The organism is Streptomyces sp. NPDC058620 (genome assembly GCF_042717135.1).
Taxonomy (GTDB): domain Bacteria; phylum Actinomycetota; class Actinomycetes; order Streptomycetales; family Streptomycetaceae; genus Streptomyces.
This window is the reverse complement of record NZ_JBHXQO010000002.1, coordinates 164,631-220,806: the sequence shown is the minus strand read 5'-3', so window position 1 is coordinate 220,806 and position 56,176 is coordinate 164,631. Positions and strand designations below refer to the sequence as shown.

Genomic DNA, 56,176 nt, shown 5'->3' with positions numbered 1-56,176 from the left:
GGTTCGAGCACGACGACCGGGTCCCCGGGGAAGCCGCCCATGCGGTCCAGGGTGCGGCGCATGACCTTCCGGGCCTTGTCCAGCTGGCCCGTCGACACATAGGTGAGCCCGCAGCACACTCCGCGTCCCGGGTGCACCACCGTCCTGCCCGCCGCTTCCAGGACACGTACCGCCGCCCGGCCCACCTCCGGCGAGAGGTGCTCGGTGAACGTGTCGGGCCACAGCGTCACCACCTCATCGTCGGACAGGATCACCGTGCCCTCGGGTCCGCGTGTACGCGCCCACCGCCCGAACCGTTCCCGCGCCAGCACCGGGAGGGCGCGTTCCGGGGCGATCCCGGCCAGGCGCTTCGCCAGTGCGGCGAGCGGGCCGATCCTGGCCAGCGCGTTGAGGACGCCCGCGAAGGGGGCGGCCAGGCGCAGCCACCGGGGCAGCCGGCCCAGCGCGTAGTGCGCGGCCGGCCGGAGCCGCCCCCTGTAGTGGTGGTGCAGGAACTCCGCCTTGTACGTGGCCATGTCGACGCCCACCGGGCAGTCGCTGCGGCAGCCCTTGCAGGACAGACAGAGATCGAGCGCGTCCCTGACCTCCTCCGACCGCCAGCCGGTCGTGACGACGTCCCCGGCCAGCATCTCGTGGAGCAGCCTGGCCCGGCCCCGGGTCGAGTGGGCCTCCTCGCCGGTCGCCCGGAAGGAGGGACACATGACGGCCGCCCCCGCCGCCTCCGTCGTACGGCACTTGGCGACGCCCACGCAGCGGCGGACCGCCGCCGAGAAGTCACCGCCGTCGTCCGGGTAGCCGAAGGCCACGTCGACCGGGCGGCTCGGCAGCACGGCGAAGCGGAGGTTCTCGTCGAGGCGGGCGGGGCGGACGAGGATGCCCGGGTTCATCCCGCCGTCCGGGTCCCAGAGATCCTTGAACCGGTTGAAGACGCCGACGAGTTCGTCCCCGTACATACGAGGGAGCAGTTCGGCGCGGGCCTGCCCGTCCCCGTGCTCCCCGCTGAGCGAGCCGCCGTGCTCGACGACGAGGGAGGCCAGCTCCTCGGAGAAGCGGCGGAAGGCGGCCACACCACGGGGGCTGAGCAGGTCGAAGTCGATGCGCACGTGGATACAGCCGTCTCCGAAGTGCCCGTACGGCGTGCCGCGCAGTCCGTGTGCGGTGAGCAGGGTGCGGAAGTCGCGCAGATACGGGCCGAGCCGCGCGGGCGGTACGGCGCAGTCCTCCCAGCCGGGCCATGCCTCTCTGCCGTCCGGCATCCGGGTGGCGGTGCCGGCCGCGTCCTCGCGGATTCGCCACAGGGCGCGTTGGGCCGCGGCGTCCGTGACGACGGTGCCGTCGACGGCACCGTCCGCGCCGGCGGCCCGCACGATCCGTTCGGCGTGCGTCCGCACCTCGGCGGGGGTGCCGCCGCCCGTCTCGACGAAGAGCCACGCCCCACCGCGTGGCAGTCCCGCCGGTTCGGTTACGAGGTCGGCGGCCATGCCTTCGACGGTGAGCGGGTGGTGCGGGAGGAGGCCGGGCGCGGCTTCCGCGGCGGCCGACTCGTCGGCGTACCCGAGGACGGCGAGTGCGCGTGCCTTCGGCGCCTCGACGAGTCGTACGGTCGCCTCCGTCAGCACGGCGAGGGTTCCCTCGCTGCCGCAGAAGGCGCGGACGAGGCCGGCGCCGTGGTCGCGCTCGCGCTCGGGGAGCAGGGCGTCCAGGGCGTAGCCGGAGATGCGGCGGGGGAGGTCGGGGAAGCGGGTGCGCAGCGGGGCGAGGTGGGCGTCGATCAGCTCGCGGAGCCCAGGGACCGTACCGGCGCCGTCTCCGAGCCGCAGCGGCTCGCCGCCGTAGCGGATGACCGACAGGTCGTGGACGTTGTCGGCGGTGGTGCCCCAGGCGACGGAGTGCGAGCCGCAGGAGTTGTTGCCGATCATGCCGCCGAGGGTGCAGCGGCTGTGGGTGGACGGGTCGGGGCCGAAGGTCAGTCCGTGCGGGGCGGCGGCGTTACGGAGGTCGTCGAGGATCACTCCGGGCTGGACGACGGCGGTGCGGGCGTGGGGGTCCAGGTCCAGGATCGACCGCAGGTGCCGGGTGAAGTCGAGCACGACGCCGGTGCCGGTGGCCTGGCCCGCGATGGAGGTCCCGCCGCCGCGCGGGACGACCGGTACGCCGTACTCGCGGCACACGGCGAGTGCGGCGGCGACGTCGTCGGCGTCGCGCGGGGCGACGGTGCCGAGGGGGACGCGGCGGTAGTTGGAGGCGTCCATGGTCGTGAGCGCGCGGGCTGACGTACCGAAGTCCACCTCTCCGCGGATGGCGGCGGCGAGGGCGTGGGCGAGGTCGGGGCGGGCCATGGGTTCAGCATGTCGTGTCCGAGGGTTCCGTAACGGATGCGAACCCGGGTGTCTGTTCGTCACCCTGCGGGGACCCTCCTGCACGGCCCCGGACCGGCCGCACTTCATCAGCTGGCTGTGCTACCGCGATGCGGGTGAGCGCGATGCGGGTGAGCGCGATGCGTGGGCGGGGCCGTGCAGGAGGTTCGCCGCCCAACCACCCACCGTTCAGGTGGAGGGCGGTGCCGGTTCGGGGCACCCCGCCCGGTAGGGCTACTTCGCGCAGACCGACTTGTCGGCTCCCACCCGCTGGATGCCTTCGGGTGTCTTGGACGGCGGGGTCAGCGGCGTGCCCGCCGCCGTGAAGTCCGGGCCCAGGGTCAGCAGCATCGGTTCCGTCTCGCCCGCGTCCGTCGTCGTCGGCTTCAGGGCCGAGGCCGAGAGGCCCATCAGGTCGGCGAGCCGGCGGGCCTGGTCCGCCTGGTCGGGGGCGTAGACGAGCTGCGTCTTCGCGACCTTCTCGGGTGCGTTGGCCTTGTTGCTCGACTTCAGCACGCCCTCGGAGTTCTGCAGCCAGTCGATTGCGTCCTGCGCGGACCCGGACGGCGCGCCGCCGTTGTAGACGTCGACCCGGACGTCCGCCGACGCGGCCCGGGGGCCCTTCAGTCTGGCCGCCGCCTGGGCCTTCTTCTGCTTCTTGACCTCGGTGAGGGAGATGTCCTCGCGGATCATCGAGAAGAGCTGCGGCGCCTTCGTCTTGTCCAGGACGACCGTGGCCTTGACCGTCTCCGCCGGATTGTCGACCACCGGCACCGTCGTGAAGGTGATGTTCTTCATGTCGACGGAACTCAACTCCATGCCCAGCTGGCGGAGTCGGTTGATGTCGTTGATCTTGTCGTCGACCGTGAGCGCCTTGGTCGCGGCCTCGGCGAGCTTCCACATCTTCGTGGGGCTGGTGAGCGTGTCGTTGGACTTCAGCTTCCGCATCAGCGAGCCGAGGAACTGCTGCTGGATCTCGATGCGGCTCAGGTCGCCGCCGAAGCCGACGGACTTGCGGGTGCGCAGGAAGGCCAGCGCCTGTTCGCCGTCGAGCGTGTGGTTGCCCTTGGGAAGCTTGAGGTGGGACTTGTCGTCGTCGATGTCCTTGGCCAGGCAGACGTCGACGCCGTCGACCGCGGCGGTCAGCGTCTTGACCGCGTTGAAGTCCGCCACCATGAAGTGGTCGACCTTGACGCCGGTCAGCTCGGTGATGGTGCGCATGGTGCAGCTCGGTGTGCGTTCGTACTGCCCGAGGCTCTCGTTGAACCGCTTGCCCGGCGTTCCCGGGATGTCCTTCGTCGAGCCGTCGCTCTGGGTGGTCGGGCAGTCCGGGATGTCGGTGATCAGGTCGCGGGGAATGCTCAGCGCGGTGGCGTTCGTACGGTCCTTGGAGACGTGCAGCAGGATCGTGGTGTCGGCGTGACCGACGCTGCCCTTGTCGCCGTATCCCTCGTTGCCCGCGCCGGTCCGCTTGTCCGTGCCGATCACCAGGACGTTGATCGCCCGGTCCTTGCTGAAGCCCCCGGTGCCCGCACCGTCGTCGGACACGGCGGTGAGGTTGCCGTTGAAGTGCTGGTAGACGAGATATCCGCCGGTGCCGACGGCCACCAGCAGGAACGCCATGACTCCGCCGGTCCAGACCAGCGCCTTCTTCTTCCTGGCCTTCGGCCTGGGCCTGCGGCGCCCGGTCTGCTGTTCGGCGGGCTGCCGGGAGGAGCGTCCGCGGGACGGGCGGGGCGACTGGTCCGGGCGTCCGCGCTGCCCGGGCACCGTGGCCCCCTCGGCGCTGCCCGATCGACGGCGCGCGGAGCGGCCGGGCGTGGAGGGTGCGGACGGTCGCTCTGCGGACGGGGTCAGTCGCAGCTCGTAATCGCCGGTGTCCGGGTTGAGCACCCACTGGTCAGCGGGGTCGACAGCCTCGCCCCGGCCACGGCCTTGCGCGTCCACGGTTTCCTGCTTCCTCGATCGGGTCGCTCAGCCTATCCGCCCGGCCTCCCCGGCGATTCGGGGCCGGAAGAAGATCCTCACATCTGTTTTCCAGACAGCCGGGTGCACTTGGTCCGCGCGCCCCGGCTCATGGGTGGCCCCATGGAAGGTTCAATCAGAAATGACCACAGGGAATCCCCAAACAAGTCGTCAATTCTCCTATAGTTGCCGAGACTTGATCAGGAATTGTCAGCTCCAGTTGTGACGTTCCAACCTTCGTGACCCGAAACACCCCGATTGCCCCGACCCGTACCGTCCGCCCCAAGGACTCCGATTGCGCCCCATATTCCGGTCGACCGCACTCGCCCTGCTGGTCTCCGCAGCCGTAACCGGTCCCCTCTGCCTGTGGGCCGTCGCCGCCGCCCCCGCATCGGTACGGACCCCGCTGGCCTGGGGGGCGGGCTCCGCCGCCGTGCTGCTCTGCGCCGCCGTGACCGTCGCCGTCCACTCCCTGCTCACCGCACGCGGCCTGCGCGCGATGCGGGCCGCCGACGCCCAGCGGTTCACCGCCGAGACGTCACGGCTCGTCTCCTCGTCCGCCGCGGAGGCGCAGCGCTTCACCGCCGAGACCGCCCGGATCAGGGCCGCGGCCGCCACCGAGACCGCCCGGGTCAACGCCCAGGCGGCCGCCGAGACGGCCCGGGTCACCTCCGAGGCCGCCGCGGAGTGCGCCCGCCTCGGCGCCGAGGTGAAGCAGCTGACCGCCCGCGCCACCCGCAGCGAGACCGAGCGCTCCGCGGCCGTGGCCGCCTGCGCCAACGCCGCGGGACGGATGCAGGCCCTGGCCACGAGCATGCTGGCCGACCTGCGCGAGATGGAGCACCGGCACACCGCCGAGGACGTACTCGGTGATCTCCTGCACCTGGACCACCGCACCGCCCAGGCGGGCCGGCTGGCCGACTCCATCGCCGTACTGACCGGTGCGCGCTCCGGCCGCCGCTGGGCGAAGCCGATCGTGATGGAGTCGATCCTGCGTGGCGCGATGGGCCGTATCGGCAGCTACCAGCGTGTACGGCTGCACTCGACCAGCGACGTGGCGATCGCCGGGCACGCGGCCGAGGGCATCATGCACGCGCTCGCCGAACTCCTCGACAACGCGGCGAACTTCTCGCCGCCCACCGCCGAAGTGCACGTGTACGTCGAGGAGGTGCCGGCGGGCATCGTCATCACCGTCGAGGACAGCGGCCTGGTGATGAGCGATGTGCAGCTGCGCCGCGCCGAGCGTGCCGTGTCGTCCGAAAACCAGGACCTCACCGGCATCTCCGGCACCCGGCTCGGTCTCGCCGTCGTCGGCCGGCTGGCCCGTAAGCACGGCCTCACCGTGTCGTTCCGGCCGTCCGCCCGCGGCGGGACCGGCGCGCTGATGATGCTCCCGCACGAACTCATCTCCCGGGTCGCGGCCCCCGTCGCGGCCCCGGAGTTCCCCGCCCCGGTAACGGCACCGGCACCGGCACTGACACCGGCACCCGAACCCGCCCCGGAGGCCGGCGCGGACGCCGATGCGGGCGCCGCGCAGGAGCCCGCCGCAGATTCCCCGCCGCGGGAGGAGCACGGCTCCGCGTCGGAAACGACGGGCTCCCTCCCCCAGTTCGGTGAGAGCGGCCTCCCCAAACGCCGCCGCGGACGCACTCTCGCCGCCGCCGAATCCCGTACCGGCAGCGTCACTTCCGACGACGCCGACACCCCCCGGCCCCGTACCACCGACCCGAAGGTCCAGGCAGCCCGCTTCAGCACCTTCAGCAAGGCGGTACGAGCCAACTCCCCGCACCTGGAAGGCAACACCCGATGACCGCGACCACCGACGAGAAGCTCAACTGGCTGCTGGAGGGGCTGCTCGACCGCACGCCCGGCGCCCGGCACGCCCTCGTCCTGTCCCGGGACGGCCTCAAGCTGTGCCGCACCCCGGAGCTCTCCGTCGACCAGGCCGACCAGCTGGCCGCGATCTCCGCCGGTATCCAGAGCCTGTCGCACGGCGCGTCCATCGAGTTCGGTGACGGTACCGGCGGCGTACGGTCCGCGATGGCCGAGTTCTACGGCGGGGTGCTCTTCATCGTCGAGGCGGGCGCGGGTGCCCACCTCGCGGTCGTCGCCTCGGAGGACTCCGACGTCGGCCTCGTCGGCCACAACATGAGCGAGCTCGTCGAGCAGCTCGGCGAACACCTCGTCGCCCCGCCGCGCACCCCCGCCGAAGCGGCGGCGCACGCGGCGGCCGCCGAAACCGCGGACGTATGACGGCGGCGCCCCGTCGCCGCCCGGGCCGCGACGACGACCCGGACCGGCTGTACACCCTCACCGGTGGCCGCAGCCGGTCCGACTCGGCCGCCTTCGACCTGGTGACGCTCGTCGTCTCCGAATGCGAGCCGTCCCCCGGCATGCAGTCGGAGCACGTCTCCATCCTGCGGATGTGCGAACGGCCCTCCGCGGTCGTCGAGATCGCCGCGAGCCTGAACCTTCCCGTCAGCATCGTGCGCATCATGCTGTGCGATCTGCTCGACACCGGCCGGATCAGCGCCCGGCACCCCCGTACTGCCCGTGTCGCGGACCGGCTCCCCGACCCCGACATCCTGGAACAGGTGCTCGTTGGACTCCGCAACCTCTGACCGTGCCGCCCTGCAGGCCACGGCCGACAACGGACTGAAGATCGTCGTTGTCGGCGGCTTCGGGGTCGGCAAGACCACCATGGTCCGTTCCGTGAGCGAGATCCGTCCGCTCAACACGGAGGAGACCATGACCCGCGCGGGCGAGGCGGTCGACCACCTCGACGGCGTGCAGTCGAAGACGTCCACCACGGTGGCCTTCGACTTCGGCCGGATCACGCTCGACGCACGCTCGGTGCTCTATCTCTTCGGCGCGCCCGGACAGGAGCGCTTCTGGTTCCTGTGGGACCGGCTGTTCTCCGGCACCCTCGGGGCCGTCGTCCTCGTCGACACCCGGCGCCTCTCCGACTCCTGGTACGCGATCGACCGGCTGGAGCACCACGGGACGCCGTTCATCGTCGCGTGCAACGACTTCGGCGGTCCGCTCCACAGCGAGCAGCAGATACGGGAAGCCCTCGACCTCTCGGCGGACGTACCGCTCGTCGAGTGCGACGCCCGGGACCGGTCGTCCAGCAAGTACGTGCTGATCACCCTGGTCGAACACCTTCAGCAGCTGGCTGCAGCCCGCGCGCCGGAAGCGGCCCTGACGGCAGCCCCGGCCGCCATGACCCCGGAGCCCACCCCGTGAACCAGTGCCCCGTGAACCACGGCTCCGCACCCCTGCCCGTGCCACTGTCCGGCCCGCGGTTCCAGACCGACCCCGTGCAGCTGTACCGGGACATGCGCCGCGACCACGGCGCCGTCGCCCCGGTCGTCCTCGACGGGGACGTACCCGCCTGGCTGATCCTCGGCTACCGCGAGCTGCACCAGGTCACCAGCGACCCGGTGCTGTTCAGCCGGGACTCCGAGCTGTGGAACCAGTGGGACCGCATCCCGGCCGACTGGCCCCTGCTGCCGATGATCGGCCGCAAGCAGCCGTCGATCCTCTACACCGTCGGCGAACGGCACAGCCGGCGCGCGGCGATGATCAGCGAGGCTCTGGAGGGCGTGGACCCCTTCGCGCTCAAGCGGTACGCGGAGGAGTTCGCCGACGCGCTCATCGACCGGTTCTGCTCCACCGGCCGTACGGAGATCATCGCCGAGTACGCGATGCTGCTCCCCGCCCTCGTCCTCGCGAAGATCTACGGCTTCTCCAACGAGGTCGGCCAGGCGCTCGTCGGCTCGATCAACGACATGATCGACGGCCGCGAGCGGGCGCTCGCGGGGCAGACGCATCTCGCCTCGTCCATGATCCAGCTGCTGGCCGACAAGCACGCCGGGCCCGGCGAGGACGTGGCGACGCGGATGCTCGCCAACACGGACGGCTTCTCGGACGAGGAGATCGCACAGGACCTGATGGTCATGATGGCCGCGGGCCATCAGCCGACCGCCGACTGGATGGGCAACTCCCTGCGGCTGATGCTGACCGACGACCGGTTCGCCGCCTCGCTCTCGGGCGGCCGGCACAGCATCGGCGAGGCGATGAACGAAGTGCTCTGGGAGGACACGCCCACCCAGAACGTCGCGGGCCGCTGGGCCGCCCGCGAGACCCGCCTCGGCGGCCGCCACATCAAGGCCGGCGACCTGCTGCTCCTCGGCATCGCCGCCGCCAACGGTGACCCGCAGGTGCGCACCGACGGCTCGGCGCTCACCGGCGGCAACAACGCGTTCCTCTCGTTCGGTCATGGCGAGCACCGCTGTCCGTTCCCCGCGCAGGAGACCGCTGAGGTCATCGCCCGTACCGGCATCGAGGTCCTGCTCGACCGGCTGCCGGACGTCGACCTCGCGGTGGCGGAGGAGCAGCTGACCCGGCGCCCGTCCCCGTGGCTGCGCGGTCTCACGGACCTGCCGGTCCGCTTCACTCCCACGCCCGCCCTCGGAGGCCAGCAATGACCCGGATCGTCCTCGACCCCTTCGTCACCGACCTCGACGCGGAGAGCGCCGCGCTGCGTGCGGCCGGGCCGCTGGCCGAGGTCGAGCTGCCGGGCGGGGTGCACTGCTACGCCGTCACCCGCCACGCGGAGGCACGGCAGCTGCTGACCGACAGCCGGGTGGTGAAGGACATCAACGAGTGGGGCGCCTGGCAGCGCGGCGAGATACCCATGGACTGGCCGCTGATCGGTCTGGCCAACCCGGGCCGCTCCATGCTGACCGTGGACGGCACCGAGCACCGCAGGCTGCGCACGCTGGTCGCGCAGGCGCTGACGGTGAAGCGGGTGGAACGGCTGCGCGCGGGCATCGAGGCACTGACGAACGCGAGCCTGGACCGGCTCGCGGCGCTCCCCAAGGGGGAGAGCGTCGACCTGAAGGCGGAGTTCGCCTACCCGCTTCCCATGAACGTCATCAGCGAGCTGATGGGGGTGGACGCCGCCGACCACCCCCGCCTCAAGGAACTGTTCGAGATGTTCTTCTCGACGCAGACGCCGCCGGAGAAGGTCCCCCAGATGATGGCGGACCTCGGCGCCCTCTTCACGAAGATCGTGGACGAGAAGCGGGCGAACCCGGGCGACGACCTGACCAGCGCCCTGATCGCGGCCTCCGAGGACGGCGACCAGCTCTCCGACGAGGAGATCGTCAACACGCTCCAGCTGATCGTCGCGGCCGGTCACGAGACGACGATCAGCCTGATCGTCAACGTCGTGGAGGCGCTCCAGACCCATCCGGAGCAGCGCAAGCGGGTGCTGAACGGCGAGGTCGCCTGGGAGAACGTGATCGAGGAGACGCTGCGCTGGAACACGCCCACCTCGCACGTCCTAATCCGGTTCGCCACCGAGGACGTGCCGGTCGGTGACCGGGTCCTGCCGAAGGGCGAGGCGCTGATCGTCTCCTTCGGCGCGCTCGGCCGCGACGAGGAGCAGTACGGGCCGACGGCGGGCGACTTCGACATCACGCGCTCCCCCAACCGTCACATCGCCTTCGGCCACGGCCCGCACGTCTGCCCGGGTGCGGCACTGTCCCGCCTCGAAGCGGGCGTCGCGCTGCCCGCGCTGTACGAGCGATTCCCGGAGCTGGACCTCGCGGTGCCGGCCTCCGAACTCCGCAACAAGCCGATCGTCACCCAGAACGACCTGTTCGAACTCCCGGTCGACCTGGGCTGACACGGTTGCCGTCCACGAGCTGGAGCGTGTGTCTCATCCGACGGACAGGGTCCTCGACCGTCCACCGGACCGACTACGCTCCGGCTCGTGGCCGACATCCAGATCCCCGCTGACATCAAGCCCGCCGACGGACGCTTCGGCGCCGGGCCCTCCAAGGTGCGGACGGAGGCGCTCGACGCGCTGGCCGCCACCGGCACCTCCCTCCTCGGTACGTCCCACCGCCAGGCTCCGGTCAAGAACCTGGTCGGCGAGGTACGTGACGGTGTGCGCAGCCTCTTCTCCCTCCCCGAGGGGTACGAGGTCGTTCTCGGTAACGGCGGCTCCACCGCCTTCTGGGACGTCGCGACGCACGGTCTGATCGACTCGAAGTCCCAGCACCTGAACTTCGGCGAGTTCTCGTCGAAGTTCGCGAAGGCGGCCAAGCTCGCCCCGTGGCTGGCCGACCCGACCGTCATCGCCTCCGACCCGGGCACGCACCCGGACCCGCGGGCCGAGGCGGGCGTGGACGTCTACGCCTTCACCCACAACGAGACCTCGACGGGTGTCGCGGCACCCGTCAAGCGGGTCGCGGGCGCCGACGAGGGCTCCCTGGTCCTGGTGGACGCCACCTCGGGCGCGGGCGGCCTGCCCGTCGACATCACCGAGACGGACGTCTACTACTTCGCCCCGCAGAAGTCCTTCGCCTCCGACGGCGGCCTGTGGATCGCGGCCTTCTCCCCGGCAGCCCTGGACCGCGCGGCGCGCATCCACGCGTCGGGCCGCCACATCCCGGAGTTCTTCTCGCTCCCGACGGCGATCGACAACTCCCTGAAGAACCAGACGTACAACACCCCGGCCCTGGCGACGCTGTTCCTCCTGAACGAGCAGCTGAAGTGGATGAACACCCAGGGCGGCCTGGAGTTCACCACCGGCCGCACCGCGCAGTCGGCGCGGAACCTGTACGGCTGGGCTGAGGAGTCGAAGCACGCGACCCCGTTCGTCACGGACCCTGCGAAGCGCTCGCAGGTCATCGGCACGATCGACTTCGCGGACGAGATCGACGCCTCCGCGGTCGCGAAGGTACTGCGCGCCAACGGCATCGTCGACACGGAGCCGTACCGCAAGCTGGGCCGCAACCAGCTGCGCGTCGCGATGTTCCCGGCCATCGACCCGGCGGACGTCCAGGCCCTGACGGCCTGCATCGACTACGTGATCGAGAAGCTGTAGCGATCAAGCGACCCTGCTTTCGGAACGGCCCCGCACGCCTCGGCGCGCGGGGCCGTTCCCGCTTCACTCGACCGGGTGGCCCATCGCGTGCAGGACATCCAAGAGCGCCCCGTCCTACGAAGATGGCCTCGACACCAGCCATCCAGGAGGCCCGCAATGTCTGCAGCAGCAGTCGAGCACCCCTGTGACGGTGAGCCGGAATCCCTGCTCGGCAGTGCCAACCGGCTCTCGGAGCAGCTCCCCCCGGGTTACCGCGTCGAGATCATCGGAGGCGTCATCACCGTGGCCCCACCCCTGGACGGCCCGCACGCCAATGCACTGACCAGCCTCATGATTCCCTTCCTTGCCGCAGGACTCCACGGCGAGGAGTCGAAGGTCCTCCAGGGAATCGGTCTGTGGCTGCCCGGCGGACCCGAGGACTACGCCATCCCCGACCTCGCCGTCGTCGACGCCGATTTCGACGATCACCGGGCGGAGAATTCCACCTACGACCCCGCCGTCTTCCGCCTGGTCCTGGAGGTCACCTCCAGCAACTACCAGAACGACCTGCGCCACAAGGTAGCCGCCTACGCCTACGCCAAGATCCCGGTGTACGTGATCCTCGACCGCCGCCACGGCCGCGTCCATGTACTGACAGAACCCGTCGGCGGCGCCTACGACCGGCACGAGGTCTACGCCCCGGGCCAACAGGCCGTGCTCCCCGCCTCCATCGGCGCCGAAGTGACCCTCGATGTAGCCGAGTTGGTCCAGGCCGGCCGACCACGCCCGTAATCATTCGCTACCGGCACCCACCGCACCGACTGAGCCCGCCCCTCACACCCCTGCCGCCCTCGCCAGCACCTCCCGGAGCCCGGCGATCCCTGCCGCCCACTGCTCAGCTGCCCCGGCCTCGGCCCACAGCTCAGGCAGCTCGGACCGCACACCCACCACCCGGTCCAGGGCGCTCACCGCCAGGCCGCGCAGCTCGGGGGCGAGCGGCGGCACGGGTTCGTCGGGGCCGTACGGCGTGGTCACCGGCTCCCCGCCCGGACACTGCGCGGCGATCAGCGCGGCGGCGGCCACCGCCACCACGGCCTCGTCGGAGTCGAGGTACTCCTCGCGCCCCGTGCCCGTCACGGCCGTCAGCGCGTCCCTGAGCAGGGCCTCACGCTTGCCGGACGGCGCATCGTCCAGGCCGCCGCCGAAGTCGGCGGCGGTGTCGTTGTCGAAGTGACCGATGTCCCAGGTGCCCATGGCGAACTCCCCCTCAGTTGGTGGCACCATCCTCGCGCGCACCACTGACAATCGGCTTCCGTGCCAGCAGGAACGCCTGCGGGGTCTTCTCCGGGAAGTCGCTCCAGGTATCGGCCTCGCGCACTGTCCGGGCCATCATCGTCAGCCCTGCCCCGGTCAACAGGCGGGCCATCCATTCCGGTTGGCGCCGGCGGAAGTCGAGGTCGATGCCGCTCCCCCACGCATCCGTCAGGTGCAGCACCTCGTCACCCGTCTGGAACCCCAGCAGCAGATGACCTCCCGGAGCCAGCACCCGGACGAACTCGTCGAACACCTGCGGCAGTTGCTCGTCCGGCACATGGATCGTGGAGTACCAGGCCAGCAGCCCGCCCAGTCCGCCGTCCGGCAGGTCGAGGGCGAGCATCGAGCCCTCCTCGAACCTCACTCCGGGAAGGTTCCGCCGGGCCACCGCCAGCATCCCCGGCGACAGGTCGATCCCGAACGCGTCCAGCCCGAGCCCCCGCAGATGGCCCGTCACCCGTCCCGTGCCACAGCCGACATCGGCCACGGGCCCACCTCCGCCCTCCCGTACGAGTTCGGCGAACGCGGTGAGCAGCCCCCGGTCCAGCGGCTTGGCGGCCAGCTCTTCCCGGAAGCGCCTGTCGTATTCGAGGGCCATGGCGTCGTACGAGGTCCGGGTGGCGTGCAGGAAGTCAGCGTCGGTCATGGTCGCGCACCCTAGAGGTCGGGCGCGTCCACGCGCCACCGCGCCTCGCCGTCCTCCCACTCGTCGGTCGGGGACAGCCCGGCCGCCGACGCCACGGCGGCGGACGCGGCGTGACCGGGGTGGATGTGCGCGACGACCGTACGGACCTCTCCACCGTCCAGCAGGTACGCGACCAGGCCCTTCGCCGCCTCCTTGGCGTACCCCCGGCCCTGCCATCCGGTGCCGACCACCCAGGCCACCTCGGCCCGGGGACCGCGCACGGTCGCCTGCACATAACCCACGAGGCGGCCTTCGCCGCGCGCCCTGAGCACCCAGTTCCACCAGCGTTCGGCGGGGTCGGGCGATCCCGCGCTCTGGCGTTCGTACCGCGTGCGCAGGGTGTCCTCGTCCTCCGGCGCACCCCCCATGTACGTGTGCAGGGCCGGGTCGATGAGGACGGCGGCCATCTCCTGCGCGTACCCGGCCTCCAGCGGCAGCGCGTCGAGGCGTGCGGTGACGAAGGGCTCGGGCCTGTTGATCGACATGGGGCCGGAGCCTACCGACCCACCCGGTCAGCGGCTCAGCCGCTGGAACCTGTGTACGGCCAGAGGCAGGAACACCAGCGTGATCACCAGCGGCCACACCACCGCCATCAGCAGCGCGTGCTGCTCGATCCAGGTGCCCCCGTCCGCCACCGGGTTGCCGAACAGCTGACGCGTCGCCGTGGCCGTGGAGGAGATCGGGTTCCAGGCGGCGACCGTGCCCAGCCAGCCGGGCATCAGGGACGGAGCGACCAGGGCGCTGGAAATCATCGTGACCGGGAACGCGACGGCGTACAGACCGCCCGCCGCCTCCGCGTTCGGGACCATGAGCCCCAGCCAGACGCCCACCCAGATCAGGCTGAACCGCAACAGCAGAAGCAGCCCGAACGCGCCCACGGCCTCCACCGGGCTGCCGCCCGCGCGCCAGCCGATCGCCAGCGCGGTGGCCGCCAGGATCGCCAGCTCGGCGCAGGCGACCACCAGGTCCGCGGTTCCGCGCCCGGCGGCGACCGCGGAGGGGGCCATCGGCATGGAGCGGAACCGGTCGACGACGCCCTTGCCCGCGTCGGTGGCCACGACGATCGCGGTACCCATGAAGCCCATGGTCATCGTCGTGGCGAACATGCCGGGCATCAGGAACTCCCGGTAGTCGCCGCCGCCCGGCACCTTCATCGCGCTGCCGAAGACGTACCCGTACAGCAGGACGGAGAGGATCGGAAAACCGAGCTGCCAGACGATGGCGAGGGGCTGGCGCCGGTAGTGGGTGAGACTGCGCCGGGCGACGTTCCAGCAGTCGGCGACCACCCAGTAGGCCCGGCTCCGCTCCCGACCGGGAGCGGGGGCAGGGGCGGGGGCAGGGGCGGGGGCGGGCCCACGCAGTTCGTACGCGGTCATGCCGCGGCCTCCATCTCGGTGTCCGTTCCGGTTCCGCTCTCTGCGCCGTGTCCTGTCAGCCGCAGGAACACGTCGTCAAGACTCGGCCTGCGCAGCCCGATGTCCTCGACCGCGATTCCCTCGTCCTGGAGGGTGCGGGCCACCTCGGTCAGCGCGGCCACCCGGTCTGTGACCTGCGCGTGGACCCGGCGCCGCGTGCCGTCCGTCACGACGAGCCCGCCCCCGGCCACCCGGTCCACGGCCTTGACCACCGCCGGCAGATCGGCGGCCTCCGCGGCGACCACCTCGATCCGGTCACCGCCGACCCGGTTCTTCAGACCGTCGGGACTGTCGTCGGCGATGGCCCGCCCCCGGTCGATGACCGTGATGTGGGAGGCGAGCTGGTCCGCCTCGTCCAGATACTGCGTGGTGAGCAGGACCGTCGTACCCGCGGCCACGAGCGCACGCACCGCGTCCCAGACCTCGCCCCGGCCGCGCGGGTCGAGCCCGGTGGTCGGCTCGTCCAGAAACAGCACCGCCGGGGCGAGGATCATCGAGGCGGCCAGGTCGAGCCGCCGCCGCATACCGCCGCTGTAGGCGGCGACGCCCTGATCGGCGGCGTCGACGAGGTCGAACCGCTCCAGCAGCTCGGCCGCCCGCCGCCTGGCCCGTCCCCCGCCCATATGGAAGAGGCGGCCGAACATCTCCAGGTTCTGACGGCCCGTGAGCACCTCGTCGACGGCGGCGTACTGACCGGTGAGGCCGATCCTGCCCCGTACGAGCCGGGGCTCGCGCGCCACGTCGAGGCCCGCGACCTCGGCCCGGCCCTCGTCGAACCGCAGCAGGGTGGTGAGCACCCGCACGGCGGTGGTCTTCCCGGCGCCGTTCGGCCCCAGCAGACCGTGGACGGTGCCGGGGCGGACTGCCAGGTGGAATCCGTCGAGCGCCCGCTTCCCGTCGGCGCCCTTCTTCCCCCCGTACCGCTTGACGACCCCTTCGGCCCGTACGGCATATCCGGACGCGGTCATGGCTCTCCCCTCGCGAACAATCAATTGAGTACACTGTACCCAGCGGAGAGTACACCGTACCCAGTTCTTTTGCGGAGCATTACGCTGAGCCCATGACGAAGAGCGGACCCGCAGCGGCGGCAGATGGCAGCACCACGGGAAGCGGGGACATCGCCCGCAGCCTTGAGCTGCTGTGGGGCACCGGCGACCGCCCCAGCCGTGGCCCCAAACCCGGTCTCACCCTCGACCGGATCGTCTCCACCGCAGTCGCCGTCGCGGACGCCGAAGGGCTGGCCGCCCTCTCGATGCGCCGGCTCTCCACCGAGCTCGGTACCGGCACGATGTCGCTCTACCGGTACGTGCCAGGCAAGGCCGAGCTACTGGACCTGATGCTCGACCGCGTCCTGGGCGAACCCCTCGCCGCCGACACGCGAGTGCCGACGGACTGGCGGGCGGCCATCGACGTCATGGCCCGCACCTACCTGGCCGGCCTCCGCGCCCACCCATGGCTGCTCAAGGTCAACCAAGCCCGCGCGGTGCTCGGTCCCAGTGCCCTGCGGGGCCTCGACACGGCCCTGGCCGGCCTCCGGGGCATGGGTCTGCGCGACCCCGAGCTGATCGGCGTGATCATCACGGTCAACAGCTTCGTCGAGGGTCTGGCCCGGACGCAGAGTGACGCCACCGAGGCGGCCCGGCAGACCGGTCTCAGCGACGCCGCGTTCTGGGAGAGCCAGCGCCCCTACCTGGAGCGGGCCATGCTGAGCGGCGAGTATCCGCAGATGGCACAGCTGTCCGACGACGCGTTCGGCTCGGAGTTCGACCACTTCGAGTTCGGGCTCGCGCGGCTGATCGACGGCTTCGAAGCCCTCACCGAACGGCGGAGCGAGTGACGCGGCGGCCGGTCCGTGCGGCAATGGATGTATGGACACGGTTCCGGAGCTCCGCCCCTTCGTCAGGCAGTACACCGTCCTGCTCAGCAGCCGCCGGCCGGACGGATCGGCCGCCCATACCCCCGTGAGCATCGCCGTCGAGGGCGACCACGCCTACGTCGTTACGTTCTCCTCGGCGTGGAAGGTCGACCGGATGCGCAACCATCCGGTCGTCGACATCGCCCCCTGCACCGTGCGGGGCGCGCCGACGGGGCCGCCGGTCAGGGCCTGGGCGCGCCTCCTGCCGCAGGGCTCGAAGGAGAACACCCACGCGGCCAGGACGCTCTCCCGGAAATATCCGGCCCTGCACGGCGTGGTCGTCCCCCTGACCCACAGGATCAAGCGTGACCGGACGCTGCACTACGAGCTGCGCCCCGTCACGGACGACGACTGACCGGCGGGCTCAGCCGGCCCGGCGCCGCCTTCGCAGGGCCAGCGCGCCGACGGCCGCCGCGGCGACGATCACCGCGCCGAGTACGGCGCTCCCCTTCTGCCCGTCGCCGCCACTCGCACCCGGCCCTGCGGCCGCGCCGTCCCCCGGCTTCCCCGACGGCGCCGTACCGCCGTCACTCCCGCCCCCGTCCTCACCGTCCACGTCCACCCGCACCACACCGCTGCCCGTCCCCTCCGAGCCGAACATCAGCGCCGAGCCGTCCGCCGTGTACGTCACCGACTCGGCCTGCCCCTGGAACGGTGCGTCGACCCGGTGGTCGTCGCCGAGCCTGCCGTCCGCGAATGCGTACCCGCGGGCGCTGAAGTAGGACCGCAGCACCAGCTGCGTACCGTCCGGTGAGAACGCGCCGTCCGTCACCCACGGCACCTCGCCCACCCGCCGGAACACGTTGTTCCCGCCCGTGGAGAGCCGTGCGGGACCCTCGTACAGCCCGCCGCCGTCCTCGTTCTTCGAGGCGATGTAGACCCGCCCCGTCTTCGGGTGCACCATCATCGCCTCGGCGTTGCGCGCCCCGTCCGCGTACGTCACGTCGAACTGTGTCGCCCGGACCGTGGCGTTCCCCAGTCGCTTCGGCTCGGGGAAGCGGTAGATCCAGACGTGGTCCCAGGACCCGTCGAGGTTGTCGCCGATGTCACCGACGTACAGATTCCCGTCCGGCCCGATCGAGACCGCTTCGACGTCGCGGGGCTCCCCCACCCCCCGCATGGTGATCGTCGCGACGGTCTCCCCGGTCCGGGAGTCGACGGCGTAGAGGTAGGGGCCGTCCTCGCTGTCGTTGTGCGTCCAGTAGACGCCCGGGTGGATCCGGCTCGCGGCGAGGCCGCTGGACTCGGTGATGCGGGGGTCCTCGATCGTGAAGCTCTGGTCGGCTCCCCCGTCGGCCACGGCCGGGGCCGCCCCCGTCAGAACGAGCAGGAGGGCGGTCCCGGCAGCAGTCAGATACGCACGCATGGCACAAGTGTCCATCGTCACGTCGCAGGCCGGAGCGCTGATCGGCAATGATTGCGCCATGCGTTTTCTCTTCGTCGGCGACTCCATGACCATCGGGAGCTCCGGCGACTTCACCTGGCGCTACCGGATGTGGCAGCACCTGGAAGCGACGCTGCCCGGCGGCTACGCGATCGTCGGCCCCCGCACGGAGCTGTACGACACCGGGGCGAACGCCCCCGTCTCGTACGCGTACGGCGACCCCGCCTTCCCCCTCGCCGCCCGGCGGCACCTGGCCGGCTGGGGCGAGGGCTGGCTCCACATGGCTCCGGCGATCGCGCCCACGGTCGCCGCGACCCGTGCCGACGTCCTGCTCGTCTCGCTGGGCCTGATAGACCTCGGCTTCTACACGGACAGCGAACAGACCGCGGCGAACGCGAGGGCCTTCATCACGGCGGCCCGCACCGCCAACCCGCACATCAAGGCCGTGCTCCTCCCCGTGATCCCGAACATCCGGGCCGAGTCCGACGCCCCCTTCGCCGCCGAGTGCGACCTCTTCAACGTGCTCCTCGCGAAGGCGGTCGCCGACCTCGACGAGCCGACCTCCCCCGTCCTGCTGGCCTCGCGCCCGACGGCGTACGACATCCACGAGGACACGTACGACGGCACGCACCCCGGCCCGACCGGCGAACACAAACTGGCCGCCGCCTTCGCGGACGCGATGCACCAGGCGTGGGGCGTCGGCGGCCCCTACTCGACCGGGTAACAGGCCCCCGGAGCCGCACAATTCGCCTCCGGCCCTCCCCGCGGCCGACGGCGCGAGGTTCGAGGGCCCGGTGCAGGGCAGCGGCACGCGGCACAACACGCACAACCGGCAGGGCGGCGGGGACAGATGGGCGCCCCGCCGAGTCCCGCGCGAACGCGGCGTCCCCGCCGGGCCCGCCGGAAGAGCCGAACGAGCGCGACGGGGACGCCCGCTGGGCCCCCGCCCTACTCCGCCGTCAGCAGCGTCAGCGCCAGGTACGTCAGTTCCCCGGACACGTCCTCCGGCCTCGCCCGGCGGGGGCGGCGGCTGTGGTGGGCCATGAGTTCCAGGATCGTGTTGACCATCACGATGACGTCCGCCCTGTGGTCCGTGTTGACCGCCTCACCCCGCCACACGGCCCGTTCCGTCGCGGCGGCGTAGAACTCGACCCAGGTCTCCCGCCAGCGCCGGCAGTGTTCGTCCACGGCCGGGCTGACCCCCAGCACCTCGACGAACGCCACCCGCGCCTCGCGCGGATCCCGCGTCACGGCGTCGACGTACGCGTCGAAGAGCCGCCGCACCCGTGCCTGCGGCGTGCACTCGTCGATGTCCTCGGCGAGTTGGACGTTCTCCGCCGCACGCATCCCGTTCGTCGACACCCGGTTGTGCAGCGCGATCAGCAGTCCTTCGAGGGAGTCGTACTCCTGCCGGAACACCGCTTCCGGCACCCCGGCCTCCTCGCACAGGGCATCCACGGTCGTATGCGCGTACCCGTACATCCCGAACAACTCCAGCCCGGCTTCGAGCAGTTGTTCGCGAACGCGTGCCCGAAATCGGTCCCCCGATGCTCCGGTTCGCTGCTCCACCTTGGTGTCCGTCACCGATCCTCCTCAGGTCAGGGGCACAGCAGAGGGGTTTCCCTCACCTCTGCCATCGATGCCGAGCCATTCTCCTCGCCCGAGGGACAAGTCCACCAATCCGCCACACCGACGGCGTATCGAACCCGCTCCATTCACGCCCCTCAGGCCCCGTCACTGAGCACGTACGGAGTGACGTGCTCACGGCCACGTCGTTAGCCGACCATGAACAAGCTCCCCGCCGCTGTCGCGGCCGTTCTTCTCGGCATCGGCCTGGCCGGTACTGCCCACGCCTCCTCCACCCCGGCACCCGCACCCGCAGACGCCACCTCCGGTGCACCCGTCGCCGTCGAGGAATCCGAGCTCACCCTGGCCGTCAGCGGGTCCCAGGGGACGTGGACCCGTGCCGTCGTCCTCACCTGTCCCGCCGCCGATCCCGGCCACCCCGAGCCGACGGCCGCGTGCGCCGAGCTGGCCGAGGCGGGCGGGGACTTCGATGCGCTGCCCGGCGACCGGCACCAGTGCACGAAGGAGTACGACCCGGTCACCGCCGAGGCGAGCGGCACCTACCAGGGCCGCCCCGTGTCCTGGAGCAGGACCTATCCCAATGCCTGTGTGCTGGACTCCGCCACCGGGACCGTGTTCCGCTTCTGACGGCGGACAGGGCGCGGGCAGCAGCTCAGAGTCCCGCCAGCCGCTCCCCGCACTCGGCGCAGAACTTCGGCGCCGCGCCCTCCGCCACCCGGCCGCACGACGGACAGACCCGGTCGAGCAGACAGGGAGCCTCCCCTCCCTCGGCCACGGCCGGGGCGGGAGCCGCAGCCCTGTCCCTGGCCGCGGCCGGAGCCGTGATCGACAGGCCGGGGCGGCGGCGGTGGACCGTCAGGTACGACAGCCCCGCCGGGCCCGCCGCCAGGGAACGGCGGGAGGTGCGGGGCAGCCAGGTCACCGTCGTCGGGGTGAGGTCCAGGGCGGTGTCCCGACCCGTCGTGAGACGACCGGAGCCCGCGAGGACGACCAGAAGAACGTCCAGGGTGTCCTCCTGGTGCTCGGCCACCTCCGCATCCGCCGGCAGGTGCACCAGGTTGGCGTCCAGTTCGCGTCCCGGTTCGGCCAGTTGCCACACGGAGCCGCGGTCTCCCGGGGCGAGGGAGGCGAGTACGCCGTCGAGGACGGCCAGGACGTGCGGGGTCGCGTTCACGGCGTCCAGGCTACGCCGGGAGCACCCGAAAGCGGTTGCCGTGCCCCGCGCCCTCCCGGATGATCGCTTGCCGTGACTACCACCGAACCTCCTCGCCCCGTCGCTCTGATCACCGGCGTGGGACGTACCGTCGGCATCGGGGCCGGGATCGCGCAGCGGCTGGCCGCCTCGGGCTGGGACATCGCCTTCACCTACTGGACGCCCTACGACAAGCGCATGGCGTGGGGCCTCGAAGAGGGCGCCCCGGAAGCCGTGTCCGGCGCGCTGGCCAAGTCCGGGGCGCGGTCCACCGCCATCGAGGCGGATCTCTCGGACCCCGACGCCCCGTCCAGGATCTTCGACGAGGCGGAGCGCCGTCTCGGACCGGTCACCGCCCTCGTCCTCAGTCACGCCGAATCCGTCGATTCGGGGCTGCTGGACACCACCGTCGAGAGCTTCGACCGCCACTTCGCCGTCAACGCCCGCGCCACCTGGCTGCTGATCCGCGAGTACGGGCTCCGCTTCCGCGCCAGCACCGGCACCGGGAGCGTGACCGGCCGGATCGTCGCGCTCACCAGTGACCACACCGTCGGCAACCTCCCGTACGGGGCGAGCAAGGGCGCACTGGACCGGATCACTCTGGCCGCCGCCCACGAGCTCGCCCATCTCGGGGTCACCGCCAACGTCATCAACCCCGGCCCGGTGGACACCGGGTGGATGTCGGATGAGGTCCGGGAAGCCTGTCGCGCGTCCACGCCGCTCGGTCGCCTCGGCACTCCCCAGGACACCGCCCACCTCGTGGACTTCCTGTGCTCGCCGCAGGGCCAGTGGGTCAACGGCCAGTTGCTGAAGAGCAACGGCGGTTCCGCGCCGTAGGGATGCCGAGGCGTCCGGCGAGCGGGCGGTCCGAGGAACTCCGCGGAACGCCAGGGCCGTTCGGGTCGTTGCCGAATCGCAAGTCGTCGTAGGGCCTGCCGGTTTGGACAAACGTCTAGTGTGGCGTGATCCACGGAGTGCACAGGGGGGTCGTATGCCCGAGGAAGACATGCCCGGCGGCGGTGCGGACGACGGTTCCGCCAGCGGTTCCGACGGCTGGGCCGACGCCAGGCCGGGGCAGGCGCCGCCCGAGACGGCTCGGCACACGGGTCCTCCCGCGCCGGGCATGGTGATCAACGACCGCTACGAGCTGCTGACGCCGATCGGCCACGGCGGGATGGGTGAGGTCTGGAGGGCCCTGGACACGAAGCTCCGCCGTTTCGTCGCCCTCAAGGGACTCCTCGACCGGACTGCCATGACCGGCACCTCGCAGGCCGAGGCGATGGCGCGGGCCCGCCGCGAGGCGCAGGCCATCGCCAAGATCGAGCACCAGAACGTGGTGACGGTCCACGACCAGGTGGAGACCGACCGCCAGGTGTGGATCGTGATGAAGCTGCTCGACGCCAGGAGCCTGGCGGACCTGCTGCGGAGCGAGGAGACGCTCACCGTGCCGAGGGCGGCACGCATCGCCCTCCAGATCCTCCAGGGCCTGCGTGCGGTGCACGCGGCGGACGTCGTCCACCGGGACGTGAAGCCGCACAACGTGGTCGTCGGCGACGGTGGGCAGGCCATCCTGGTGGACTTCGGCATCGCCACGTTCGACGGCGCTCTGGCCGTCACACAGGCGGGGGCGGTCATCGGCACCCCGGAGTATCTGGCGCCCGAGCTCTTCGACTCCTCGGCACCCGCGTCCCGTACGGCCACGCCCGCCTCTGACCTGTGGGCACTGGGCGTCACGCTGTACGAGATGGTCGAGGGCCACACGCCCTTCCGCGGCCTGAACCAGTGGGAAGTGCAGGTGGCCATCGATACGTCGCCGGTGCCGCCCTTCCAGTACGCCGGTCCGCTGGCACCCGTCATCGAGGGCCTGCTGGCCCGGGACCCGCAGCGGCGCCTGAGCGCGTCCGCGGCCGAGGCGATGCTTCAGCAGGTCCTCGACCCGCGGCCGACGACGGGGGTCACCACGCCCGCCCCCGTACCGGAGCCGGAGCCGGAGCCCGTCCACGAGCCCCACCCGACCCGCTCGCCCCGCTCACCCCGCTCAGCCCCGCTCAAGGCGGGGGCCCTGGCGCTGGGCGTCGTGCTGCTGGCCGGTGCGGGCTGGTTCACGCTGTCCGGCGAGGAACCGGACGAGAAGGGCGGCGAGCGGGCCGGAACGGGCCAGGGCAGCACGAAGGAGCGGTGGAAGGACACCCACCCCCTCCTGAAGATCGGCGTCAAGGACGACCAGCCGGGGCTGAGCAAGTTCGACGAGAAGACGCGCACGTACGCGGGTTACGACATCGACCTGGCCTACGAGATCGCCGAGCGCATGGGGTACGCGCGCGACGAGGTCGACTTCACGACCGTCGCCACCGACTACCGGAGCACCGCTCTGAAGGTCAAACTCGTGGACCTCGTCATCGCCTCGTACAGCATCACCCCCGAGCGTAAGACCGCGCCGCCCACGGGATACAGCGTCGACTTCGCGGGCCCGTACTACGAGGCGAGCCGGGGATTCCTGGTGCGGGAGAATTCGAGCAGATACGAGATCAACGACACCAGCGACCTCGAGACGCTGAAGGTCGAGGTGTGCACCGCCCGGGACTCCACGTACGAGTCGTGGCTGCCCAAAGCCGGGTTCAAGCTGGTGAAGTCGCCGCCCAACACCTACCAGGACTGTTTGGACAAGCTCCTGGACAAGTCGTCGGACGTCTACGCGGTGGCCACGGACGACGTGATCCTCGCCGGGTACGTGAAGGACAACCCGGGCAAGGTGCGCCAGTTGGAGAACGTCGGGGGTGCCGAGGGGTACGGCGTGGGCATGCGCCCCAAGTCGCCGCTCCTGAAGGGCGAGGTCTGCACCTCCCTGAAGGACATCCTGGCCGGCCAGGTCTGGCAGGACCTGTACCGGAAGAACCTCTCACCGCTCACGGGCCGCGAGAACCCGCCCGGCCTGCCGGACCTGACCGAGTGCAAGGGCTACTGATCCATGGACCGCGAGCCGGACGAGAAGTACCCGCCCATCGAGCCGTACGACCAGGGCATGCTCGACGTCGGCGACGGCAACCTCGTCCACTGGGAGGTCTGCGGCAACCCCGCCGGAAAGCCCGCGCTCGTCGTCCACGGCGGCCCGGGCTCGGGGTGCTCCCCCCGGCCGCGGCAGTACTTCGACCCGGAGCGGTACCGGGTCGTCCTCTTCGACCAGCGCAACTGCGGCCGCTCCACCCCGCACGCGAGCGACCCGGCCGCCGACATGAGCTTCAACACCACCGGCCATCTGATCGACGACATGGAGCGCCTGCGCATCCACCTCGGGATCGATGCATGGCTTCTGTACGGGGGTTCCTGGGGCTCCACGCTGATCCTGGCGTACGCCGAGCAGCATCCGGAACGCGTCTCGGAGATCGTGATCCCGGCGGTGACGACGACCCGCCGCAGCGAGATCGACTGGCTGTACCGGGGCGTGGGTGCCCTATTCCCGGAGGCGTGGGACCTGTTCCGGGCGGGCGTACCGGAGGCCGCCGGCCCCGGCGATCTCGTCGCCGCGTACGCGCGCAGGATGGAGAGCCCCGACCCGGACGTACGGGCGAGGGCGACGGCCGACTGGTGCGCCTGGGAGGACGCGGTGCTGTCCCAGGAGACGTACACGGGCCCTCCCCCGTACAGCGGCCGCCCGGGCCACGCGCAGACGGCGCTCGTCCGGATCTGCTCCCACTACTTCTCGCACGGCGCCTGGCTGGAGGAGGGCCGGCTGATCCGCGAGGCGGGCCGCCTGGCCGGCATCCCCGGCGTCCTGATCCACGGCCGTTTCGACCTGGGCAGCCCCCTGATCACGGCCTGGGAACTGGCCAGGGCATGGCCGGACGCCGAACTGACGGTCATCGACGACGCGGGCCACCTGGGCGGAGCGGCGACCAGCCGGGCGGTGCTGTCGGCGCTGGACCGGTTCGCGCGATAGGCGTAACCGGTCAACGTGCCACCACCGCCTCTTGCTTCGAGCGCGCTCGAAGGCGTTGGCTTGGGGGTCATGAAGTACACGCAGCTCGGACGCACGGGACTCAAGGTCAGCAGGCTCGTCCTCGGGACGATGAACTTCGGACCGCAGACCAACGAGTCCGACAGTCACGCGATCATGGACTCCGCCCTGGAGGCAGGGGTCAACTTCTTCGACACCGCGAACGTCTACGGGTGGGGGGAGAACAAGGGGCGCACCGAAGAGATCCTCGGTACCTGGTTCGCCGAGGGCGGTGACCGCCGCGACAAGGTCGTCCTCGCCACCAAGGTCTACGGCAACATGGCCGCCGACGGGGACGCCTGGCCGAACCACGACAAGCTCTCCGCGCTCAACATCCGCCGGTCCGTGGAGGCCAGCCTCAAGCGGCTCCAGACGGACCACATCGACCTCTACCAGTTCCACCACATCGACCGGTCGACCCCGGTCGAGGAGATCTGGCAGGCCATCGACGTACTGATCCAGCAGGGCAAGATCCTGTACGCGGGCTCGTCCAACTTCCCAGGGTGGGGAATCGCCCAGGCGAACGAGACGGCCAGGCGGATCGGTTCGTACGGTCTGGTCAGCGAGCAGTGCATCTACAACCTGATGCAGCGCGGTGCCGAGATGGAGGTCATCCCGGCCGCGCAGGAGTACGGCCTCGGTGTCATCCCGTGGTCGCCGCTGCACGGCGGGCTCCTCGGCGGCGCGATCCGCAAGGAGCGCGAGGGCGGCGGCGCCCGGTCCACCTCGGGCCGCTCGGGTGAGGCGCTGGCCGATCCGAAGGTGCGGGCGCAGATCCAGGCGTACGAGGATCTGCTGGACAAGCACGGCCTCGAGCCCGGCGAGGTGGGTCTGGCCTGGCTGCTGACGCGGCCGGGCGTCACCGGGCCGATCAGCGGCCCGCGCACACAGGAGCAGCTCGACTCCGCACTGCGCGCGGTCGAGCTGGAGCTTCCGGACGAGGTGCTGGCCTCACTGGAAGAGATCTTCCCGGGCCCGGGGCCGTCCCCGGAGAACTTCGCCTGGTAGCCGGATCAGCCGGCAGCCGTGGCGGCCGTCGTCATCCTCCGACGGCGGCCGCCACGGCCACGACGAGGAACATGAGCACGAGCACGGCGGCCATGATGCGGTTTCTGGTCTTCGGGTCCACCCGTCGAGCGTAACCGCACCGCTCAGCGTCCCAGTGGCCAGGCCCGCACGACCTCGTAGCGCGGCTGCTCCCCCGGCACCCCGTCCACGGGCAGCCGGCTGCGGACGAGGCTCAGCTCGTCCGCCTCCCAGCGCATCCCCTCGAAGCCGTCGAGCGCGGCGGTGTACGGGGTCAGGTCGACCGAAACCCGGCTGCGGGCGAGCGTCAGGTGCGCGGTGTAGCGGCGGTGCTCCTCCATCGGCACCCCGGACCTCCGGGCCGCCGCGTCGGCGCGCTCGGCCAGCAGCCGCAGGGTGTCGAGCCCGCCCGCGGCCCCGGCCCACAGCGCCCGCCCGTCGAACCGTCCGGCCCCGTGGACGCGCAGCGGGAAGGGGTCGGTGCGGTGGGCGGCGCGCTCCATCCGCCGGTACAGCTCGGGCAGCAGCTCCTCGTCCACCTCGCCGAGGAAGGCGAGCGTGTAGTGCCAGCTCTCCCGGGCGGTCCAGCGAAGGGTGAGGGCCCCGGGGAGGGCCCGGACCGGGGCGACGGCCCGGTGCAGCTCCTCGACGGCCTCGGCGGGCGGCAGGACGGCGGCGAACAGTCTCATGCGCGGAGTCTGGCAGCCGCGGCGCGCCCCGTTCCCCGCATACGCGGAACCGCCCTCCTCCCGGACGGGAAGAGGGCGGTTCCGGGTGGTCACGCCGCTGTCGCCAGCTGCTCGCGCGGGACGAACCGTACGTGCGGGTGGCCCGGGCGCAGGTCGACCTTCAGGCGCAGGCCGCCGACACGGGCCAGGGCGAGGCCCACACCCAGGGCGGCGAGCAGCGAGAACACGCCGCCGGCCGCCATGCCCGTCCGGACACCGTAGGCGTCGCTGATCCAGCCGACGATCGGGGCGCCCACCGGCGTACCCCCGGCGAACACCATCATGTAGAGGCTCATCACCCGGCCGCGCATCTCCGGATCGGCGGCCATCTGGACGCTCGTGTTCGCGGTGATGTTGGTCGTCAGGCCGAGCATGCCGATCGGGACCAGCAGCAGCGAGAACATCCAGACGGACGGGGACAGGGACGCGGTGATCAGCAGGAGACCGAACGCGCTGCCCGCGACCACCAGCATCCGCAGCCGTGTGGAGCGGCGGCGGGCGGCGAGGAGCGCTCCGGCGAGGGAGCCCAGCGCCATCAGGATGTTGAAGAACGAGTACATCCCGGCGCCGCCGTGGAAGATCTCGTCCGCGAAGGCCGTCAGCCAGATCGGGAAGTTGAAGCCGAACGTGCCGACGAAGCCGACCAGGACGATCGGCCAGATCAGCTCCGGGCGGCCCGAGACGTAGCGCAGGCCCTCCCTCAGCTGACCCTTGGCACGGGGCACCGTCACCGAGGCGTGCATCTCGCTCGCCCGCATCATCAGCAGGCAGACGAGCGGGGCGAGGAACGAGAGCCCGTTGAACACGAAGGCCCAGCCGCTGCCGACCGTCGTGATCAGGACACCCGCGACGGCGGGGCCGATCAGCCGGGCGGACTGGAAGTTCGCGGAGTTGAGACTGACCGCGTTGCGCAGCTGCGCGGGGCCGACCATCTCGGAGACGAACGACTGGCGGGCCGGGTTGTCGACCACGGTGACCATGCCGAGCAGGAAGGCGATCAGATAGACGTGCCAGACCTCGACGGCGCCCGAGAGTGTGAGGGCGGCCAGCGCGAGGCCGCACAGGCCGAGCATGGCCTGGCTGACGAGCAGGATCTGCTTCTTCGGGAGGCGGTCGGCTATGACACCGCCGTACAGACCGAAGAGGAGCATCGGGAGGAACTGCAGCGCCGTCGTGATGCCGACGGCGGTCGCGGACCCGGTGAGGCTCAGGACGAGCCAGTCCTGCGTGATGCGGGACATCCAGGTACCGGTGTTGGAGATCACGGCGCCCGTGGCGAACAGGCGGTAGTTACGGATCTTCAGCGACGAGAAGGTCCCGCCGGTCTTGCTCTCGTGGGTGGAAGTCGGTGCGGGGGCGGAGTCTGCTCCGGATCCCGTACTCAAAAGGGTTCGCCTCCTCGGGCGTAGACGGCGTACTGCGTGACGGGGACGTGACGACGGGCGCTCCGGCGGTGGTCCGGTGGCGCCCGTGGGTCACAGGTGAGCGAGCTTCTCCAGTACGGGCGCTGCGTCCCGCAGCGCCGCCCACTCGTCCTCGTCCAGGCCCTCGACGAGATGGGTGAGCCAGACGTTCCGCTTGGCGCGGCTCTCTTCGAGCATGGCTTCGGCCTGCTCGGTCTGGCTGACCATCTTCTGCCGACGGTCGTCGGGGTGCGGCTCCAGCCTGACCAGTCCCTTGGCTTCCAGCAACGCGACGATGCGGGTCATCGACGGGGGCTGTACGTGCTCCTTGCGGGCCAGCTCACCAGGGGTGGCGGAACCGCAGCGGGCGAGAGTGCCGAGCACCGACATCTCGGTGGGGCTCAGCGACTCGTCGACGCGCTGGTGCTTCAGACGTCGGCTCAACAGCATCACGGCGGAGCGAAGGGAGCTCACGGCGGCGGCACTCTCGCCGTCGTGGATCAGGTCAGGCATGTTCGTTAGCGTAACTCATTACCTACCCTAAAGACCACTTGGCGGTACGCAAACAAGGAACTGATCACCCATACGAGTGAGCCGGTTCCGGAAAGTGACGCGAAAGGTGCCCCGGGGCCGTAACCCTGCTTCCCATGGGATCGACAGTGCTCAGCCTGCGGATGGACGGTGAGCTGCTCGACCGGCTCCGGCAGCACGCCGCCAGACGGGGAATGAGCGTCCAGGACTACGTGGTCCGGACGCTCGTCCGCGACGACTTCGACGAACGCTTCAAGGCGGCCGTCGACGAGACGGAAAAGTTCTACGGGGCGGACCCGTGCCACGTGGACCCGGGCGACCGGGTCACGCAGCGGAGATCCGCCCCGTAGGGGTGCGACGAGGAAGTGCCGGTTACGTGAGGCCGAGCGCCGGCATCGCGTAGTAGAAGACGAAGACCGCCGACACCGCGTACATGGCCACCGGGACCTCACGGCCCCGTCCGGCCGCGAGACGCAGCACACAGAAGGCGATGAAGCCGATACCGATGCCGTTGGTGATCGAGTACGTGAACGGCATCATCATCATGGCGAGGAACGCCGGGATCGCGAGCGTGTAGTCGCTCCAGTCGATGTCCCGTACCGAGCCCGCCAGGATCATGAATCCGACCGCGAGCAGCGCGGGCGTCGCCGCCTGCGACGGGACCATCGTCGCCAGCGGCGTCAGGAACAGCGCCACCGAGAACAGCAGACCGGTCACGACGCTGGACAGCCCGGTGCGGGCTCCCTCACCGACGCCCGCCGTGGACTCCACGAAGCAGGTGGACGCCGAGGAGGAGCTCGCACCGCCCGCGGCGACCGCGATGCCGTCGACGAAGAGCACCTTGTTGATGCCGGGGAAGTTGCCGTCCTTGTCCATCAGCTCCGCCTCGTCGCCGACACCCAGGATGGTGCCCATCGCGTCGAAGAAGCAGGACAGCAGCACCGTGAAGACGAACAGCGCGCCGGTGAGGTAGCCGACCTTCTCGAAGCCGCCGAAGAGGCTGACCTCGCCGATCAGCCCGAAGTCGGGCGAGGCGACCGGGTTGCCCGGCCACTCGGGGACGGTGAGCCCCCACGCCTGGCCCGGCAGGTCAGCGAGGGCGTCGATGACCAGCGCGACGACCGTCATGGCCACGATGGAGATCAGGATCGCGCCCGGCACCTTGCGCACGATCAGCGCGAGGGTCAGCAGCGAACCGAGGACGAAGACCAGGACCGGCCAGCCGTTGAGGTGGCCGTCGCTGCCGAGCTGGAGCGGCACGGTGGTGTGGGCGAGGTCCGGGATGCGGGAGACGAAGCCCGAGTCGACCAGACCGATCAGCATGATGAAGAGGCCGATACCGATCGCGATGCCCTTGCGGAGCGACTTCGGTACCGCGTTCATCACGCGCTCCCGCAGTCCGGTCGCGACCAGGAGCATCACGACGATGCCCGCGAGGACGACCATGCCCATGGCGTCCGGCCAGCTCATCCGGGGGGCGAGCTGGAGGGCCACGACGGTGTTGACGCCGAGACCGGCGGCGAGCGCGATCGGCACGTTGCCGATGACGCCCATCAGGAGCGTGGAGAACGCGGCGGTCAGCACGGTGGCGGTGACCAGCTGACCGTTGTCGAGCTGGTTGCCGTACATGTCCTTCGCGCTGCCGAGAATGATCGGGTTCAGCACGATGATGTACGCCATCGCGAAGAAGGTGGCGAATCCGCCACGGACCTCACGGGCGACCGACGACCCCCGCTCGGAAATCTTGAAGAACCGGTCCAGGCTGCCCTGCGACTGCGGAGCCGGCGGCTGCTCGGGATCGACCTGAGCGGTGGCCGAGGGGGACATGGATGACCTCAGTCGTACGTAGGGGAAGGCACGGAAAGGGGAAGAAAGTCGGTCACTCTTGGACGATCTGACGAATAATTCGAGACAGCCCTAAGCAGATTCAGTATGAATATATAAGTCGAAGATCGCTATCTCCGCGCGTAGACCCATGGGCCGACTGGCCCGGGAGCCCCGGCGCAGGGGCCCCATACACTGAGGCCATGGAGAAGTGGACACCGAAACACGAGGCGCCCGAGCCCCTGGAGGGCCCCGTCGTCGCCACCATCACGGGCGGCACGATCCTCTGGTTCGTCCTCTTCCTCGTACAGCTGCCCTTCTACGGCTGGTTCGACGACCGCGGACACACCTGGTGGATCTGGACCCCGCTGGCCGGTGCCGGCCTCGGGCTGATCGGCATCTGGTACGTACGGGGCCGCGACGCCGCACTCAAGCGCGCGGCGGCCGGGGATGTGTCGAGCGACACCTCCGAGGGGTGAACCGAGCGTTCCGCCCTTACGGTCGGAACCATGACGCAGCGGATCGACGCCGGCTCGGAACTCGACCCCGTACACCCGATGCGGCCACCCGCGTCGGACCGGCGCGCCGGCGGTCTGACGACGGCCGAGGTCGCCGAGCGGATCGCGCGGGGCGAGGTCAACGACGTACCGGTGCGCTCCTCGCGCTCCGTCACCGAGATCGTCCGCGCGAACGTCTTCACCCGCTTCAACCTGATCATCGGCGTGCTCTGGGTGATCATGCTGTTCGTCGCGCCGATCCAGGACAGCCTCTTCGGCTTCGTGATCATCGCGAACACCGGGATCGGCATCGTCCAGGAGTGGCGCGCCAAGAAGACCCTCGACGGTCTCGCGGTCATCGGTGAGGCGAAACCCACCGTGCGGCGCGACGGGACCGCGGCCGAGCTCCCCACCTCGTCGATCGTCCTGGGGGACGTCATCGAGCTCGGTCCGGGCGACAAGGTCGTCGTGGACGGCACCGTCGCCGAGGCAGACAGCCTGGAGGTCGACGAGTCGCTGCTCACCGGCGAGGCCGACCCCGTCCTCAAGCAGCCCGGCGACCAGGTGATGTCCGGGAGCTTCGTCGTGGCGGGCGGCGGCGCGTTCACCGCCACCAAGGTCGGCCGCGAGGCGTACGCGGCCCAGCTCGCCGAGGAGGCGTCCCGCTTCACCCTCGTCCGCTCCGAGCTGCGCAGCGGTATCTCCACCATCCTCAAGTACGTCACCTGGATGATGGTGCCGACCTCGATCGGCCTGATCATCAGCCAGCTCGTCGTCAAGGACAACAACTTCAAGGACTCGGTGGCCCGGACCGTAGGCGGGATCGTCCCGATGATCCCCGAGGGCCTGGTCCTGCTCACCTCCGTCGCCTTCGCGATCGGGGTCGTGCGCCTGGGACGCAAGCAGTGCCTCGTCCAGGAGCTCCCCGCCATCGAGGGCCTCGCCCGGGTCGACGTGGTGTGCCTGGACAAGACCGGCACGCTCACCGAGGGCGGCATGGACGTCACGGAGACCCGGCCTCTCAACGGCTCCGACGAGGCGTACGTCCAGCAGGTGCTCGGTGCGCTCGGTGCGTCCGACCCCCGGCCCAACGCCAGCCTCCAGGCGATCATCGACACCTACCCGGAGGGCGGCGGGTGGCAGTCCACCGGGACGCTGCCGTTCTCCTCGGCCCGCAAGTACAGCGGCGCCGCGTTCGACGAGGGCGGCGGGCGGGCCTCGACCTGGCTGCTCGGCGCCCCCGACGTGCTGCTGTCCGGCCAGGACCCGACGCTCACCGAGATCGAGCACCTCAACGAGCAGGGGCTGCGGGTGCTGCTCCTCGCGCGGGCGGACGGTCGACTGGACGCCCCCGACGTCGTCGAGGGGGCCGAGCCGACCGCGCTCGTGGTGCTGGAGCAGCGGCTGCGCCCGGACGCCCGCGACACCCTCGCCTACTTCGCCGATCAGAACGTGGCCGTGAAGGTCATCTCCGGCGACAACGCCGTCTCGGTGGGCGCGGTCGCCCAGAAGCTCGGCCTGGCGGGCGCCGAACACACCATGGACGCCCGCCGGCTGCCCACCGACCGCGACGACATGGCGACGGCCATGGAGCAGAACGCGGTCTTCGGGCGGGTCACCCCGCAGCAGAAGCGGGACATGGTCGCCGCCCTCCAGTCGCGCGGCCACACGGTCGCGATGACGGGCGACGGCGTCAACGACGTGCTCGCGCTGAAGGACGCGGACATCGGCGTCTCGATGGGCTCGGGCTCGGAGGCGACACGTGCCGTGGCCCAGATCGTGCTGCTGAACAACAGCTTCGCGACGCTGCCGTCCGTCGTGGCAGAGGGCCGCCGGGTCATCGGCAACATCACCCGCGTCGCCACGCTGTTCCTGACGAAGACCGTCTACTCGGTGCTGCTGGCGGTCCTGGTCGTCTGCTTCCAGGTGGAGTACCCGTTCCTGCCGAGGCACCTGACGCTGCTGTCCACGCTCACGATCGGCGTGCCCGCGTTCTTCCTGGCCCTCGCCCCGAACAAGGAGCGGGCCCGGCCGAACTTCGTACGCAGGGTGATGCGGTACGCGATTCCGTCCGGCGTCATCGCGGCGGCGGCCACCTTCACCACGTACCTGGTGGCGCGGCACTACTACGCGGGGACGGGCGCCCTGAGCGCCGAGACGAGCGCGGCCACACTCACGCTGTTCCTCGTCTCGATGTGGGTCCTGGCCATCATCGCCCGCCCGTACACCCTGTGGCGGGTCTGCCTGGTCGCGGCGATGGGGCTGGCGTTCCTGATCGTGCTGGTCGTCCCGTGGCTCCAGGACTTCTTCGCCCTGAAGCTGGTGGGTGCGCCCATGCCCTGGATCGCGGTGGGGATCGCGGCGGTGGCGGCGGCTGCCCTGGAATTCGCCTGGCGACTGGTCAGCCGCCGCTTTCCCGCTTAGTGCCTGGTGCTGGTTAGCGCACGTCGAGGTAGTCACCGGCGGCCGAGACGGCCGGGGTGGTGGACGTACCCGCGAATGAGTAGCGCCAGTAGCCGTCCGCCGACGCCGTGGCCGAGGTCTTCAGCGTGCCGGTGGAGCTCGACGTGACGGTCTTGACCGTCGTGTAGGTCGAGGTGCCCGCCTTGCGGAACTGGAGCTTCACGGGCTGGTTGGTGTAGCCCAGGTAGGTGCCGGTGTCCCAGTTGGCGCGCGTCAGCTTGCCGGTGACCGTGACGGCCTTGCCCTTCACGACGGGCTCCGGGCCGGCGTTGGCGGTCAGCTTCGAGAAGCGCTGGAGGTAGGTCTTGGAGATGTAGTCCTTCTCGCCGATCTGCCCGTCATTGGACACCGCGAAGGCGCCCACCTTCCAGGTGCCCGCGTCCGAGTTTTTCAGCTCGGCCGGGTCGAAGGTGACGGTCATCTTGCACGTCGAGGCGGTCGCGCTGACCGCCGTGCAGGAAGCGGTCTCCTCGTTCATGAGGATGCCGTAGCTGTTCTCGTCCTCGACGCTCGCGCCGATCCAGACGTATCCGATGATGTCGAACACGCCGGTCGAGTGGGACGCCGTGACGGACATGCTGTACGTCTGCGCCGACTTCGTGCCCACGACGACCGGCTTGCCGCCGTTCACGACAGCCTTGGTGAGGACCGGGAGCTCTTCCGCGGCAGCGGCGGCGGTCGAACCGGCGAAGCGCTCGGCGCCGGCCTTCGGGATGGAGAGGTTGTGGTCGTTGGACCACGAACGGCCGTCGTCGGCCTGCGCGGCCGGAACGACGAGGGCCGACAGAGCCAGGGCGCCGGAGACAGCGGCAACGGTGGCACGAATACGCATATGTTCCCCAGTGGAGAAAGGGGTCCCGCGGTGTGTGGCTTCAACCTGCGGGGCCCGTGTGGCCTATGAGTCTGGTGACTCGATAGACCAGACGGATCACCGCACCGAAAGGTTGTACGACTGATGTACTTGGCGTGAAGATCACACGCCTCAGTCGAACCAGCGGTCCCGCGCCAGCTCCTCCGTCCGGGACGGGTCCTCCAGCAGCGCCGCCACCTCGAAGCGGCGCGGCCACTGCCCGGCCGCCCAGGCCAGCCCCGCCGCGACCCCCTCCAGCGTGGCGGCGTGCACCACCCCGTCCGGGGTGCGGCGCCAGTCCAGCTCGACACCGCCCGCGCACAGCTCCCCGTGTTCGATGTACGTGTCCGGTGTCCCGGCGCCGAGCAGAATCCGCACCGAGTCCGGTACGCGGTGCTCCTCGCCCTCGCTCGTCACCTCGGCCTCGACCGTCTCGCCGAGCCGCCGCACCTGGAGCAGCTCCGCGAGGTCGGCCGCGCGCGCCGGAGCCACGGGAAGCAGCGGCAGCCCCGCGGTCAGCGGCAGCACGTCGGGCGCGTCGGCGATCACGGCGTCCGCCGCGTCGACGACCCGCACCTCGTCGTCGACGACGGCCCGCAGCTCCTCCGGCAACGTGACCTGGTCCGGGTCGAGTTCGGCGAGCGCGGTGTAGAGCGCGTGCAGCTGTACGGGGCGGACGGGACGCTCCTCGTCCGCCAGCCGGCCCAGCAGCTCGGCCGCGCCGCCCGGTTCGTCGAGGAGGGCGTCCAGGGAGGTCCGTACACCGAGCGCGCGCAGCACCTGGGCGTCGTCGAAACCGGTCGCGTCGACGGAGTCGTAGAGCCCGTCCAGCCGTGGGTCACCGCCCGCCGCCCGCAGGCCCGCGGGGCGCCGGCCGTCGAGCACGGGGTGGTCCCGCAGCCACCAGGCGGTGTACGGGCGCACGGACCGGGTCGTGCCGTCGGGGAGCAGCACCCGTACCGGCTGGGTCAGGGCGTCGCGCAGCGGGGGCCTGGCGAGCATGGCGAGGGCCTGCGGCCAGGCGTCGTCGTCGACGAGGTCCAGGTCGCGGACGGCGACGAGTTCGGTGGCGACCGGCGGCACCGGGGTGTCCGGGAGCTGGTCGAGCACGTCCTCGCACCACACGTCGACGGCATCGAGCAGCCCGGCGTCGTCCGGCTCGGCGAAGTCGCTGTCGCGCGGCTCCAGTTCGTCCGGGTCCAGGACCACGTCGGTGGTCCGTACGAGGGCGAACGTGGCCAGCACCCCACAGGCGGTGAGCGGCTGCTCGCCCCAGCGGTCGGCCAGTTCCTGGTCACAGAGGGCGAGTTCGCCCTCCCGCATGATCTCGGCGAACGGGCTTCCGGGCAGGACGAGTTCACCGGCGGGCGCGGGTTCGCCGTCCTCGTCGGGGAGGGCGAGTGCGCCCAGCCAGGGTTCGTCGCCGGGTGCGAGCTCCGCGTCGCGTACGAGCGTGAGGACGGTCTCCGCGAGTTCGTCGCCGTCCAGCGCGTCCTCGTCCCACACCTCGCCCGCGTCCAGCGAACCGGCGACGGCGGCCCGCACCTGCGGGGTCGTCAGGACGGCGCGCGGCGTGGCGGGCAGGGCGCCCAGCTTCTCCAGGAGCGGATGGGCGGCGTCCGGGTGGGCGACCTTCAGCCCGAGGCGCGCCAGCCGGGCGAGGACGGGCCCGGTGAGGGCGTCCGGCAGCGGCAGGAGGACCTGGCGGGGGCCGATCGTCGTGCGGGGCTTCTCCTGGTCCGATGCCTCGGGATCGCCTGCGAGCGGCACGGGCAGTCCGGAGAGCCGGTCGGGGTCGATACCGGCCAGGCTGTCGTAGAGCCGCCGCCACCACTCCGGATCCCGTTCGAGTCCGGCGAGGCGGTCGATGGCCTCGGTCAGCGGGACCCGGGCGACCCCCAGGCTGCGCAGTTCGGTGCGGCGCTCAAGTCCCGCGGGCAGCAGGCAGGGCAGCACCTCGGCGAGGACCTGAACGGTCTGCGCGCCGACCCCCTCCACGACCTCGGCCTCGACGGGCCGCAGCGCGGTGGTGGTCCGGCCGGGTCCGGCGTCGCCGGGGGCCTCCCAGCTGTCCCACTGGTCGGGTTCGACGGACGGGTCGTGGGGCGCGGCGGGCGCCAGGAACGCGACGCGGGGCAGCCGCTCCAGGATCGCGCCGCGCAGCGCGCCGTCCAGCTCGCCCTTGCCGAGCGGCCCGGGAACGAGGGCGATCGTGGCGGTGGACACGGGCTGCCACTCGGCGAGCAGCTCCGCGTACGCGTCGGCCGCGCGCTGCACCAGGTAGTCGGTGAGCGGTCCGGGGGCGGGGTGGCGGCGGGCCGTGTCGAGCGGCAGCGAGGCGATGAGCAGGGCGGGCACGCCGAGGGGTTCGTCGGTGGGCGTCGGCGCGTGGACGACGGCGGCGGTACGCGGGGCCTGCGGCGCACCTTCCGCGTCCACGGGGACGGCCCAGGTGACCGACCAGTGCGGACGCAGTCGTTCCTCGACGGGCCGGTCGGCCAGCAGGCCGGGCTCGACGCGGCCGTGGGCGGAGACGGTGCGCCAGCGGTTGAGGCCGCGCTCGGAGTCGTCGATGTGCGTGTACGCGCCGTGCCGGGAGCGGCGCAACGTCCGTACGCCCTCCGGGGTTTCGATGACGATCTCTTCGAGACCGGGGAGCGTGAGGAGCAGGGCGTCGTCGACGGCGGCGAGGAGCCGGTCGACGAGGTACTCGGCGCCGCCGTCGCGCAGCGGGAGGACGACGACCGTGTCGTACCCGTCGGGTGCGGTGCCCTCGGCGGGCAGCGGGAGCCGGAGCAGCGGTACGTGGCCGTCGCGGCGGCGCAGCTCGTCGCCGAGGCCGGGGCTCCCCACGGCGGCCTGGCGGGCGAGTTCGCGCGCCTCGGGGAGGGACCAGCGGACGCCGCCGTGGCGGCCGATGACGGCGGGCTCGTCGCTGACGGCGAGCACGGCGGCGAATCCGACGCCGAACCGGCCGACGGCGGACTCGTGCCCTTCCCGTTTCGCGGAGGCGCGCAGGGTGCTCAGCGACTCGACTCCGGTCGCGTCGAGCGGGGCACCGGTGTTGGCTGCGGCGAGGACGGCGGGGGTCTCCTGCGCGCCGGTGCCGGTGGCGGCGGGGTGCAGGGTCAGACGGAGCCGGCCGGGCACGCCCGCGCGGGCGGCGGCGTCGGCGGCGTTCTGCGCCAGCTCGACGACGAGGCGGTCACGGTAGCCGCCGAGCGCGAGGTCCTCCTCGGCGTTGGCGTCCTCGCGGAACCGGGCAGGGCCCGCGCCCCAGGCATCGAGCACCCCGCGCCGCAGCCGTGCCGTTCCGAACGGATCGGCGCCCTCGGTCGCATTCATGCCCACGCTCTGACTCCGCTCTGTGCTGCGGGTACCCGGTGTACCCATGACGCCAGTGTGCGCCCGAAGGTACCGCGAGCCCGTCGCGAGCGGCGCGGAGCGCGTGCCCGGTTGACCGGATGTCCTCAAGCGCCGGACGGGCTTGATGTACCCGCCTACCCCGGCCCGCCGTGCTGACGCCCACGTTGCGTCCTCAAGCGCCGGACGGGCCGGATATGCCCTGCCGGTCCCCGAGCAGCACCACTGTCAAGCCCGTCCGGCGCTTGAGGACAAAGCGGTGCCCAGGACGAGCCGGTCGCACGACCAGCCCGTCCGGCGCTTGAGGACAAAGCGGTGTCCTTGGACCGGCCGCCCCGCAAGCGAACCGCGCCCCGCCGGGACTAGGAGTGGCCGAGATCCTCCGGCGACGCGTCCGCGTCCACCGGCACCGACCCGCTGTCCCGCGCCGGCCGCAACGGATACTCGTCCACCTGAAGCGTGTCCAGCGCATGCGGCGCCGGCTTCGGCGGCTTCGGCATGACCGCCGCCTCCGAGTGCCCACCGCACCCGTACGACAGCGAGACCACCCTGCCGTCCGCCGGAGCGAACTCGTTCGCGCACACCCCGAACGCCTGCTTCAGCGAGCCCGCGAGCGGGATCAGGAACGCACAGGTGTCACACGCGGCGGGCGCGGCCTGAGCCATCGGGGTCTTCGAGCCGAACGCCTCGTCCCACCGGTCGGCCGCCACGTGCAGCCCGTACCGGGACAGGACCCGCGCACGCCGCATGCCCAGCTCTTCCGCGACCGCGCCGATCGAGCCGCGGCTCGTCGTACGCGCCAGCGTCGTCAGCTCCGCGTCCTCCGTGTCGACGAGGTCGGCCAGATCCTCGGAGAGCTCGGCCTCCTCCGACTCGACGGAGTTCGGCGGCGGCTCGTCCTCGCCCGTGTAGCCGGGCTCCAGGCGGAGGTCCTCCGCCTCCGTGGGCAGCAGGTCCCCCGGCCCCATGTCGCCGGGCCGCAGCCGCTCGCTCCACGGCACCCACTCGGGGGCGAGGAGCGCGTCGGACCCGGGCAGCAGCACCGTCTCGTCGAGGGTGATGTTCTTGGCGCGGGAGGCCCTGGCGACCGTCACCGCCCAGCGCCAGCCCCGGTACCCGGGCTCCTTGCACTCGAAGAAATGCGTGACGACCCGGTCCCCCTCGGAGATCAGGGACACATGTTCACCGACCACGCCGGGCGCGGCGGCCTCTTCGGCCGCCGCACGGGCGAGGTCTACCGCCTCGGCGCACAGGCGGTCGGGCGCGGGGGTACGGGCAGTACGGCTTCGCGTCGTCGCAGCACTCACAGGTCTCGCTTCTCTCCATACGCCGTCTCGAGCGCGCCAGCTGCTACACGATTGCCGATTTCGGCCATGACAGCTGCGGGCGGAGCGGACCTGGGGGCCGCGTCGACGTCCACACCCGTTGTGCCTGCCTCGGGCGCGCCTTCTGTCACCCATTCTGCGGGATCGCCGAGAGGCGCGCGGCCAAGAACAACCGCCGGTGGCGCGTTACGCACGCTACCCTCTCCGCCGCTCTCCGCCCACCTGCGTGTCCCAAACAAGGCCGTATCCGGTGCCGTGTCCGGTGTCGGGGCCCCTGGCGTGTCCCCGGCCGGGCGGGTTCGCGGGCGGATTTCGGCCCGCGGAATTGCCTCACGATCCGCGTCGGACCGCCCCGTGCGTCTCGCCCCACGGGCCCGTCGCCGCCCCGTCCGACCCCTCGCCAATGACCCGACAGGGCGTCGCCCGCCGCGCGCCCCGGCCGATCATGGTTCACCGCGCCGATGCTTGGGGCACTATGACGGGGTGGCTGCCGCCAGGTCGCACGACGGTCCCGGCCCGCTTCGCACGGCGGGCCGGTCGATGGGTCGTGCCCTGCACCGGCCGTTCACCGGCACGGCGAAGGGCATCCGCAAGGCGACCCACGCCCACGGCGCCGGTGAGTCGGGGCTCGGCAAGCTGATCGAACTGCACGCTGTGAACGGCGCGGGCGACGTCATGATCACGGTCGCGCTCGCCTCCACGGTGTTCTTCTCCGTGCCGACGGACGAGGCCCGCGGCCGCGTTGCCCTCTACCTCGCCATCACGATGCTGCCGTTCACGCTCCTCGCCCCGGTGATCGGCCCCCTGCTCGACCGGCTGCCGCACGGCCGCCGCGCCGCGATGGCCGGTGCGATGCTCGCCAGGGCGCTCCTCGCGATCACGATGTCGGGGGCGGTCGCCACCGGCGGCCTGGAGCTGTATCCGGCGGCGCTGGGCGTCCTCGTCTGCTCCAAGGCGTACGGAGTGGTCCGCAGCGCCGTCGTGCCACGGCTCCTGCCACCCCGCTTCTCCCTGGTGAAGGCCAACTCCCGGGTCACCCTCGCGGGCCTCCTGGCGACCGGTGTGGCGGCTCCCATCGGGGCGGGGCTCCAGAGCATCGGCTCCGCGTGGCCGCTCTACGGGGCCTGCACGATCTTCCTCGCCGGGACGTTCCTGGCCTTCACGCTGCCGCACAAGGTCGACTCCGCGAAGGGCGAGCGCAGGGCCCGTCTGATCGTCCCGCACGGCGAGGAGGCCGCCCGTCCACAGCCCGCCCGGAAGGGCGGCAGCACCAGGGTCGACGGCGACAGGCGGGCCCGGGACAAGCCACCGGGGCTGCGGTCCGTCGGCCCGTCCGTCCTGCACGGCCTCCAGGCCAACGCCGCCCACCGGGCCCTCTCCGGCTTCCTCATCTTCTTCCTGGCGTTCCTGCTGCGCGAGCACCCGCTGGCCGGCCAGAGCGCCGCCGTGTCGCTCGGCATCGTCGGCGTCGCTGCGGGCGTCGGCAACGCCTGCGGTACGGCGGTGGGCTCCTGGCTCAGGGCGCGCGGCCCGGAGGTGATCATCGCGACCGTGCTGGGTCTCGCGCTCGGCGTCGCCGTGCTCGCCGCGGTCTTCTTCTCCACCGTCATGGTCGCCGCGCTCGGCGCGGTCGCGGGCTTCACCCAGGCCCTGTCGAAACTGTCGCTGGACGCCATGATCCAGCGGGACGTTCCCGAAGAGGTGCGGACGTCGGCGTTCGCCCGGTCCGAGACTCTGCTGCAGATGGCCTGGGTCGTCGGCGGCGGTATCGGTATCGCCCTCCCCCTCAACGGAGTACTCGGCATGTCGGTCGCCGCGGGGATCCTCGGCCTGGGCGCCGCAACCGCCGTACGGGGGCTGCTGGGCGCCGCGCGGCGCGGCACGCCGCACCCCCGCGTGGCGTGAGCCCGGGCGACCGATAGCCTTCCGCCCATGACCGTTGCGTTCTTCTCAGGTAAGGGCCGTCGAATCGGCGTCGCTCTTGGTGCCGTGTCCGCGGGCCTCCTTGTCCTGTCCGCCTGCGACAAGCCGACGCCGCTCGCGACCGTGACGGTCGGCGACACGTCGGTGGGCGCCGAGGCGTCCTGCTACAACGACGGCGATCCGATCAAGGAGTCGCTGATCCAGGGTTGCCTGAACGACAAGAAGGCGGAGCACACCGTCGAGGTCGCGATGGACGACAAGGTCCGCTTCGGCGTCGACCCGGAGATCGCCGACAACGGCTGGACGCTCTTCATCAACGGCCAGCAGGCCGAGCAGGAGCCGTACAAGAAGACCTACCGGTCCATCCCGGGCAGCGCCTTCTTCTCCAGCCAGACCGGCGAGACCACGAACAAGACGCAGGTCAGCATCGTGGAGACCAAGGGCAAGAAGCTCACGGGTATCTGGCACTTCCAGTTCAAGAAGTCCTCCTGACCTCGCAGGACACCACCGTGCGTGTGCTCGTCGTGACCGCTGTCCCCGTAGAGAGGGACGCGGTCACGCGTGCGTTCGGGGGTGAACCGCAGGTGCGTTCCGTGCCGGGTGCGGAGATCCACCGGGCCGGTGGCTTCGATGTCCTGGCGGGCGGCGCGGGTCCGGCGGCCGCCGCTGCCTCGGCCGCGTTCGCGCTGGCCTCGGCCCCCGTCCCGTACGAGCTGATCGTCTCCGCCGGTATCGGCGGCGGCTTCGCGCCCGCCCCGCTCGGTTCGATCGTCGTGGCGAGCGGCATCGTCGCCGCCGACCTGGGTGCCGAGACACCGGACGGGTTCGTCCCCGTCACCGGTCTCGGTTTCGGCCGCGACCGGTATCTGCCGCCGGCCGCGCTGGTGCGCGCGGTGGCCTCGGCCACCGGTGCCGTGTCCGGCGAAGTGCTGACCGTCTCCACCGTGACCGGCAGCGCGGCCCGTTGCGCGGCGCTGCTCGCCGCTCACCCGGGCGCCGTCGCCGAGGCGATGGAGGGGGCCGGTGTCGCCGAGGCCGCCGAGCGGTTCGGCGTCCCGGTGCTGGAGCTCCGGGCCGTGTCGAACGCCGTCGGCCCCCGCGACCGGGCGGCCTGGCGCATCGGTGAGGCTCTTTCCGCGCTCACCGTGGCGTTCGGGAAGATCGCCCCCGTACTGGAAGGTTGGACAGGGTATGACCGACACCTCGACTGACCCCGTGGCCGCCGACGCGAAGCTGCGGATCGCTTTCTCGCCGTGCCCGAACGACACGTTCGTCTTCGACGCCTGGGCGCACGGCAGGGTCCCCGGAGCGCCCGCGCTCGATGTCACGTTCGCCGACATCGACCTCACCAACGGCATGGCCGAGCGCGGCGAGTTCGACGTGCTGAAGGTCTCGTACGCCGTCCTGCCGTGGGTCCTCGACGAATACGCGCTGCTGCCCTGCGGCGGTGCGCTCGGGCGGGGCTGCGGACCGCTGGTCCTGACGCGGGAGCCGGGCACCGATCTGACGGGCCGCACGGTCGCCGTGCCGAGCGAGCGCTCCACGGCGTATCTGCTGTTCCGGCTCTGGGCCGCCGAGGTCGTGCCGGGCGGGGTCGGCGAGATCGTCGTCATGCCGTTCGACGAGATCATGCCCGCGGTGCGTGACGGCCGGGTCGACGCCGGTCTCGTGATCCACGAAGCCCGTTTCACGTACCGGAATTACGGCCTCCACAGCCTCGCCGACATGGGCGAGCACTGGGAGGCGACGACGGGGCTGCCGATCCCGCTCGGCGCGATCATCGCCAAGCGGTCGCTGGGTCAGGAAATGCTCGGAAAATTGGCCGATTCGGTCCGTACATCGGTACGGATGGCCTGGGACGACCCGGAGCAGTCACGGCCGTACGTGCTGGAGCACGCACAGGAGATGGACCCGGCCGTGGCGGACCAGCACATCGGGCTGTACGTCAACGAGTTCACGGCGGACCTCGGCGAGGACGGTTATGCGGCGATCCGCGGGCTGCTGACGCGCGCCGCGGCCGAGGGGCTGGTTCCGCCGCTCGGCCGGGACGCGCTGACGTCTCTCTGAAGGCTCGGCCGGCCGCTCGTCTACACGTCGAGCTGGTCGGCCACCGCACGGAGCAGAGCGGCGATCTGGGCGCCCGCGGCCTTGTCGGGGTAGCGGCCCCGCTCCAGCATCGGCGTGATGTTCTCCAGCAGCGTCGTCAGGTCCTGCACGATCGACGCCAGCTCGTCCGGCTTGCGGCGCTGCGCGGCCGCCACGGACGGGGTGGGGTCGAGGATCGCTACGGAAAGGGCCTGGTCACCGCGCTGACCTGCGACGACGCCGAACTCGACCCGTTGGCCGGGCTTGAGTGCGTCGACGCCGGCGGGGAGTACCGACGAGTGGACGAAGACGTCACCGCCGTCGTCGCGCGAAAGAAAGCCGAAGCCTTTTTCCGAATTGAACCATTTGACCTTACCCGTGGGCACGTCTGTCCTCGTCCTCGTACTCGTCGGTGCGCGGGAGAGCCGTGAAACGGCTCCGGATAGCAGTACAGCGGGTCCCCATGACCCGCCACGCCCAAGGCTAATGGCCCAGGGGCCGGTGACAAGACGTCGCCCGATGGTTCCTCCGGGCTGGGAACTACCCTGGCCGGGTGAGTACTACTCCTTCTGGCGCCGGTGACCGGCTCGTACAGGTCGGCGCGATCGTTTTCTTCGTCGGCGCAGTGGCCACTCTGGTCACTGTGGCCCCGCTGTTCCTGGGAACCGACCCGTTCCCGACCATCGCCTACGCCGTCTCCATGCTCATGGGCGTGGGCTTCCTGATCGCCGGGGCGGGGGTCGTCCGGAGCGTGTGGCTGAGCAGGTCAGAACCGTCCGGCACCTGACGCGGCCACCCAGGAGGACAGCCAGGCCGGGAAGCCGGTGAGGTCGGGCAGGACGACGTCCGCGCCCGCCTCCCGCAGCTCGTCCGCGTCGCACGGGCCCGTCGTGACGGCGACGGACAGGCAGTTCGCCGCCCTCGCGCCCCGTACGTCCCCGATGTGGTCGCCGACGTAGATGCCCGCGCCGTGGGAGAGCAGCGCCTGCGCCTTGGCCTCCGCCCAGAGCCGGCCGATGACCGCGTCCGGTTCGATGCCGAGGTGGGCGAGGTGCAGCTTCGCGCTCGGCTCGTGCTTGGCCGTGACGACGATCGCCCGGCCACCCTGCGCCCGTACGGCGGCGACGGCCTCCCGGGCCCCGGCCAGGGCCGAGGTCGGCGTGATCGCGTGCGTGGGATAGATCTCGCGGTATCGGTCCGCCGCCGCGGCCACCTCGGCCGCCGGGAACCAGTTGGCCAGTTCCTCCTCGACCGGTGGCCCGAGCCGGCTGACGACGAGGTCGCAGTCGATGGGGACCCCCGTCTCGGCGGAGAGCGCACGGTAGTTGGCCCGGATGCCGGGCCGGGAGTCGATGAGCGTCATGTCGAGGTCGAAGCCGACCGTCGGCGGGGTCTTCGGCGGGGTCTGGGGATGCGAGGCCATGAGGGCCATTGTGCCGACCTGACCGGCGACCCCTCACCCGTTCGGCCCCGTGGAGCGGTGCTTAGACTTAGGTCCGCCTTACTTGCCTCGTGATGTCATGCACTCCGCTTCGATTGGGTCAGATGCCAGCCGCCGCCCCCCGCCTCTCCAGACGCGCAACCGCGACGGCGGCGGCCGTCGCGGCGCTGTTGCTGGCGATCCTGCTCAGTCTGGCCGTGGGCGCACGGTCCATCCCGCCGTCCGAGGTGTACGACGCCCTCGTGCACGGCGGGCACTCGGACGCCGCCGAAGTGATCCGGAACATGCGGGTGCCGCGCACCGTCATCGGGCTGATGGTCGGCGCCGCACTGGCCCTCGCGGGCACGGTGCTCCAGGGCATCACCCGTAACCCGATCGCCGACCCCGGCATCCTCGGCATCAGCCAGGGCGCGTCGGTGGGCGTCGTGCTGGCCATCGCGTACGCCGGAATCCACACCCTCACCGGGTACGTGTGGTTCGCGTTCGCCGGGGCCGCCGCCGCGTCCGTCGCCGTGTACGCCATCGCGTCGAGCGGGCGGGGCGGGGCGACGCCGGTCAAGCTGGCGCTGGGCGGCGCAGCGATCAACGCGCTCCTGGTGTCGGTGACCAGTGCCGTACTGACGACCAACGCCGCCGCACTCGACGAGTTCCGCTTCTGGCAGGTCGGTTCGATCGCCGGGCGCGAGGCCGAGGTGGCGCAGCAGATCTGGCCGTTCCTCCTCTTCGGCGCGGTGCTCGTGCTGTCGGTGTCGCGGGGTCTGGACGCGCTGGCTCTCGGCGAGGACGTGGCGAAGGGGCTCGGGCAGAAGGTCGCGACGGTACGGATCGTCGGCGGCATCGGCGCCACCGTGCTGACCGGTGCCGCGGTCGCTGCGGCCGGGCCCATCGCCTTCATCGGTCTCGCCGTCCCGCACATCGCCCGCGCGATCGTCGGCAGCGACCACCGGTGGGTGCTGCCCATGGCGGCTCTGATCGGGCCCGTGATGCTGCTCGTCTCGGATGTGATCGGCCGGATCGTGTTCCCGCCGAGCGAGGTCCCCGCAGGGGTGATGACCGCGCTGATCGGGGTGCCGTTCCTGGTCGCCCTCGTGCGCCGGAAGGCGGTACCCGCGTGAGCGCCACGACCTCGGTGCACAAGCCCGTGCGCCCGGCCGGGTACGGCCTCGTACGGATAGGGGCCCGCGGCCGGTTCCTCCTCCACCGGCGCTCCGGCGTCGTCGCGGCGGCCCTCGCGCTCTTCCTGGCGGCGGTCTCCGTCGCGTACCTCTGCCTCGGCGAGAGCCTCGTGGCTCCCGGAGAGGTGCTGAAGGTGGTCTTCGGGCAGCCGTCGGCCGACGAGCTCGTCGTGGGCACGCTGCGGCTGCCACGGCTGGTCGTCGGACTGCTCGTCGGACTGGCCTTCGGGATCGCCGGGGCCCTGATCCAGACGGTGACCCGCAATCCGCTGGCGAGCCCCGACATCATCGGCATCAGCCAGGGTGCGAGCGCGCTGACGGTCGGGTCGATGACGTTCGGCATCACCTCGTACGCCGTCCTGCCCTATCTGTCCGTCATCGGCGGTGTCGCCGCCGCGGCCCTCGTGTACGCCTTCGCGTGGCGCGGCGGGCTGCACGCCACCCGCTTCGTCCTCATCGGGATCGGCTTCGCGATCGCGCTGCGGTCGGTCACCACCCTGTTCCTGACCAAGGGCGACTATCTGGTCGCCCAGCAGGCCCAGATCTGGATGACAGGCTCGCTGAACGGGCGCGGCTGGAACGAGGCCGCGCCGATCGGCTGGACCCTGCTCGTCCTGCTGCCCGCCGTCCTGTGGGCGGCGCGGGCACAGCGCTCCGTCTCGATGGACGACGACACCGCGACGGCGCTCGGCGTACGGCTCGGCCGCGTACGCCTCGGGCTCGTCGCGATCGGCGTGATCCTGGCGTCGGTGGCGACGGGGACGGCGGGCCCGGTCGACTTCGTGGCCCTGCTCGCCCCGCAGATCGCCCGCCGGATGACGCGTACGGCTCAGATTCCGCTGCTCTGCTCGGCGCTGCTCGGCGCGGTGATCGTCGTGTCCGCCGATCTCCTCGCGCGCCGGCTCTTCTCGCCCACCGAAATGCCGGTGGGCGTCCTGACGGCGGCGGTCGGCGCCCCGTATCTGATCTGGCTGATCGTCCGTGGCCACAGTGGCCGCCGTGGAGGAAACGCATGAGCACAACCGGTACCGGTACCCGCACCGCCGCCGCGACCAGCCGGCTCACGGTGCGTGAACTGACCCTCGCCTACGAGGACCGCACCGTCGTCCACGAGCTCGACCTGGCGGTCCCCGACGGACAGGTCACGGTGATCGTCGGCCCGAACGCCTGCGGCAAGTCGACGACCCTGCGGGCACTCGGCCGGCTCCTGAAGCCGCGCGGCGGGGCGGTGCTCCTGGACGGCACCGAGCTCTCGAAGATCCCCACGAAGAGGATCGCCCAGTCGATCGGGCTGCTCCCGCAGACCCCGGTGGCCCCGGAGGCGATCACCGTCTCGGACCTGGTCGCGCGCGGCCGCCAGCCGCACCAGCACTGGTGGCAGCAGTGGTCGGACGAGGACGAGCGGGCGGTCACGGAGGCCATGGCCCGTACGGACGTCTCGGGCCTCGCCGACCGCTCGGTGGACGAACTCTCCGGCGGCCAGCGCCAGCGCGTGTGGATCGCGATGGCGCTGGCGCAGGAGACGGATCTGCTGCTGCTCGACGAGCCGACGACGTACCTGGACATCTCCCACCAGGTGGAGGTCCTGAACCTGGTCCGCCGGCTCGCCGCCCCGGCGGCGGACGGCACCCGCGGCCGTACGGTCGTCACGGTCCTCCACGACCTCAACCAGGCCGCCCGCTACGCCGACCACCTGATCGCCATGAAGGAGGGCCGCATCGTCGCCGAGGGCCACCCCTCGGACGTCGTCACCGCGGACCTCGTCCGCGAGGTCTTCGGCCTGGAAGCGGTGATCGTCCCGGACCCGGTGACGGGCTCCCCGCTGGTGGTCCCAGGCGCGCCCTGGACTCCGTCTGCGGGCTGACCCGGGAGGGGTTCCGGCCGGGGCCGGTGTTCAGGCGCCTCTGCGTGAACGCCAGATCAGATACAGGGCCGAGGCCACCGCTGCCGTGCGGACCACCACCGGCCAGGTGGCCGTGAGGACCTCGCCCATCCCGTGGTCCGGGATCGGGGCGCCCCACTGGCCGTCCTGGCGGCCCCAGAGCCAGACGAGGGCTCCCGCGACAACCACTCCGGGCAGGCCCATGGCCGCCCACTTCGCCTCGGCCCTCGACAGCTTGCGGGAGCTGTAGGCCAGCAGCCAGCCGCCTGCCAGGGCCAGCCACGAGCCCATGAAGGCGCCCGCGATCAGCAGGGCGGCGGCCAGGAGCAGCAGGGGGTTCGAGAGGCGGGCCCGGGGGGTGGATTCCACAGCTTCCGCCGGGGCTTCCCCGGCAGCCTTCCGGCGGCGCAGGCGCAGCCTTCTGCGGGGCCGGGGCTCCGGGGCCGGGTCCTCGGCCCCGGAGGGCTCCACCTCGGCCTCTTCCGGCCGTACCGGAGGAGGGGGCGGCTTCAGCATCTCGGGGATCTCCACGCCGCCGAAGAAGCCCGGCACGCTCACCCCCTCGCTGAGCGGCCCCGGTTCGACGCGCCACCACTCCGGGACGCCGCCGGGCCCGGACGGTGCCTGGTCCAGGCCCGCCATGTGGGGTGCCTGCGCGGACGGCCAGCCCGGCACCGGACCCGTGTCCGAGTCCTCCTCGGCCGGAGCCGGCGCCGACGCGCCCTTGCGGGACGTGTCTTTACGGAGCAGTCCGCGCCGCGGCCGGGGCACGGCGCGCGGGCTTCCCGCCTCCGGCTCCGGCGCCGTACGCGGCGCGGGCAGCGACACCGCCGCGTCGGCCGAATCGGCTGCCGCGGCGACCAGTTCGTCCGGCGTGCCGAGCCCGCCGATGATGCGCCGCACCACCGCCGGAGAGTCCGCGCCGGACGTCCCGCGCTGCCGCTCGATCTCGCCCCGCAGCGTCGACACGAGTCTCATCCGGACGCCCGATGAAAGCTGTTGCTGCTGGGCCAGGTCCCCGACCCGGCTCAGATAGTCGTAGACGAGCTGGTCGCTCTCGATCCCCACTCCGTCGTTCCCCTCTACCCGCGCTGCCCCGACCGTAGCGTTTCAGCGGCTACCGTGGGACGGATGGGGACGACCACACCACCGCGCACGCTCGCCGAAGCCCTGCGCGCCAGGGGCGACGAATCGCTGGCACGGCTTCTGCGTGCCCGCCCCGACCTGCTCAGCCCCGTGCCGAACGACATCACCCAACTCGCCACCAGGGCGGGCACCCGGGCCTCAGTCGTCCGCGCACTGGAGCATCTGGACCGCTTCGCGCTGCAGACCGCGGAGGCGCTGGCCGTCGCACCGGACCCGGCGCCGTACAACACGCTGCTCTCCCTCCTCACGGGTGACGGCCAGGACGACGGCGACCAGCGCGACGAGGCGGGCGCGGCGATCGCCGCCGCGCTGCCCGCCGCCCTCGCGAATCTGCGCGAACAGGCCCTCGTCTGGGGCGAGGACGAGCGGCTGCACCTGGTGCGTACCGCACGCGAGCTGCTCGCCCCGTCCCCCCAGCACCCCTCCCCCACCGGGCTCGGCCCGACCGTCGCCGAGGCCACGGCGGGCATGTCGCCCGGCCGGCTCCAGGAGATCCTGACCGCCGCGGGGCTGCCCGCCACGCACGACCCGGTCTCGGCGGTGACCGCGCTGGCCGGGCTGTTCACCGACCGGACGAGGATGGCGGCCCTGCTGGACACCGCGCCGGTCGAGGCCCTGTCCGTACTGGACCGGCTGGTGTGGGGCCCGCCGTACGGGGAGGTCACGCCGAACCCCACCCCGCCCGTGAAGTGGCTCCGTGACCGGGGGCTGCTCCTGCCCGTGTCGACCCGCACCGTCGTGCTGCCGCGCGAGGCGGCGCTCCATCTGCGGGCCGGTCGCGCCCACCGCGTACCGGAACCGGTGGCGCCGACCGTCGAGGCCGCCGCCGAGCGTGATCCACAGGCTGTGGACAGGGCCGCCGCCGGGCAGGCCTTCATGGCGCTGTCCACGATCGAGGAGCTGCTGAAGCTCTGGAACGGCGGCGGCCCCGCCATCCTCCGGGCGGGCGGCCTGAGCGTCCGCGAGCTCAAGCGGGCCGCGAGCGCGATGGACGTCTCCGAGCCGGTCGCCGCCTTCTGGGCCGAACTCACCTACGCGGCCGGGCTGCTGGCCCCCGACGGGGAGACGGACGAGCGGTACGCGGCGACGCCCGCGTACGACGACTGGCTCGAACTCCCCGCCCAGGACCGCTGGGTGCACCTCGCCACCGCCTGGCTCGCCGCCACCCGCACCGCGGGCCTGGTCGGCGGGCAGGACGCCAAGGGGCGGGCGCTCTCCGCGCTCGGCCCCGAACTGGACCGCTCCGCCGCGCCCGAGGTACGCCACCGGGTGCTGGCCCTGCTCGCCGCGCTGCCCCCGGGCACCGCACCCGACCCGGCCGGCCTGCTCGCCCGGCTGCGCTGGGAACGCCCGTTGCGCACGGGAGCCCGTGGCGGGGCGACGACCCCGGCCGGCTCCGCGTCGGGCACCCCGTCCAGGGCTGCCGGTACGGGATACGGCGCGCCGCCGGCCGCCGCGTCCACCGCCCCCGGCGACACCTCGGACCTGCGCTCCCGGCTCGCGCTGTGGACGCTCAACGAGGCGGAACTCCTCGGCATCACCGGCCGGGGCGCCCTCTCCTCGCAGGCCCGCGCCCTGCTGACGGACGGCCCGGACGAGGCAGCCGCACGCCTCGCCCCGCTCGTCCCCGAACCGCTCGATCACGTGCTGCTCCAGGCCGACCTGACGGCCGTCGCCCCGGGCCCGCTGAAGCGCCCCCTCGCCGAGATGCTGTCGGTGCTCGCGGACATCGAGTCCAAGGGCGGCGCGACCGTCTACCGCTTCACCCCCGGCTCCGTACGCCGCGCCCTGGACGCCGGGCAGGCCGCCACCGACCTGCACGCCTTCCTCGCCGCCCACAGCCGTACGCCGGTGCCGCAGCCGCTCAGCTACCTCATCGACGACGTGGCACGCCGCCACGGTCATCTGCGGATCGGCTCCGCCTCCGCGTACGTACGCTGCGACGACGAGGCCGTGCTCAACGAGATCCTCGCCGACAGGCGCTCGGCGACCCTGCGGCTGCGCAGGCTCGCGCCGACCGTGCTGGCCGCCCAGACCGATCCGGCGTCCCTCCTGGAGGGGCTGCGCGAGATGGGATTCGCACCGGCCGCCGAGTCCGCCGAGGGCGACGTCCTGATCACCCGGGCGGGCGCCCGCCGCACCCCGCCCCGCTCGGCCCCCACCCCCGTCCCCGAGGGCCCGCCCGTCCCGGACGACACCCTGCTGGGCGCCGCGGTGCGGGCGATCCGCGCCGGGGACACGGCGGCCACGGTCGTCCGCAAGGACGGCGCCGAGGCTCCGTCGGCCGGCTCCCTGCCCCGTACGACCTCCGCCGAGACCCTGGCAACGGTCCAGGCCGCCGCCATGACGGGCTCCGCGGTCTGGATCGGCTACGTCAACGCGGAAGGTGCGGCCAGCCAGCGCGTGATCGCCCCGGTCCGGGTCGAGGGCGGCTTCGTCACGGCCTTCGACCACACGGCCGACGAGATCCGGACGTACCCGCTCCACCGGATCACGGGCGTCGCCGAACTGGCGGACGACACGGGGGCGTGACGCGGGCCGGACCCACCCGGCCCCGCCTCGCCCGATGTGACGTTCTCGGCCTCCCGGGCGCAGAAAGAAGCATGTTCCGTCCCTCCCCCCGGTCCTGGCTGCTCCTTGCCGTACCCGTCCTCGCGCTCCTCGTGCTGACGGTATGGCCGGCCTACCGCCCAGCCGCGTCCGAGCAGCTCACGCACTCCCGGCTCGACCTCCCCGCCGAGCGGCTGACGGACGTCCCGCTGCCCGGCAGGGGCAGCCCCACGGCACTGCTCTCCTCGTGCGGGGTGGACGACTGGCCCCGGCCCGCGGCGCGCGGCAAGGGGGAGCGGAGCCGTGACCCGCAGCTGGTGTTCGGCGGCTGGGGCTCGTCCGGCCCGGGCCCGAACAGGCCGGGCGAGCCGCGCTTCACCGTCCACCTGGCGCTGGGCACCGACCGTCTGCCGCTGCTGCTGGCCGCGCCCCTCGACGTCGGCAACGTCACCCTCGACATCTTCGGCCCCCACGGCGAGGGCCGCCGCGCCTCGGCACGGGGCCTCTCGGCCACCGTCGTGAACGCGAGCTTCGAGGGCAAGCCGGTCCGGCCCCCGAAGTCCGGCAGCTTCCGTGTCGAGCCCGGCGCGACCCTCCTCCTGGACGTGGACCTGCCGGCCGGCGCCGTGTGCCCCGGCTACACCCTGAACGATGTGGGCCGCTGCCTGCCCGAACCCACCAACGACTCCGCCGACTGCCCGGTACTGACCCTCACCCTCACCGACCCGGCGATCCGCGCCTACCGCGCGGTGACGACCGGAGAGCCCCCTGCGGGGCTGAGCGACCGCCTCGTCGTGGTCTCGGACGAACCGGAGGTCTCCCGGGCCTGACCCCGGCGCGAGAGCCCGGCCTCCAGCGGCAATGTGACGGAGGCGTCCGCACCCCGCGCCTTCGAGCCACGCACCAATCGCCCCGCATGCGGCACACTGGACGTTTGGCCGTTCCCAGCTGCACCCAGCTGTCTCCGCGGCCGATCCCAGCAGCAGGGCAGAAGTCCCAGCAGCAGAACAGAAAGGGCCGAAGCGCGTGACCGGACCTCTCATCGTCCAGAGCGACAAGACGCTGCTCCTCGAAGTCGACCACGAGCTGGCGGACGCCTGCCGTCGGGTGATCGCCCCCTTCGCGGAGCTGGAGCGTGCGCCCGAGCACATCCACACCTACCGGGTGACCCCCCTCGGCCTGTGGAACGCCCGCGCCGCCGGGCACGACGCCGAGCAGGTCGTCGACGCGCTGGTGGAGTACTCCCGCTACCCCGTGCCGCACGCGCTCCTGGTCGACATCGCCGAGACGATGGCCCGGTACGGCCGCCTCACCCTCTCCAAGCACCCGGTGCACGGCCTCGTCCTGACCACCACCGACCGTCCCGTACTGGAGGAGATCCTCCGGTCGAAGAAGGTCGCTCCCCTCGTGGGCGAGCGCATCGACCCGGACACCGTCGCCGTGCACCCCTCCGAGCGCGGGCAGATCAAGCAGACGCTGCTGAGGCTCGGCTGGCCCGCCGAGGACCTCGCGGGGTACGTCGACGGGGAGGCCCACCCCATCGAGCTGGCCGAGGACGGCTGGTCGCTGCGCCCGTACCAGAAGCAGGCCGTCGAAGGCTTCTGGCACGGCGGTTCCGGAGTCGTCGTCCTGCCCTGTGGAGCGGGAAAGACACTGGTCGGGGCCGGTGCGATGGCCGAGGCGAAGGCGACCACGCTGATCCTGGTCACCAACACCGTCTCCGCCCGCCAGTGGAAGCACGAGCTGGTGAAGCGCACCTCGCTGACCGAGGACGAGATCGGCGAGTACAGCGGTACGCGCAAGGAGATCCGGCCGGTCACCATCGCCACCTACCAGGTGCTGACGACCCGCCGCAAGGGCATCTACCCGCACCTGGAGCTGTTCGACTCCCGTGACTGGGGCCTGGTGATCTACGACGAGGTGCATCTGCTGCCCGCCCCCGTCTTCAAGTTCACCGCCGACCTCCAGGCACGGCGGCGGCTCGGCCTCACGGCGACCCTCGTCCGGGAGGACGGGCGCGAGTCGGACGTCTTCTCGCTCATCGGGCCGAAGAGGTTCGACGCGCCGTGGAAGGAGATCGAGGCGCAGGGCTACATCGCGCCCGCCGACTGTGTCGAGGTCCGGGTCAATCTGACGGACTCGGAGCGGCTGGCGTACGCGACGGCGGAGGCGGAGGAGAAGTACCGGTTCTGCGCCACGACGGCGACGAAGCGCAGGGTCACGGAGGCCCTGGTCGCCAAGCACAAGGGCGAGCAGACCTTGGTGATCGGGCAGTACATCGACCAGCTCGACGAGCTGGGTGAGCATCTGAACGCCCCGGTGATCAAGGGCGAGACGAGCAACGCCCAGCGCGAGATCCTCTTCGACGCCTTCCGCCAGGGCGAGATCAGCGTCCTGGTCGTGTCGAAGGTCGCCAACTTCTCGATCGACCTGCCGGAGGCCACCGTGGCCATCCAGGTGTCGGGCACGTTCGGCTCGCGCCAGGAGGAGGCGCAGCGGCTCGGACGTGTGCTGCGGCCGAAGGCCGACGGGCACGAGGCCCGGTTCTACTCGGTGGTGGCGCGCGACACGATCGACCAGGACTTCGCGGCTCACCGCCAGCGCTTCCTGGCCGAGCAGGGTTACGCGTACCGGATCGTGGACGCGGACGAGCTGCTGACGGAGAGCTGAGCGGCGCCGCGGGCTGTCCGCCGCCGCTCCGGGGGACTCAACGGCGGCGGCGGACGCCCGCCTCTTCCGCGTACTCGCCGAGGACGGCCACGCGGAACGCGGTGCGCAGGAAGACCACGGCGGCGCGGAGCGCGTCGCCGGCGCGGTGGCTGGGGTGCTGACCGGTGGCCGCGGTCGCGCCGTGCGCGGGGCCGGTTCTGCGGGGGTTCAGATACACGGTGCTCATGTATTCAATGGTGCGCCGCCCGGCCCGGTGCGTCGTCGGTCTGCGGGCTGAAGCTCTCGGGGGCGGGTGTCCCCCTCGGGTCGCACGGCGTCCCCTACGGGGTGGAGTGCCCCCAATACGTTCGACCGGGCGGGCCGCCGTGGATACAATCGCCGGTCTGCCCGCCTCCCGCACCGTGGTACCGGCCTCCGCCGGCAGCCGGGGGAGCGCCGCCGGCCGGACGGAAACCGGCCGACACCTACGCGTACATCCCTGAGCGGATCACGTCGTCTCCCGTCGTACCGGAGAGCGCGGTCCGCCGTCCTGCGTTGAAAAGTCGGAGGCAACACCGTGCCCGCGCACGAAACGGAAAGCGACACCACCACCAAGCCTCTGGACGCCCCGGACCCCCTGGCGCGTGAGCGCAACCATCTCGCGGCGTCCCGCGCCGCACTCCGCGCGATGCGCGAGGACGTGCAGTCCCTCGACATCCGCGACGTCACCGCGAACTGGGTCAACTCCGTCGTCCTCCAGGCCCAGATGGACGACCGCATCAAGGCACTCGCCGATCTCTCCCACACCCCGCTGTTCTTCGGACGCCTCGACTATCTGCACCGGGTCGGTGCGGAGCAGGCGGAGGGCGCCGAGGGCGAGCAGTTCTACATCGGCCGTCGCCACGTCCATGACGCCGACGGCGACCCGATGGTCATCGACTGGCGCGCGCCGGTCTCCCAGCCGTTCTACCGGGCGTCCAAGAAGGACCCGCAGGACGTCGGCCAGCGGCGCCGCTTCGGATACACGGGCGGCGAGCTGACCGCGTACGAGGACGAACACCTCACCGACCCGACCGAGACCGAGCAGACCAGCAGGCTCCTCCAGGCGGAGATCGAGCGGCCCCGCGTCGGCCCGATGCGCGACATCGTGGCCACGATCCAGCCCGAGCAGGACGAGATCGTACGAAGCGGGCTCGGCGGGACGGTGTGCGTGCAGGGAGGCCCCGGCACCGGCAAGACCGCCGTCGGCCTGCACCGGGTCGCCTTCCTCCTGTACGCGCACCGCGAGCGGCTGGCCCGTACCGGGACCCTGGTGATCGGGCCGAACCGCTCCTTCCTCCACTACATCGAGCAGGTGCTGCCCGCGCTCGGTGAGCTGGAGGTGAAGCAGGCCACCGTCGACGACCTGGTGACGGCGCACATCGAGGTCCGCGGGACGGACGAGGCCGCCGCCGCCGTGGTCAAGGGCGACGCCCGGATGGCGGAGGTCCTGCGGCGCGCGATCCGTTCGCACGTGTCGCCGCCGGCGGAACCCGTCATGGTGGTGCGCGGTTCGCGCCGCTGGCGGGTGCCCGTGTACGAACTGGAGGAGATCGTCAAGGAGTTGCTGGCCCGCGACATCCGGTACGGCGCCGCCCACGAGGCACTCCCCCAGCGCATCGCGCACTGCGTCCTGACCCGGATGGAGGAGGCGGGCGAGGCGCCCGACGACCGGGTGCAGAACGCGGTGGCCCGCACTCCCGCGGTGAAGGCGGCAGTCAAGGCGGCCTGGCCCGCGGTCGACCCGGCGAAGCTGGTGCTGCGGCTGCTGTCCGACGCTGAGTTCCTGGCCGCGCACGCGGACGGCCTCCTCACCGGGGACGAGCAGAAGACGATCCTCTGGTCCAGGCCGCCGCGCAGCGTGAAGTCCGCGAGGTGGTCGCTCGCGGACGCGGTGCTGATCGACGAGGCGGGCGACCTGGTGGCCCGTACGCCCTCGCTCGGCCATGTCGTCATCGACGAGGCGCAGGACCTGTCGCCCATGCAGTACCGGGCGGTGGGCCGGCGCTGCTCGACCGGTTCGGCGACGGTGCTCGGCGACCTCGCGCAGGGCACGACCCCGTGGTCGACGGAGAGCTGGGAACAGGCCCTCTTCCACCTGGGCAAGCCGGACGCGCTGGTCGAGGAGCTGACGGCGGGCTTCCGTGTGCCCCGCGAGGTCATCGCGTACGCCTCGCGGCTGCTGCCCGCGATCTCTCCCGGCCTGGCCCCGGTGGAGTCGGTGCGTGAGTCGCCGGGCTCGATGGCCGTACGCGAGGTGGCGGAGCCGTCCGGACTGGACGCGGCGGTGCTCGCGGCCTGCGAGGAGTCGCTGACCCACGAGGGCTCCATCGGCCTGATCGCCGCCGACGCCCGGGTCCCGGCCCTCGCCGCGGCCCTGGAGGCGGCGGGCCACGCGTATCTCTCCCCCGGCGAGGAGACGACCGCCGAGTCCCGCCTGACCCTGGTCCCGGCCTCGCTGGCCAAGGGTCTGGAGTACGACTACGTGGTCCTGGACGAACCGGCGGCCGTGGTCGACGGCGAACCGGACGAACGCACGGGTCTGCGCCGCCTGTACGTGGCACTGACCCGGGCGGTCTCGGGCCTGA

General features: G+C 71.7%; 52 protein-coding genes (2 of these 52 only partly in view). 31 read left to right on the top strand and 21 right to left on the bottom strand.

From position 1 onward, the window contains the following. Together ACFWSK_RS03445 and ACFWSK_RS03440 are read right to left on the bottom strand one after the other, a co-directional pair. Positions 1-2,339 carry the 5' portion of an FAD-binding and (Fe-S)-binding domain-containing protein gene (locus tag ACFWSK_RS03445; RefSeq protein ID WP_383781344.1) on the bottom strand. 466 nt of this gene lie to the left of the window's left edge, so 2,339 of the gene's 2,805 nt are visible here — the first part of the coding sequence; the start codon lies at positions 2,337-2,339; its stop codon lies off the left edge, out of view. Between the two features lie 252 nt (positions 2,340-2,591). After that, a complete protein-coding gene (locus tag ACFWSK_RS03440; protein ID WP_383781341.1) occupies positions 2,592-4,304 on the bottom strand; it encodes an LCP family protein in 1,713 nt (570 codons plus the stop codon). A gap of 313 nt (positions 4,305-4,617) precedes the next feature. Here ACFWSK_RS03440 and ACFWSK_RS03435 point away from each other — a divergent pair, with 313 nt between their 5' ends. From ACFWSK_RS03435 to ACFWSK_RS03400, 8 genes are all read left to right on the top strand, one after another. After that, on the top strand, positions 4,618-6,132 hold the full coding sequence (locus tag ACFWSK_RS03435) for a sensor histidine kinase (RefSeq protein WP_383781338.1): 1,515 nt from the start codon (positions 4,618-4,620) through the stop codon (positions 6,130-6,132). Then, on the top strand, positions 6,129-6,575 hold the full coding sequence (locus tag ACFWSK_RS03430) for a roadblock/LC7 domain-containing protein (protein WP_185299247.1): 447 nt from the start codon (positions 6,129-6,131) through the stop codon (positions 6,573-6,575). The genes ACFWSK_RS03435 and ACFWSK_RS03430 overlap by 4 nt, the downstream gene beginning before the upstream one ends. Then, positions 6,572-6,943, top strand: coding sequence for a DUF742 domain-containing protein (locus ACFWSK_RS03425; protein ID WP_383781336.1), 372 nt, complete (start codon positions 6,572-6,574; stop codon positions 6,941-6,943). Before ACFWSK_RS03430 ends, ACFWSK_RS03425 begins: the two co-directional genes overlap by 4 nt. After that, positions 6,924-7,568 carry an ATP/GTP-binding protein gene (locus ACFWSK_RS03420; protein WP_383781334.1) on the top strand — a complete coding sequence of 215 codons (645 nt, stop codon included), beginning with the start codon at positions 6,924-6,926 and terminating at the stop codon, positions 7,566-7,568. Before ACFWSK_RS03425 ends, ACFWSK_RS03420 begins: the two co-directional genes overlap by 20 nt. Then, positions 7,565-8,812, top strand: coding sequence for a cytochrome P450 (locus ACFWSK_RS03415; RefSeq protein WP_383781332.1), 1,248 nt, complete (start codon positions 7,565-7,567; stop codon positions 8,810-8,812). The genes ACFWSK_RS03420 and ACFWSK_RS03415 overlap by 4 nt, the downstream gene beginning before the upstream one ends. Beyond that, complete coding sequence (locus ACFWSK_RS03410) at positions 8,809-10,017, top strand: cytochrome P450 (RefSeq protein WP_383781329.1); 1,209 nt, start codon at positions 8,809-8,811, stop codon at positions 10,015-10,017. Before ACFWSK_RS03415 ends, ACFWSK_RS03410 begins: the two co-directional genes overlap by 4 nt. An 87-nt stretch (positions 10,018-10,104) precedes the next feature. Further along, complete coding sequence (serC, locus tag ACFWSK_RS03405) at positions 10,105-11,223, top strand: phosphoserine transaminase (protein ID WP_383781326.1); 1,119 nt, start codon at positions 10,105-10,107, stop codon at positions 11,221-11,223. 156 nt (positions 11,224-11,379) lie between these two features. Then, positions 11,380-11,994 (top strand): Uma2 family endonuclease, encoded by a 615-nt coding sequence (locus ACFWSK_RS03400; protein ID WP_383781322.1) that lies wholly within the window; start codon positions 11,380-11,382, stop codon positions 11,992-11,994. A gap of 42 nt (positions 11,995-12,036) precedes the next feature. Here the strand turns inward: ACFWSK_RS03400 and ACFWSK_RS03395 are convergent, their stop codons facing one another. Genes ACFWSK_RS03395 through ACFWSK_RS03375 form a run of 5 tightly spaced genes read right to left on the bottom strand, consistent with a single transcriptional unit; the run spans position 12,037 to position 15,584 of the window. Next, positions 12,037-12,456, bottom strand: a complete 420-nt coding sequence (locus tag ACFWSK_RS03395) for a DUF4259 domain-containing protein (RefSeq protein WP_383781319.1) — start codon at positions 12,454-12,456, stop codon at positions 12,037-12,039. Between the two features lie 13 nt (positions 12,457-12,469). Then, positions 12,470-13,162 (bottom strand): class I SAM-dependent DNA methyltransferase, encoded by a 693-nt coding sequence (locus ACFWSK_RS03390; RefSeq protein ID WP_383781316.1) that lies wholly within the window; start codon positions 13,160-13,162, stop codon positions 12,470-12,472. A gap of 11 nt (positions 13,163-13,173) precedes the next feature. Continuing rightward, complete coding sequence (locus ACFWSK_RS03385) at positions 13,174-13,686, bottom strand: GNAT family N-acetyltransferase (protein WP_383781313.1); 513 nt, start codon at positions 13,684-13,686, stop codon at positions 13,174-13,176. Between the two features lie 27 nt (positions 13,687-13,713). Further along, on the bottom strand, positions 13,714-14,577 hold the full coding sequence (locus ACFWSK_RS03380) for an ABC transporter permease (protein WP_383781310.1): 864 nt from the start codon (positions 14,575-14,577) through the stop codon (positions 13,714-13,716). Then, on the bottom strand, positions 14,574-15,584 hold the full coding sequence (locus tag ACFWSK_RS03375) for an ATP-binding cassette domain-containing protein (RefSeq protein ID WP_383781308.1): 1,011 nt from the start codon (positions 15,582-15,584) through the stop codon (positions 14,574-14,576). The genes ACFWSK_RS03380 and ACFWSK_RS03375 overlap by 4 nt, the downstream gene beginning before the upstream one ends. A gap of 92 nt (positions 15,585-15,676) precedes the next feature. On the opposite strand from ACFWSK_RS03375, the gene ACFWSK_RS03370 reads away from it, so the two are divergent. Further along, positions 15,677-16,453, top strand: coding sequence for a TetR/AcrR family transcriptional regulator (locus ACFWSK_RS03370; RefSeq protein WP_383781305.1), 777 nt, complete (start codon positions 15,677-15,679; stop codon positions 16,451-16,453). A gap of 31 nt (positions 16,454-16,484) precedes the next feature. Next, complete coding sequence (locus tag ACFWSK_RS03365) at positions 16,485-16,886, top strand: PPOX class F420-dependent oxidoreductase (protein WP_383781302.1); 402 nt, start codon at positions 16,485-16,487, stop codon at positions 16,884-16,886. Between the two features lie 9 nt (positions 16,887-16,895). Here the strand turns inward: ACFWSK_RS03365 and ACFWSK_RS03360 are convergent, their stop codons facing one another. After that, on the bottom strand, positions 16,896-17,897 hold the full coding sequence (locus tag ACFWSK_RS03360; RefSeq protein ID WP_383781299.1) for a WD40 repeat domain-containing protein: 1,002 nt from the start codon (positions 17,895-17,897) through the stop codon (positions 16,896-16,898). On the opposite strand from ACFWSK_RS03360, the gene ACFWSK_RS03355 reads away from it, so the two are divergent. Beyond that, positions 17,896-18,639: a GDSL-type esterase/lipase family protein gene (locus ACFWSK_RS03355; protein ID WP_383781297.1), complete on the top strand. Its 744-nt coding sequence runs from the start codon at positions 17,896-17,898 to the stop codon at positions 18,637-18,639. The genes ACFWSK_RS03360 and ACFWSK_RS03355 overlap by 2 nt on opposite strands. A gap of 224 nt (positions 18,640-18,863) precedes the next feature. On the opposite strand, the gene ACFWSK_RS03350 is transcribed toward ACFWSK_RS03355, so the two are convergent. Then, on the bottom strand, positions 18,864-19,499 hold the full coding sequence (locus tag ACFWSK_RS03350; protein WP_383781295.1) for a TetR/AcrR family transcriptional regulator: 636 nt from the start codon (positions 19,497-19,499) through the stop codon (positions 18,864-18,866). Positions 19,500-19,700: 201 nt separating this feature from the next. On the opposite strand from ACFWSK_RS03350, the gene ACFWSK_RS03345 reads away from it, so the two are divergent. After that, positions 19,701-20,129, top strand: a complete 429-nt coding sequence (locus ACFWSK_RS03345) for an SSI family serine proteinase inhibitor (RefSeq protein ID WP_383781292.1) — start codon at positions 19,701-19,703, stop codon at positions 20,127-20,129. 25 nt (positions 20,130-20,154) lie between these two features. On the opposite strand, the gene ACFWSK_RS03340 is transcribed toward ACFWSK_RS03345, so the two are convergent. Next, complete coding sequence (locus ACFWSK_RS03340; RefSeq protein WP_383781290.1) at positions 20,155-20,676, bottom strand: hypothetical protein; 522 nt, start codon at positions 20,674-20,676, stop codon at positions 20,155-20,157. Positions 20,677-20,748: 72 nt separating this feature from the next. Between ACFWSK_RS03340 and ACFWSK_RS03335 the strand changes: the two genes are divergently transcribed. The 4 genes from ACFWSK_RS03335 (at position 20,749) to ACFWSK_RS03320 (ending at position 25,696) form a co-directional block, all read left to right on the top strand. Further along, positions 20,749-21,531, top strand: coding sequence for an SDR family oxidoreductase (locus ACFWSK_RS03335; protein ID WP_383781287.1), 783 nt, complete (start codon positions 20,749-20,751; stop codon positions 21,529-21,531). A gap of 154 nt (positions 21,532-21,685) precedes the next feature. After that, a complete protein-coding gene (locus tag ACFWSK_RS03330) occupies positions 21,686-23,659 on the top strand; it encodes a serine/threonine-protein kinase (protein ID WP_383781285.1) in 1,974 nt (657 codons plus the stop codon). A 3-nt stretch (positions 23,660-23,662) separates the two neighbouring features. Continuing rightward, positions 23,663-24,631 carry a prolyl aminopeptidase gene (gene pip, locus ACFWSK_RS03325; RefSeq protein ID WP_383781283.1) on the top strand — a complete coding sequence of 323 codons (969 nt, stop codon included), beginning with the start codon at positions 23,663-23,665 and terminating at the stop codon, positions 24,629-24,631. A 69-nt stretch (positions 24,632-24,700) separates the two neighbouring features. After that, entirely contained in the window at positions 24,701-25,696 is a 996-nt protein-coding gene (locus ACFWSK_RS03320; protein WP_383781280.1) for an aldo/keto reductase, read from the top strand. Positions 25,697-25,839: 143 nt separating this feature from the next. Here the strand turns inward: ACFWSK_RS03320 and thpR are convergent, their stop codons facing one another. The 3 genes from thpR to ACFWSK_RS03305 form a co-directional block, all read right to left on the bottom strand. Continuing rightward, positions 25,840-26,403, bottom strand: coding sequence for an RNA 2',3'-cyclic phosphodiesterase (thpR, locus tag ACFWSK_RS03315; protein WP_383781277.1), 564 nt, complete (start codon positions 26,401-26,403; stop codon positions 25,840-25,842). Between the two features lie 89 nt (positions 26,404-26,492). Further along, complete coding sequence (locus ACFWSK_RS03310; RefSeq protein ID WP_383781275.1) at positions 26,493-27,827, bottom strand: MFS transporter; 1,335 nt, start codon at positions 27,825-27,827, stop codon at positions 26,493-26,495. Between the two features lie 90 nt (positions 27,828-27,917). Beyond that, complete coding sequence (locus tag ACFWSK_RS03305; protein WP_383781273.1) at positions 27,918-28,358, bottom strand: MarR family winged helix-turn-helix transcriptional regulator; 441 nt, start codon at positions 28,356-28,358, stop codon at positions 27,918-27,920. Positions 28,359-28,492: 134 nt separating this feature from the next. Between ACFWSK_RS03305 and ACFWSK_RS03300 the strand changes: the two genes are divergently transcribed. Beyond that, the gene (locus ACFWSK_RS03300; protein ID WP_383781270.1) at positions 28,493-28,726 is read left to right on the top strand and encodes a hypothetical protein; all 234 of its coding nucleotides are present in this window, start codon (positions 28,493-28,495) and stop codon (positions 28,724-28,726) included. Positions 28,727-28,748: 22 nt separating this feature from the next. On the opposite strand, the gene ACFWSK_RS03295 is transcribed toward ACFWSK_RS03300, so the two are convergent. Beyond that, positions 28,749-30,203, bottom strand: coding sequence for an NCS2 family permease (locus tag ACFWSK_RS03295; RefSeq protein WP_383781267.1), 1,455 nt, complete (start codon positions 30,201-30,203; stop codon positions 28,749-28,751). 200 nt (positions 30,204-30,403) lie between these two features. On the opposite strand from ACFWSK_RS03295, the gene ACFWSK_RS03290 reads away from it, so the two are divergent. Both ACFWSK_RS03290 and ACFWSK_RS03285 read left to right on the top strand, forming a co-directional pair. After that, a complete protein-coding gene (locus ACFWSK_RS03290; protein WP_383781264.1) occupies positions 30,404-30,679 on the top strand; it encodes a DUF2530 domain-containing protein in 276 nt (91 codons plus the stop codon). Between the two features lie 30 nt (positions 30,680-30,709). Then, complete coding sequence (locus ACFWSK_RS03285; RefSeq protein WP_383781262.1) at positions 30,710-33,121, top strand: HAD-IC family P-type ATPase; 2,412 nt, start codon at positions 30,710-30,712, stop codon at positions 33,119-33,121. Between the two features lie 13 nt (positions 33,122-33,134). Here the strand turns inward: ACFWSK_RS03285 and ACFWSK_RS03280 are convergent, their stop codons facing one another. The 3 genes from ACFWSK_RS03280 to ACFWSK_RS03270 all read right to left on the bottom strand — a co-directional run bounded on the left by ACFWSK_RS03280 (position 33,135) and on the right by ACFWSK_RS03270 (position 38,680). Beyond that, positions 33,135-33,992 carry a DUF5707 domain-containing protein gene (locus ACFWSK_RS03280; RefSeq protein WP_383781259.1) on the bottom strand — a complete coding sequence of 286 codons (858 nt, stop codon included), beginning with the start codon at positions 33,990-33,992 and terminating at the stop codon, positions 33,135-33,137. Between the two features lie 150 nt (positions 33,993-34,142). Then, on the bottom strand, positions 34,143-37,355 hold the full coding sequence (locus tag ACFWSK_RS03275; RefSeq protein WP_383781256.1) for a sacsin N-terminal ATP-binding-like domain-containing protein: 3,213 nt from the start codon (positions 37,353-37,355) through the stop codon (positions 34,143-34,145). A 380-nt stretch (positions 37,356-37,735) separates the two neighbouring features. Next, entirely contained in the window at positions 37,736-38,680 is a 945-nt protein-coding gene (locus ACFWSK_RS03270; protein WP_383781254.1) for a DUF3027 domain-containing protein, read from the bottom strand. Between the two features lie 501 nt (positions 38,681-39,181). Here ACFWSK_RS03270 and ACFWSK_RS03265 point away from each other — a divergent pair. From ACFWSK_RS03265 to ACFWSK_RS03250, 4 genes are read left to right on the top strand one after another with little or no spacing between them, the layout of a single operon-like run. Next, positions 39,182-40,603 (top strand): MFS transporter, encoded by a 1,422-nt coding sequence (locus ACFWSK_RS03265; RefSeq protein WP_383781251.1) that lies wholly within the window; start codon positions 39,182-39,184, stop codon positions 40,601-40,603. A 27-nt stretch (positions 40,604-40,630) separates the two neighbouring features. After that, complete coding sequence (locus ACFWSK_RS03260; RefSeq protein ID WP_383781247.1) at positions 40,631-41,113, top strand: DUF2771 domain-containing protein; 483 nt, start codon at positions 40,631-40,633, stop codon at positions 41,111-41,113. A gap of 17 nt (positions 41,114-41,130) precedes the next feature. After that, positions 41,131-41,832, top strand: coding sequence for a futalosine hydrolase (locus ACFWSK_RS03255; RefSeq protein ID WP_383781242.1), 702 nt, complete (start codon positions 41,131-41,133; stop codon positions 41,830-41,832). Continuing rightward, the gene (locus ACFWSK_RS03250) at positions 41,813-42,688 is read left to right on the top strand and encodes a 1,4-dihydroxy-6-naphthoate synthase (protein ID WP_383781239.1); all 876 of its coding nucleotides are present in this window, start codon (positions 41,813-41,815) and stop codon (positions 42,686-42,688) included. The genes ACFWSK_RS03255 and ACFWSK_RS03250 overlap by 20 nt, the downstream gene beginning before the upstream one ends. 20 nt (positions 42,689-42,708) lie before the next feature. On the opposite strand, the gene ACFWSK_RS03245 is transcribed toward ACFWSK_RS03250, so the two are convergent. Further along, positions 42,709-43,092, bottom strand: a complete 384-nt coding sequence (locus ACFWSK_RS03245) for a cold-shock protein (RefSeq protein ID WP_383781236.1) — start codon at positions 43,090-43,092, stop codon at positions 42,709-42,711. 167 nt (positions 43,093-43,259) lie between these two features. Between ACFWSK_RS03245 and ACFWSK_RS03240 the strand changes: the two genes are divergently transcribed. Beyond that, a complete protein-coding gene (locus ACFWSK_RS03240) occupies positions 43,260-43,493 on the top strand; it encodes a hypothetical protein (protein WP_173314635.1) in 234 nt (77 codons plus the stop codon). Here ACFWSK_RS03240 and ACFWSK_RS03235 read toward each other — a convergent pair. Further along, complete coding sequence (locus ACFWSK_RS03235; RefSeq protein ID WP_383781233.1) at positions 43,473-44,129, bottom strand: HAD family hydrolase; 657 nt, start codon at positions 44,127-44,129, stop codon at positions 43,473-43,475. The genes ACFWSK_RS03240 and ACFWSK_RS03235 overlap by 21 nt on opposite strands. A gap of 122 nt (positions 44,130-44,251) precedes the next feature. Between ACFWSK_RS03235 and ACFWSK_RS03230 the strand changes: the two genes are divergently transcribed. From ACFWSK_RS03230 to ACFWSK_RS03220, 3 genes are read left to right on the top strand one after another with little or no spacing between them, the layout of a single operon-like run. Beyond that, a complete protein-coding gene (locus ACFWSK_RS03230; RefSeq protein ID WP_383781230.1) occupies positions 44,252-45,262 on the top strand; it encodes a FecCD family ABC transporter permease in 1,011 nt (336 codons plus the stop codon). Then, the gene (locus ACFWSK_RS03225; RefSeq protein ID WP_383781227.1) at positions 45,259-46,338 is read left to right on the top strand and encodes a FecCD family ABC transporter permease; all 1,080 of its coding nucleotides are present in this window, start codon (positions 45,259-45,261) and stop codon (positions 46,336-46,338) included. The genes ACFWSK_RS03230 and ACFWSK_RS03225 overlap by 4 nt, the downstream gene beginning before the upstream one ends. After that, the gene (locus ACFWSK_RS03220; protein ID WP_383781225.1) at positions 46,335-47,186 is read left to right on the top strand and encodes an ABC transporter ATP-binding protein; all 852 of its coding nucleotides are present in this window, start codon (positions 46,335-46,337) and stop codon (positions 47,184-47,186) included. The genes ACFWSK_RS03225 and ACFWSK_RS03220 overlap by 4 nt, the downstream gene beginning before the upstream one ends. A gap of 30 nt (positions 47,187-47,216) precedes the next feature. Here the strand turns inward: ACFWSK_RS03220 and ACFWSK_RS03215 are convergent, their stop codons facing one another. Further along, a complete protein-coding gene (locus ACFWSK_RS03215) occupies positions 47,217-48,272 on the bottom strand; it encodes a hypothetical protein (protein WP_383781222.1) in 1,056 nt (351 codons plus the stop codon). A gap of 63 nt (positions 48,273-48,335) precedes the next feature. Between ACFWSK_RS03215 and ACFWSK_RS03210 the strand changes: the two genes are divergently transcribed. The 3 genes from ACFWSK_RS03210 to ACFWSK_RS03200 all read left to right on the top strand — a co-directional run bounded on the left by ACFWSK_RS03210 (position 48,336) and on the right by ACFWSK_RS03200 (position 53,570). Continuing rightward, positions 48,336-50,882, top strand: a complete 2,547-nt coding sequence (locus tag ACFWSK_RS03210) for a helicase C-terminal domain-containing protein (protein WP_383781219.1) — start codon at positions 48,336-48,338, stop codon at positions 50,880-50,882. Between the two features lie 71 nt (positions 50,883-50,953). After that, positions 50,954-51,730 carry a hypothetical protein gene (locus ACFWSK_RS03205; protein WP_383781217.1) on the top strand — a complete coding sequence of 259 codons (777 nt, stop codon included), beginning with the start codon at positions 50,954-50,956 and terminating at the stop codon, positions 51,728-51,730. A 196-nt stretch (positions 51,731-51,926) separates the two neighbouring features. Next, complete coding sequence (locus ACFWSK_RS03200; RefSeq protein WP_383781215.1) at positions 51,927-53,570, top strand: DNA repair helicase XPB; 1,644 nt, start codon at positions 51,927-51,929, stop codon at positions 53,568-53,570. Positions 53,571-53,607: 37 nt separating this feature from the next. On the opposite strand, the gene ACFWSK_RS03195 is transcribed toward ACFWSK_RS03200, so the two are convergent. After that, positions 53,608-53,796 carry a hypothetical protein gene (locus ACFWSK_RS03195; RefSeq protein WP_383781213.1) on the bottom strand — a complete coding sequence of 63 codons (189 nt, stop codon included), beginning with the start codon at positions 53,794-53,796 and terminating at the stop codon, positions 53,608-53,610. A 330-nt stretch (positions 53,797-54,126) separates the two neighbouring features. Here ACFWSK_RS03195 and ACFWSK_RS03190 point away from each other — a divergent pair, with 330 nt between their 5' ends. Next, positions 54,127-56,176, top strand: partial view of a HelD family protein gene (locus tag ACFWSK_RS03190; RefSeq protein WP_383781210.1) — the 5' portion only. 41 nt of this gene lie beyond the right edge of the window; the window shows 2,050 of its 2,091 coding nt (coding positions 1-2,050); the start codon lies at positions 54,127-54,129; its stop codon lies off the right edge, out of view.

Coding starts and splice junctions, on each gene's coding strand:
- ACFWSK_RS03430 (WP_185299247.1), top strand. CDS start 6,129: ATGACCGCGACCACCGACGAGAAGCTCAACTGGCTGCTGGAGGGGCTG.
- ACFWSK_RS03425 (WP_383781336.1), top strand. CDS start 6,572: ATGACGGCGGCGCCCCGTCGCCGCCCGGGCCGCGACGACGACCCGGAC.
- ACFWSK_RS03410 (WP_383781329.1), top strand. CDS start 8,809: ATGACCCGGATCGTCCTCGACCCCTTCGTCACCGACCTCGACGCGGAG.
- ACFWSK_RS03400 (WP_383781322.1), top strand. CDS start 11,380: ATGTCTGCAGCAGCAGTCGAGCACCCCTGTGACGGTGAGCCGGAATCC.
- ACFWSK_RS03395 (WP_383781319.1), bottom strand. CDS start 12,456: ATGGGCACCTGGGACATCGGTCACTTCGACAACGACACCGCCGCCGAC.
- ACFWSK_RS03390 (WP_383781316.1), bottom strand. CDS start 13,162: ATGACCGACGCTGACTTCCTGCACGCCACCCGGACCTCGTACGACGCC.
- ACFWSK_RS03385 (WP_383781313.1), bottom strand. CDS start 13,686: ATGTCGATCAACAGGCCCGAGCCCTTCGTCACCGCACGCCTCGACGCG.
- ACFWSK_RS03380 (WP_383781310.1), bottom strand. CDS start 14,577: ATGACCGCGTACGAACTGCGTGGGCCCGCCCCCGCCCCTGCCCCCGCC.
- ACFWSK_RS03375 (WP_383781308.1), bottom strand. CDS start 15,584: ATGACCGCGTCCGGATATGCCGTACGGGCCGAAGGGGTCGTCAAGCGG.
- ACFWSK_RS03370 (WP_383781305.1), top strand. CDS start 15,677: ATGACGAAGAGCGGACCCGCAGCGGCGGCAGATGGCAGCACCACGGGA.
- ACFWSK_RS03365 (WP_383781302.1), top strand. CDS start 16,485: ATGGACACGGTTCCGGAGCTCCGCCCCTTCGTCAGGCAGTACACCGTC.
- ACFWSK_RS03355 (WP_383781297.1), top strand. CDS start 17,896: ATGGCACAAGTGTCCATCGTCACGTCGCAGGCCGGAGCGCTGATCGGC.
- ACFWSK_RS03360 (WP_383781299.1), bottom strand. CDS start 17,897: ATGCGTGCGTATCTGACTGCTGCCGGGACCGCCCTCCTGCTCGTTCTG.
- ACFWSK_RS03345 (WP_383781292.1), top strand. CDS start 19,701: ATGAACAAGCTCCCCGCCGCTGTCGCGGCCGTTCTTCTCGGCATCGGC.
- ACFWSK_RS03330 (WP_383781285.1), top strand. CDS start 21,686: ATGCCCGAGGAAGACATGCCCGGCGGCGGTGCGGACGACGGTTCCGCC.
- pip (WP_383781283.1), top strand. CDS start 23,663: ATGGACCGCGAGCCGGACGAGAAGTACCCGCCCATCGAGCCGTACGAC.
- ACFWSK_RS03320 (WP_383781280.1), top strand. CDS start 24,701: ATGAAGTACACGCAGCTCGGACGCACGGGACTCAAGGTCAGCAGGCTC.
- thpR (WP_383781277.1), bottom strand. CDS start 26,403: ATGAGACTGTTCGCCGCCGTCCTGCCGCCCGCCGAGGCCGTCGAGGAG.
- ACFWSK_RS03305 (WP_383781273.1), bottom strand. CDS start 28,358: ATGCCTGACCTGATCCACGACGGCGAGAGTGCCGCCGCCGTGAGCTCC.
- ACFWSK_RS03300 (WP_383781270.1), top strand. CDS start 28,493: ATGGGATCGACAGTGCTCAGCCTGCGGATGGACGGTGAGCTGCTCGAC.
- ACFWSK_RS03295 (WP_383781267.1), bottom strand. CDS start 30,203: ATGTCCCCCTCGGCCACCGCTCAGGTCGATCCCGAGCAGCCGCCGGCT.
- ACFWSK_RS03290 (WP_383781264.1), top strand. CDS start 30,404: ATGGAGAAGTGGACACCGAAACACGAGGCGCCCGAGCCCCTGGAGGGC.
- ACFWSK_RS03285 (WP_383781262.1), top strand. CDS start 30,710: ATGACGCAGCGGATCGACGCCGGCTCGGAACTCGACCCCGTACACCCG.
- ACFWSK_RS03280 (WP_383781259.1), bottom strand. CDS start 33,992: ATGCGTATTCGTGCCACCGTTGCCGCTGTCTCCGGCGCCCTGGCTCTG.
- ACFWSK_RS03275 (WP_383781256.1), bottom strand. CDS start 37,355: ATGAATGCGACCGAGGGCGCCGATCCGTTCGGAACGGCACGGCTGCGG.
- ACFWSK_RS03260 (WP_383781247.1), top strand. CDS start 40,631: ATGACCGTTGCGTTCTTCTCAGGTAAGGGCCGTCGAATCGGCGTCGCT.
- ACFWSK_RS03250 (WP_383781239.1), top strand. CDS start 41,813: ATGACCGACACCTCGACTGACCCCGTGGCCGCCGACGCGAAGCTGCGG.
- ACFWSK_RS03235 (WP_383781233.1), bottom strand. CDS start 44,129: ATGGCCTCGCATCCCCAGACCCCGCCGAAGACCCCGCCGACGGTCGGC.
- ACFWSK_RS03230 (WP_383781230.1), top strand. CDS start 44,252: ATGCCAGCCGCCGCCCCCCGCCTCTCCAGACGCGCAACCGCGACGGCG.
- ACFWSK_RS03220 (WP_383781225.1), top strand. CDS start 46,335: ATGAGCACAACCGGTACCGGTACCCGCACCGCCGCCGCGACCAGCCGG.
- ACFWSK_RS03210 (WP_383781219.1), top strand. CDS start 48,336: ATGGGGACGACCACACCACCGCGCACGCTCGCCGAAGCCCTGCGCGCC.
- ACFWSK_RS03205 (WP_383781217.1), top strand. CDS start 50,954: ATGTTCCGTCCCTCCCCCCGGTCCTGGCTGCTCCTTGCCGTACCCGTC.
- ACFWSK_RS03195 (WP_383781213.1), bottom strand. CDS start 53,796: ATGAGCACCGTGTATCTGAACCCCCGCAGAACCGGCCCCGCGCACGGC.